The sequence below is a fragment of the Variovorax sp. J31P207 genome (assembly GCF_030316965.1).
Lineage (GTDB): Bacteria > Pseudomonadota > Gammaproteobacteria > Burkholderiales > Burkholderiaceae_C > Variovorax > Variovorax ginsengisoli_B.
Genome location: NZ_JASZYN010000001.1, coordinates 725,890 through 782,451, shown reverse-complemented (window position 1 = coordinate 782,451; position 56,562 = coordinate 725,890). Strand labels below are relative to the sequence as shown.

General features: G+C 67.9%; 49 protein-coding genes (2 of these 49 cut by a window edge). 19 read left to right on the top strand and 30 right to left on the bottom strand.

The window, feature by feature from the left end:
- Together glf and QTI68_RS03705 are read left to right on the top strand one after the other, a co-directional pair.
- Positions 1–771, top strand: the 3' portion of a protein-coding gene (glf, locus tag QTI68_RS03710; RefSeq protein ID WP_286519734.1) for a UDP-galactopyranose mutase. The gene continues 354 nt to the left of window position 1, outside the view; 771 of the gene's 1,125 nt are visible here — the last part of the coding sequence; its start codon lies beyond the left edge, outside the window; its stop codon occupies positions 769–771.
- 39 nt (positions 772–810) lie between these two features.
- Positions 811–1,917, top strand: a complete 1,107-nt coding sequence (locus tag QTI68_RS03705) for a glycosyltransferase family 4 protein (protein ID WP_286519733.1) — start codon at positions 811–813, stop codon at positions 1,915–1,917.
- On the opposite strand, the gene QTI68_RS03700 is transcribed toward QTI68_RS03705, so the two are convergent.
- From QTI68_RS03700 to sucC, 13 genes are all read right to left on the bottom strand, one after another.
- Positions 1,881–3,107, bottom strand: coding sequence for a glycosyltransferase (locus QTI68_RS03700; RefSeq protein WP_286519732.1), 1,227 nt, complete (start codon positions 3,105–3,107; stop codon positions 1,881–1,883). The two genes, QTI68_RS03705 and QTI68_RS03700, sit on opposite strands and share 37 nt — an antisense overlap.
- The gene (locus QTI68_RS03695) at positions 3,104–4,123 is read right to left on the bottom strand and encodes a glycosyltransferase family 2 protein (protein WP_286519731.1); all 1,020 of its coding nucleotides are present in this window, start codon (positions 4,121–4,123) and stop codon (positions 3,104–3,106) included. The genes QTI68_RS03700 and QTI68_RS03695 overlap by 4 nt, the downstream gene beginning before the upstream one ends.
- Positions 4,120–6,096: a tetratricopeptide repeat protein gene (locus QTI68_RS03690; RefSeq protein WP_286519729.1), complete on the bottom strand. Its 1,977-nt coding sequence runs from the start codon at positions 6,094–6,096 to the stop codon at positions 4,120–4,122. The genes QTI68_RS03695 and QTI68_RS03690 overlap by 4 nt, the downstream gene beginning before the upstream one ends.
- 93 nt (positions 6,097–6,189) lie before the next feature.
- Positions 6,190–6,633 (bottom strand): pilin, encoded by a 444-nt coding sequence (locus tag QTI68_RS03685; protein ID WP_286519728.1) that lies wholly within the window; start codon positions 6,631–6,633, stop codon positions 6,190–6,192.
- Between the two features lie 203 nt (positions 6,634–6,836).
- Positions 6,837–8,111: a type II toxin-antitoxin system HipA family toxin gene (locus QTI68_RS03680; protein ID WP_286519726.1), complete on the bottom strand. Its 1,275-nt coding sequence runs from the start codon at positions 8,109–8,111 to the stop codon at positions 6,837–6,839.
- Complete coding sequence (locus QTI68_RS03675; RefSeq protein WP_286519725.1) at positions 8,108–8,401, bottom strand: helix-turn-helix domain-containing protein; 294 nt, start codon at positions 8,399–8,401, stop codon at positions 8,108–8,110. Before QTI68_RS03675 ends, QTI68_RS03680 begins: the two co-directional genes overlap by 4 nt.
- Before the next feature lie 50 nt (positions 8,402–8,451).
- Positions 8,452–9,264: an MBL fold metallo-hydrolase gene (locus QTI68_RS03670; protein ID WP_286519724.1), complete on the bottom strand. Its 813-nt coding sequence runs from the start codon at positions 9,262–9,264 to the stop codon at positions 8,452–8,454.
- Positions 9,265–9,300: 36 nt separating this feature from the next.
- Positions 9,301–11,568 (bottom strand): CHASE2 domain-containing protein, encoded by a 2,268-nt coding sequence (locus tag QTI68_RS03665; protein WP_286519723.1) that lies wholly within the window; start codon positions 11,566–11,568, stop codon positions 9,301–9,303.
- Between the two features lie 45 nt (positions 11,569–11,613).
- Positions 11,614–12,270 (bottom strand): FHA domain-containing protein, encoded by a 657-nt coding sequence (locus tag QTI68_RS03660; RefSeq protein WP_286519722.1) that lies wholly within the window; start codon positions 12,268–12,270, stop codon positions 11,614–11,616.
- A 68-nt stretch (positions 12,271–12,338) separates the two neighbouring features.
- Positions 12,339–13,148, bottom strand: a complete 810-nt coding sequence (locus QTI68_RS03655) for a Stp1/IreP family PP2C-type Ser/Thr phosphatase (protein ID WP_286519721.1) — start codon at positions 13,146–13,148, stop codon at positions 12,339–12,341.
- A gap of 29 nt (positions 13,149–13,177) precedes the next feature.
- Positions 13,178–13,858, bottom strand: a complete 681-nt coding sequence (locus QTI68_RS03650; protein ID WP_286519720.1) for a TerC family protein — start codon at positions 13,856–13,858, stop codon at positions 13,178–13,180.
- Between the two features lie 94 nt (positions 13,859–13,952).
- On the bottom strand, positions 13,953–14,846 hold the full coding sequence (sucD, locus tag QTI68_RS03645) for a succinate--CoA ligase subunit alpha (RefSeq protein WP_286519719.1): 894 nt from the start codon (positions 14,844–14,846) through the stop codon (positions 13,953–13,955).
- 10 nt (positions 14,847–14,856) lie between these two features.
- Complete coding sequence (gene sucC, locus QTI68_RS03640) at positions 14,857–16,020, bottom strand: ADP-forming succinate--CoA ligase subunit beta (protein WP_286519718.1); 1,164 nt, start codon at positions 16,018–16,020, stop codon at positions 14,857–14,859.
- Between the two features lie 180 nt (positions 16,021–16,200).
- On the opposite strand from sucC, the gene argC reads away from it, so the two are divergent.
- Entirely contained in the window at positions 16,201–17,124 is a 924-nt protein-coding gene (argC, locus tag QTI68_RS03635; protein ID WP_286519717.1) for an N-acetyl-gamma-glutamyl-phosphate reductase, read from the top strand.
- 45 nt (positions 17,125–17,169) lie between these two features.
- Here argC and QTI68_RS03630 read toward each other — a convergent pair whose 3' ends face one another.
- From QTI68_RS03630 to recA, 4 genes are all read right to left on the bottom strand, one after another.
- Positions 17,170–17,499: a helix-turn-helix domain-containing protein gene (locus QTI68_RS03630; RefSeq protein WP_286519716.1), complete on the bottom strand. Its 330-nt coding sequence runs from the start codon at positions 17,497–17,499 to the stop codon at positions 17,170–17,172.
- Positions 17,483–17,740, bottom strand: coding sequence for a type II toxin-antitoxin system RelE family toxin (locus QTI68_RS03625; protein ID WP_286519715.1), 258 nt, complete (start codon positions 17,738–17,740; stop codon positions 17,483–17,485). The genes QTI68_RS03630 and QTI68_RS03625 overlap by 17 nt, the downstream gene beginning before the upstream one ends.
- An 80-nt stretch (positions 17,741–17,820) precedes the next feature.
- On the bottom strand, positions 17,821–18,270 hold the full coding sequence (recX, locus tag QTI68_RS03620) for a recombination regulator RecX (RefSeq protein ID WP_286519714.1): 450 nt from the start codon (positions 18,268–18,270) through the stop codon (positions 17,821–17,823).
- Between the two features lie 6 nt (positions 18,271–18,276).
- The gene (gene recA / locus QTI68_RS03615; RefSeq protein ID WP_286519713.1) at positions 18,277–19,389 is read right to left on the bottom strand and encodes a recombinase RecA; all 1,113 of its coding nucleotides are present in this window, start codon (positions 19,387–19,389) and stop codon (positions 18,277–18,279) included.
- 145 nt (positions 19,390–19,534) lie between these two features.
- Between recA and QTI68_RS03610 the strand changes: the two genes are divergently transcribed.
- The 3 genes from QTI68_RS03610 (at position 19,535) to QTI68_RS03600 (ending at position 22,210) form a co-directional block, all read left to right on the top strand.
- Entirely contained in the window at positions 19,535–20,008 is a 474-nt protein-coding gene (locus QTI68_RS03610; RefSeq protein WP_286519712.1) for a MarR family winged helix-turn-helix transcriptional regulator, read from the top strand.
- Between the two features lie 30 nt (positions 20,009–20,038).
- Positions 20,039–20,713, top strand: a complete 675-nt coding sequence (locus tag QTI68_RS03605; RefSeq protein ID WP_286510980.1) for a response regulator — start codon at positions 20,039–20,041, stop codon at positions 20,711–20,713.
- 78 nt (positions 20,714–20,791) lie between these two features.
- Entirely contained in the window at positions 20,792–22,210 is a 1,419-nt protein-coding gene (locus QTI68_RS03600) for a sensor histidine kinase (RefSeq protein WP_286520213.1), read from the top strand.
- A 21-nt stretch (positions 22,211–22,231) separates the two neighbouring features.
- Here the strand turns inward: QTI68_RS03600 and QTI68_RS03595 are convergent, their stop codons facing one another.
- Genes QTI68_RS03595 through QTI68_RS03580 form a run of 4 tightly spaced genes read right to left on the bottom strand, consistent with a single transcriptional unit; the run spans position 22,232 to position 27,941 of the window.
- Positions 22,232–26,269 (bottom strand): Pls/PosA family non-ribosomal peptide synthetase, encoded by a 4,038-nt coding sequence (locus QTI68_RS03595; protein WP_286519711.1) that lies wholly within the window; start codon positions 26,267–26,269, stop codon positions 22,232–22,234.
- Between the two features lie 57 nt (positions 26,270–26,326).
- On the bottom strand, positions 26,327–26,509 hold the full coding sequence (locus tag QTI68_RS03590; protein WP_286510978.1) for a sporulation protein: 183 nt from the start codon (positions 26,507–26,509) through the stop codon (positions 26,327–26,329).
- An 8-nt stretch (positions 26,510–26,517) separates the two neighbouring features.
- Positions 26,518–27,315, bottom strand: coding sequence for a biotin--[acetyl-CoA-carboxylase] ligase (locus QTI68_RS03585; RefSeq protein ID WP_286519709.1), 798 nt, complete (start codon positions 27,313–27,315; stop codon positions 26,518–26,520).
- Positions 27,316–27,317: 2 nt separating this feature from the next.
- Complete coding sequence (locus tag QTI68_RS03580; RefSeq protein ID WP_286519708.1) at positions 27,318–27,941, bottom strand: SET domain-containing protein; 624 nt, start codon at positions 27,939–27,941, stop codon at positions 27,318–27,320.
- A gap of 250 nt (positions 27,942–28,191) precedes the next feature.
- Here QTI68_RS03580 and QTI68_RS03575 point away from each other — a divergent pair, with 250 nt between their 5' ends.
- On the top strand, positions 28,192–31,125 hold the full coding sequence (locus tag QTI68_RS03575) for a DNA topoisomerase III (RefSeq protein ID WP_286519707.1): 2,934 nt from the start codon (positions 28,192–28,194) through the stop codon (positions 31,123–31,125).
- An 11-nt stretch (positions 31,126–31,136) separates the two neighbouring features.
- Positions 31,137–31,313, top strand: a complete 177-nt coding sequence (locus QTI68_RS03570) for a hypothetical protein (RefSeq protein ID WP_286519706.1) — start codon at positions 31,137–31,139, stop codon at positions 31,311–31,313.
- A 39-nt stretch (positions 31,314–31,352) separates the two neighbouring features.
- Here QTI68_RS03570 and QTI68_RS03565 read toward each other — a convergent pair whose 3' ends face one another.
- Positions 31,353–32,234: a gamma-glutamyl-gamma-aminobutyrate hydrolase family protein gene (locus QTI68_RS03565; RefSeq protein ID WP_286519704.1), complete on the bottom strand. Its 882-nt coding sequence runs from the start codon at positions 32,232–32,234 to the stop codon at positions 31,353–31,355.
- Positions 32,235–32,397: 163 nt separating this feature from the next.
- Here QTI68_RS03565 and QTI68_RS03560 point away from each other — a divergent pair, with 163 nt between their 5' ends.
- Positions 32,398–33,453, top strand: a complete 1,056-nt coding sequence (locus QTI68_RS03560; protein ID WP_286519703.1) for a sugar phosphate isomerase/epimerase family protein — start codon at positions 32,398–32,400, stop codon at positions 33,451–33,453.
- A 262-nt stretch (positions 33,454–33,715) separates the two neighbouring features.
- Here QTI68_RS03560 and QTI68_RS03555 read toward each other — a convergent pair whose 3' ends face one another.
- Positions 33,716–34,792 carry a S1C family serine protease gene (locus QTI68_RS03555; RefSeq protein ID WP_286519702.1) on the bottom strand — a complete coding sequence of 359 codons (1,077 nt, stop codon included), beginning with the start codon at positions 34,790–34,792 and terminating at the stop codon, positions 33,716–33,718.
- A 391-nt stretch (positions 34,793–35,183) separates the two neighbouring features.
- On the opposite strand from QTI68_RS03555, the gene QTI68_RS03550 reads away from it, so the two are divergent.
- The 6 genes from QTI68_RS03550 to QTI68_RS03525 all read left to right on the top strand — a co-directional run bounded on the left by QTI68_RS03550 (position 35,184) and on the right by QTI68_RS03525 (position 38,786).
- Positions 35,184–35,432 (top strand): hypothetical protein, encoded by a 249-nt coding sequence (locus QTI68_RS03550; protein ID WP_286519700.1) that lies wholly within the window; start codon positions 35,184–35,186, stop codon positions 35,430–35,432.
- Positions 35,433–35,485: 53 nt separating this feature from the next.
- Complete coding sequence (gene infA, locus QTI68_RS03545) at positions 35,486–35,758, top strand: translation initiation factor IF-1 (RefSeq protein WP_286519699.1); 273 nt, start codon at positions 35,486–35,488, stop codon at positions 35,756–35,758.
- Positions 35,755–37,164 carry an ATP-dependent RNA helicase DbpA gene (dbpA, locus tag QTI68_RS03540; protein WP_286520212.1) on the top strand — a complete coding sequence of 470 codons (1,410 nt, stop codon included), beginning with the start codon at positions 35,755–35,757 and terminating at the stop codon, positions 37,162–37,164. The genes infA and dbpA overlap by 4 nt, the downstream gene beginning before the upstream one ends.
- Before the next feature lie 35 nt (positions 37,165–37,199).
- The gene (locus QTI68_RS03535) at positions 37,200–37,370 is read left to right on the top strand and encodes a hypothetical protein (protein ID WP_286371840.1); all 171 of its coding nucleotides are present in this window, start codon (positions 37,200–37,202) and stop codon (positions 37,368–37,370) included.
- 93 nt (positions 37,371–37,463) lie between these two features.
- On the top strand, positions 37,464–37,784 hold the full coding sequence (locus tag QTI68_RS03530; protein WP_286519698.1) for a hypothetical protein: 321 nt from the start codon (positions 37,464–37,466) through the stop codon (positions 37,782–37,784).
- 78 nt (positions 37,785–37,862) lie between these two features.
- The gene (locus QTI68_RS03525; protein WP_286519697.1) at positions 37,863–38,786 is read left to right on the top strand and encodes a c-type cytochrome; all 924 of its coding nucleotides are present in this window, start codon (positions 37,863–37,865) and stop codon (positions 38,784–38,786) included.
- Between the two features lie 12 nt (positions 38,787–38,798).
- Here QTI68_RS03525 and QTI68_RS03520 read toward each other — a convergent pair whose 3' ends face one another.
- Both QTI68_RS03520 and QTI68_RS03515 read right to left on the bottom strand, forming a co-directional pair.
- The gene (locus QTI68_RS03520) at positions 38,799–39,776 is read right to left on the bottom strand and encodes a tripartite tricarboxylate transporter substrate-binding protein (RefSeq protein WP_286519696.1); all 978 of its coding nucleotides are present in this window, start codon (positions 39,774–39,776) and stop codon (positions 38,799–38,801) included.
- A 31-nt stretch (positions 39,777–39,807) separates the two neighbouring features.
- Positions 39,808–41,010: a M20 aminoacylase family protein gene (locus QTI68_RS03515; protein ID WP_286519695.1), complete on the bottom strand. Its 1,203-nt coding sequence runs from the start codon at positions 41,008–41,010 to the stop codon at positions 39,808–39,810.
- 89 nt (positions 41,011–41,099) lie between these two features.
- On the opposite strand from QTI68_RS03515, the gene QTI68_RS03510 reads away from it, so the two are divergent.
- Both QTI68_RS03510 and QTI68_RS03505 read left to right on the top strand, forming a co-directional pair.
- Positions 41,100–41,279 carry a hypothetical protein gene (locus QTI68_RS03510; RefSeq protein ID WP_286519694.1) on the top strand — a complete coding sequence of 60 codons (180 nt, stop codon included), beginning with the start codon at positions 41,100–41,102 and terminating at the stop codon, positions 41,277–41,279.
- A 19-nt stretch (positions 41,280–41,298) separates the two neighbouring features.
- Positions 41,299–42,069, top strand: a complete 771-nt coding sequence (locus QTI68_RS03505) for a GDSL-type esterase/lipase family protein (RefSeq protein WP_286519693.1) — start codon at positions 41,299–41,301, stop codon at positions 42,067–42,069.
- A 4-nt stretch (positions 42,070–42,073) separates the two neighbouring features.
- Here the strand turns inward: QTI68_RS03505 and QTI68_RS03500 are convergent, their stop codons facing one another.
- The 3 genes from QTI68_RS03500 to QTI68_RS03490 all read right to left on the bottom strand — a co-directional run bounded on the left by QTI68_RS03500 (position 42,074) and on the right by QTI68_RS03490 (position 53,246).
- Entirely contained in the window at positions 42,074–44,362 is a 2,289-nt protein-coding gene (locus tag QTI68_RS03500; RefSeq protein ID WP_286519692.1) for an ATP-dependent DNA helicase, read from the bottom strand.
- Between the two features lie 37 nt (positions 44,363–44,399).
- On the bottom strand, positions 44,400–45,695 hold the full coding sequence (locus QTI68_RS03495; protein ID WP_286519691.1) for an Nramp family divalent metal transporter: 1,296 nt from the start codon (positions 45,693–45,695) through the stop codon (positions 44,400–44,402).
- A 177-nt stretch (positions 45,696–45,872) separates the two neighbouring features.
- Positions 45,873–53,246, bottom strand: coding sequence for an autotransporter-associated beta strand repeat-containing protein (locus QTI68_RS03490; protein ID WP_286519690.1), 7,374 nt, complete (start codon positions 53,244–53,246; stop codon positions 45,873–45,875).
- 392 nt (positions 53,247–53,638) lie between these two features.
- Here QTI68_RS03490 and QTI68_RS03485 point away from each other — a divergent pair, with 392 nt between their 5' ends.
- Positions 53,639–54,118, top strand: a complete 480-nt coding sequence (locus QTI68_RS03485) for an FKBP-type peptidyl-prolyl cis-trans isomerase (RefSeq protein ID WP_286519689.1) — start codon at positions 53,639–53,641, stop codon at positions 54,116–54,118.
- A 127-nt stretch (positions 54,119–54,245) separates the two neighbouring features.
- Positions 54,246–55,313 carry a pirin family protein gene (locus QTI68_RS03480; RefSeq protein ID WP_286519687.1) on the top strand — a complete coding sequence of 356 codons (1,068 nt, stop codon included), beginning with the start codon at positions 54,246–54,248 and terminating at the stop codon, positions 55,311–55,313.
- Positions 55,314–55,323: 10 nt separating this feature from the next.
- On the opposite strand, the gene QTI68_RS03475 is transcribed toward QTI68_RS03480, so the two are convergent.
- Together QTI68_RS03475 and QTI68_RS03470 are read right to left on the bottom strand one after the other, a co-directional pair.
- A complete protein-coding gene (locus tag QTI68_RS03475) occupies positions 55,324–56,310 on the bottom strand; it encodes a Bug family tripartite tricarboxylate transporter substrate binding protein (protein ID WP_286519686.1) in 987 nt (328 codons plus the stop codon).
- 14 nt (positions 56,311–56,324) lie between these two features.
- Positions 56,325–56,562: the 3' end of a M20 family metallopeptidase gene (locus QTI68_RS03470; RefSeq protein ID WP_286519685.1), read on the bottom strand. It continues 1,190 nt past the right edge of the window; 238 of the gene's 1,428 nt are visible here — the last part of the coding sequence; the start codon falls outside the window, past its right edge; its stop codon occupies positions 56,325–56,327.

Below are 56,562 nucleotides of genomic sequence, written 5' to 3'. Positions count from 1 at the left end.
TGGGATCTAGACGAAGCCGGTGTGGCAGCCTTCTTCGAACGCGTACGAGAGCCGCGCGATCCCGTGCGCTCGAGCGAGGACGTGGTGCTGAACAGCGTCGGCCGCGATCTGTACGAGAAGTTCTTTCTGAACTACACGCGCAAGCAATGGGGCTTGCCGCCGTCGGAACTGAAGGCGGGCGTCGCGGCGCGTGTCCCGGTGCGCACGAACACGGACGACCGCTACTTCACCGACTCGTTTCAGGCCATGCCCTTGCACGGCTACACGCGCATGTTCGAGTCGATGCTGGACCACCCCGGCATCACGCTGCAGCTCGGTGTGGACTATGCCGACGCACGCGGCGAGCGGGGCTTCGACCACATCGTCTACACCGGCCCCATCGATAGTTATTTCGATCGCCGATTCGGGCCGCTTCCCTATCGATCGCTCCGCTTCGAGCATGTGCATCTTCCTCAGGAGCGATTCCAGCCGGTCGGCACGGTCAACTATCCGAACGACCACGAGTTCACACGCATCACTGAATTCAAGCACCTCACCGGCCAAGTGCACGCCGGCACCTCAATCGTGCGTGAGTATCCGCACGCTGAAGGCGAGCCCTATTACCCGATTCCCTCTGACGACAATGATGCTCTGTACGAGCGCTATCGGGAGTTGGCCGAGGCGGAGACGGGCGTCACCTTCGTCGGCCGCTTGGCGCAGTACCGCTACCTGAACATGGATCAGGTCGTCGGCTCGGCACTGGCTGCGGCCAAAAGCCTGATCGAAAGGTAGGACGGGTTGCGAATCGCCTTCCTTTGCAAGCGGCGCTACATGAGCAAGGATGTCATCTCGGACCGCTATGCGCGGCTCTACGAAATGCCGCGCCAGCTCGCGCTTCATGGTCACGATGTCCTGGGTCTGTGCCTCGCCTACAGACCACAGACGGCGGGAAGATGGATCCACGAGGCTGCACCCGGCCAATTGCAGTGGAGCGCCCGATCGCTGGGGCGCATGCCGCTGCCCGGCCTGCTTGCGTATCCGTGGCAGGTCCTGGACGAGCTTCGCGGCTTCGCGCCGGACGTGCTGATTGGTGCCTCGGACATTCCACATGCGGCCCTGACGGCGTGGCTTGCTCGACGGCTCAAGGTGCCATACGCCATCGATCTCTATGACAATTTCGAAGGCTTCGGCCAAGCTCGAATTCCCGGCTTCGTGCCGGCGCTGCGCAGCGCGACCCGCCATGCCGCACTGGTGACGACCACGAGCACACCCCTGCGTGAGTTCGTTCTTGAAGAGTACGCAGTGCAAGGGGAGGTCCTTGCGCTGGAAAGCACCGTCGACCGAGCGGTGTTCCGTCCACGCGAGCAATTGACCTGCCGCCGCGCCCTCGGGCTGCCCGAACACGCGCGCCTGATTGGCACCGCGGGCGGTCTGTACCGCGACAAGGGCGTGTTGCCGCTCTACGATGCGTGGCGCCTCTTGTCCGAGCGAATGCCCAACGTGCATCTGGTCCTCGCTGGGCCGCAGGACCCGGAGCTACCCGCGCCGAAGGGGCCTCGTGTACACGATCTCGGCCAACTCGAGCACGCGCGCGTGGCCGAGCTGTTCTGTGCGCTCGACGTGGGCGTCATCTCGATCCTGGACACAGCTTTCGGACGCTTCTGCTTCCCGCAAAAGGCCTATGAGATGCTGGCCTGCGGCCTGCCCGTCGCCGCGGCCGACGTCGGCGCGATGTCCACCTTGTTCGCTGCAACGCCTCAGGCGCTTTTCGAGTCAGGCCACGCCGAGCAACTCACCCGGGCGATCGAGCGCCAGTTGCTTGCGCCAGTTCGGCCTCGCATCGAGATCGAAGACTGGTCTCAGCTGATCGGTCGAATGGAGAGCCGCCTGCAACACATCGTTCAACCAGGGGCGGCATTGCGCAGCAGGGCGGCGTAGCGTTCGGCAATCCGGTTCCAGTCAAGCCGATCGCGCAGTTGGCCCCTGATTCTCAGCGCGTGGGCCCGCGCACGCTCAGGGTCAGCCAGTGCCTCAACTATGCGCGCAGCCAGTGCATCGTGGTTCTTGGGATCGACGGTCAATTCGGCCGTGGAGACGCCGAAGATGTCTTCAATGCCGGCCACATGGCCCACGACCACGGGACAGCCACAGCCCAGTGCCTCCATCAGCGCGACCGGAAGGCCTTCTTGATCGCCGGAGGCGGCCTGCACGAAGGGTGCGACGAAGATGGCGGCACGTCGATAGAGCGCGGGCAATTCGTCTTGCTTGACGGCTCCCAGAAAAGTGACTGAGTCGCAAAGACCACTCGCCCTCACCTGCGCGGCCAGGGACTCGGCATCCGGGCCGAAGCCCGCGACCGTCAGCCGAGCTTGCGGGAACTTGTCGAGCACCTGCCGCAGGACGGCGACCAGATGGGTCAGGCCCTTCTTCTCGACCAACCGACCCACGAACAGGATCTCGTCGACGCTGCGAGCCACTGTCGGCGACGGCGTGAAGCGACTGACCAAATCGACGCCCATAGGAAGCACCTTCACCTTGCGGGTGTCGGCACCGATCTCGAACAACTTTTCGCGCATCGCCTCGCTGACCACGCTGGCAGCAGCCGACCGGCGGACCACGAAACGCTTGACGGCTTCAAGCGCCGCGCCGCGCAAGGCGTAAAGATCGGCACCGTGCGACGTCACGACAAAGGGAGGCGCTTGCGGTGTGAAGAACGGAACCAATGCCGCGATGAGCCCCTGAGGAATGAGCCAATGTGCATGCATCACGTCGATCTTGCGTTTTCGCATCAGGCGCCAGGCATGCCAGGCCTGCATGAGCACGAAGCCCGGCACGAGCGCAAGCATCCAGCGATGGCGGCGCAGGTTGGTCACGATGCCTCCGTCGTTCACGAGGCGCTCCCAGCGCGACGGCGCATACCGATAGCGAATCACCTCGACACCGTCCATGAACTCGCGTTCCAGCGCACCATGGGCATGCGGACAGAGAGCGATCACATGGAAGTCCGACGTCATTCGTCGACACAACTCGTGGACGAAGCCCGGCTCCGTATCACCCTCCCAGCGAGGGTAGGTCGACGCCAGCACGAGCAACGTCGGCCGCGAAGCCTCACGCCCCGTCTCACTCATTCGGTGGGTCGCTGACGCGGCGGCTGCGGCTGTCCGTTGTCCGTGTCCTTGTACATCAGCGCGGTGATCTGCTCGGAAATCAGTCCGATCAGAAAGACGATCACCGAGGCGCTGAACATCAACACGCTCATGTTGGTGAAGCGCCCCTCCGTGAAGTACGTCTTGGCATAGTTCGCCAGCCCAGCTGCGAAGAAAGCCATGCTCACCGGCGCAAACAACTTGAGCGGCGAATACAGGGTTCCGATCTTGAAAATGATCAGCAGGAAGCGTAGCCCATCGCGCCAGAGACGGATGTGGCTCTGTGTGCCCGCCATCCGTGATTGCACTTCTATTGGGACGTAGGCCACCGTGTAGCCGGCTCGGAAGAAGGCCATCGTGCTGGTGGTCGGGTAGGAGAATCCGTTCGGCAGAAGATAGAGGAATTCGCGGAATCGGCTGGCCCGCACGACCCGAAAGCCGGAGGTGAGATCCCCGACTTTGCGGCCGACCATCCAGGAGGCGAGGCGGTTGTAGAAGGAGTTGGCCCAGCCACGATGCAAGTTCGCTTGGCCCTTGCTGTTGCGCTCCCCCACCACCATGTCATAACCCTTGCCGAATTCGGAAAGCAAGCGCAAGACGTCTTGGGCACGATGCTGGCCGTCACCGTCCATGAACACGATCAAGTCTCCGGTTGCGACGCGCGCTCCGGCCTTGATGGCGGCCCCATTGCCGGCGCCATACGGTCGGGAGAAGACGCGTGCACCGAGCGATTCAGCGACCGCCGCCGTATCGTCAGTCGATCCGTCGTCCGAGACGATGATCTCCGCTCCGGGTAAAGCTTGCGCGAGGGCCGGCAGCAGTTGGGCGAGGCCAGCGGCTTCGTTGCGCGCCGGAATCACGATGCTGAGCGACTGCTGGCGAACCCCCACCGATTCCGACACTCCGACGAGCGCTTCGAGGTTCCGATGTCCGGGTTCTGCAATCGTTGTTTGGCGGGAATCAGGCGTGGAGATCAGCATGCTCTTACTGTAGTTCATCGACGTTGCGCGGCCTCTCGAATATTTTGTCGCTCGAGTTCGATCTGTCGATGTAAAAGGGCATCCTTGTCTCGCAGTCCAGCGGTGTCCAGTTGCCCGAGAGCCTCCTCGAATTTCCCCTGTAAGGCCAGTGCTTGCGCGTACATGATTCTGGTCGACGCCCGGTCGCTGAGCTTCAGGGCCTGCAGGATCAGATCAATTCCTTTGTCAAGATCGTTGTACCTGTTGATGTAGTATTGCGCTGTGAGCTTTTTTATTTCAGATGCATCGTTCTTTGGAATTATCGGATTTTCGAGCGCCGCCCTCAGAATTTCGAGCGCCTGTTCGTCCGGAAGGCGACAATTTTGTTCGACTTGGCAAGAGACAAAAGAATTCAATGTCGCCGTATTGACAATTCTGAAGGGCCAGTTCTGAAGCCCAAACTTCGCCTTCTCTACTATTTGCGAATCGGGTTGCATGTTCCGAAAATAGGCCAGATGAATCCTAGCCATATATGGCAAGATCCCTGGTCGATAGGACTCCGTCGCTCGGACCAGGGCTTGATCGGCCAGTTCACCGAATTGATCATTTCCGGTGGTCTGCCTTAAGACCATGTAGTTGCGAGCCAACTCATAGTTGGCTCGCGCAGAAAGCGGATGGTTGGAGGCCTCCAATGCTGCCCAATCCACGATATTGGCCCATTGCAAGGCACGAATGTGAGTGATGAAACCAATGAGCACCAGATAGCCTACCAGCAGTCCGACCAGCAGACGTTTCAATTTATTTCTGTCAACACTCATCAAGGCAATCGGAAAAATCATGCAAATTCCGACGGTGGCGAAATAGTTGCGGTGCTCGTGGACCAACTCCAATGGAAAAACCGTTGACTCTAGCGAGTGAGCGATAAGAAACCAACCCCATGCGAACAACAGCGCGGGGAAGCGATTTCGCAAAAGGATCGTCGCGAGACTGATGACCAATAGACCACCGACCGACAAAATCGTTGTTATCGGATTGCAAATAGACTGCGAGATCGGAAAATCATCATGATAGAGCGACAGCTCTGAAAGACGTGGAAAGAGGATTAACCGCAAGTAGTAGAAAATCACCCGCGCTTCTGTAAGCCCGCGTTGGCGGACGTCGAAGTCGCGACTCGCGAAAGCGGCCGGCGCTAGCATCGCCGGAATTTTGAATAGCAAGGCATAGGCGCAGGCCAAGCCGACCAGCGCGGTGACGATGTGACGGAGCTCAATGCCGAGAATTCGAATAACTTTTCCGTTAAATCTAAATCCAAAGGCAAGGTATTCGATCCAAAGCAACAGGGGCGCAAAAAGCAGCCCACTCTCCTTCGCCAATGCTGAGAGCAGGAGCAGGATCATGACCAGGAATCCGACGACAACCGTCAAAAGTCCAGGCCTTCGAAAATTCGCGGAATCGCTAGTGCCTTCTCGATATCGTGCATAGATCAAAAGGGCACAGAATCCGAACAGCGCCGACAGACTGGTCATGCGTTGCACGACATAAAGAACGCCTGTCAAATTGATGGGGTGGAAGCCCCACAGCGCCGCGGTCAACCAACCAGACCATCCGCTAGCCGCATGTTCAAGCGCTCGAGGTGCACCTTTGCGCTGCAATGCCGGACATAGGATCTGGGCCAAGAGACCCACCAGGAGGGTATTACCAAGATGGATCAGCAAATTCACCAGCTTGAAATAATACGGATCAGCACCCCCGAAAAATAGATTGAGCGCGAAGGTGAGCAGGGCGACAGGCCGGCCCAACGGGCCTGCGTCACCGGACAACGATGCTGTCCATAGCTCCGCCCACTGGAGCGATGAAATCCGAAGATTTTGATTCTGAAGGATATTGACGTCGTCGTCGAAAACGAAGCTTCCATGCAGACCCGGTGCATAGCATGCTGCAATGACGCCGAGAAGAAGCACCCAGCGCAACCACGTTGCGCCGGATATGCTGTCGATGCGCGAGCTGGTCAACACGGATGTCAAAGGAAACTCTCGATTGAATTCTTCAACCACAAAAGAAAAAAGGCACGTAGGTGCCTTTTTTCAATCAAATTGAGTGGAAACTCAGCGGCACTCAGACGGAACGTACTTGGGGGCCAGCGAGCTGTCGTTCTTGCAGGTCCAGCCAACGCTTCCCGCGTTCTTGCTTGACGGCGTCAGCGTCAGCTTTCCGTTGTTCACGACCAAAGACGAGTAGGTGATGGTGACGACGCCGCCGGTGCCCACACCCACGCTCTTGACTGCATTACCGGAGATCGACACATCCTTGGGCAAGCCCGCCATCGCGTTCGTGGTCGGCCAAGCCGACTTCGTAGCAAAATACTCGCCCACACTAGCCTTCGCAGCCGAAGCCAGACCCAGACCTTCCGAAACGCGAGCACGCTTCGTGTAGTCTTGGTAAGCCGGCAGCGCCACAGCAGCCAGGATACCGATGATCGCCACAACGATCATCAATTCGATCAGGGTGAAGCCCTTTTGCACGTTGCGTGCGATGTTCCGACGGTTCATTTGCTTACTCCAGGTTGGTTGAGGGGCCCGAGGAGGGCCCCCGGTGCGCTCATGTAACCGCAGCAACTGTGCCACCCCGGTTTTCGCCCCCTTCACCCTGCTTCGCCGCGCATTTGTTCACGTTCTAGTTACAGAGTGTGACGAAAACTGTTGCCGGAGCCCGACGCCGGGTGACATTTTTGTCACCCACCTGCCAACCCACGTCATACCCGCGCCCCCCGCCCCGCCCCACCCCCCACCCGCTCCACCCGCATCCACGCCCGCGCCCCATCCCACACGGCCGTCATCCGCCCCAGCAACTCCCCCGACACCGCCGGATGCGGTGCCGCCAGCGCGGCACTCATCGCCTCGCAGCTGTGCTCGATCACCGCGCCCGGATGATGCACGCCGCAGACGTCGCGGCCGAAGGCCTCGAGTTCGGCCCGGTTCGGGTAGCTGCGGGCCGGGGACTTGTCGCCACTTCGCCCCCCGCGCCGCCACTTGAGCGCCAGGGTGTGGTCGACGGTCTCGATGCCGCCCGGCCGCTCGTAGGGATAGAGCACCGTGGTCACCTGGTCGTACACCGGGCTGGGCCAGACCCGCTCGTCGTCGTACAGCACCGCGAAATTCTTGAGGTGGGCGTCGCCGTTGCGCAGCAGCACCGTCAGCACCAGCAGCTTGAAGAACTGGTGCAAGGCCGGCGCGGGCTCGCTGCACACCAGGCGCAGGGCCGCGGCCACGTCTTCGTAGCTGCCGATGTACTTGCGGCTTGAAAGTCGCTCCCGCACACGCAGCTGCATGACGGCCGCGATGTCCTCGAAGCCTAGGCGGCTGCCGTCGGGCCGGATGTCGAAGCGGTCGAGCACCAGCAGCTTGCCGTCGGCCGAGAGGTCGGCGCGCGGAACCGGCAGGCCGGCGTGACGCGCGGCTTCCAGACACAGCCATTCGTTGGCGCTCAGGCCGGGGTAGCGCGGCCCCTCGGCCTTGACGATGGCGTTGGGGCCGGGCACCACTGCCTTGTCGGCCACCGGCACCATGATCTTGGGCTGGACGCCGGCCAGGCCGGTGCCCGGGCCCATGAAGGCGTCGACCAGTTCCTCGAACAAGGCGTCGCTGCGCCCGCCGGCGAGCAGGTCGTCGCGCGAGACCAGGCCGGCGGCCCCTACGCCCAGCGGTGCTTCGCCGGGCACCTGGTACGCCACGCGGCCGATGGCGCCGGCGCCCATCAGGGCCAGCAGGTGCATCTTGGTGACCTGGAACTTGCCGAAACGCGCCAGGATGCGCTCGAACAGGTAGCCCTCGGGAAGGTTCATGTCGAGGGCGGCAAAGAGGTCGCCGTCCTGGAACACGCGGTCGGCGATCGGCAGGCCCAGGCCGACCTGGTGCTGCGCTTCCGCTTCATAGACCAGCGAATAGATCGATCGCTTGGCGAGCAGTGCCTGCGGCCGGCCATGGACGGCCAACTGCAGGTCGCGCAGTTTTTCGGGCAGTGCCGTCACGTCTCGTCGGGCTCCTGCAGGTGCGCGAAGGCCTTCGCGAGGTCAGCCGCGCGCAGCGGCCCTGGCTCGCGCGGGTCCAGGCTCAGCGCCAGGCCGAGCGGCGCGAGCATGGCGAGCAGCGAGGCCAGGGAGATGTCCTTGCCAGCCTCGAGCCGGTAGACCGGCATGCGCGACAGGCCGGCGCGCTCGCCCAATGCGGTCTGGGAGAGCTTCTTGCGGCGGCGCGCGCTGCGAATGGTGGCGCCGACCTCGGACAACGAAGAGATCGGCGTGGCGATTTTGCTATCCATGCGTTGCATTATTCCAGTTGAGAGAAAGAATGCAACGCATGAGTAGCATATTAGGTCTGCAGCACCTCATCCGCCTGCAGCCACCGAATGTCCCACCCCGCGTCGCCGCCGGCCCGCATGCGCGAGCCATGCGCGATGACGTCGATCTGGTTCATGATCTCTTCGGTCTCGGCCGGCTTGGTGTGCGTGATGTAGATCGGGTAGCTGCGCCCGGGCGCGATCTGGGCCAGTTCGTCCGCCAGGGTCGCCGGCGACAGGTGCAGGCTGCGCCGCGCCAATGCCTGTTCCCGGTTGCTGAAGGCGGTCTCGATCACCAGCATCGCGACGTCGAGCTGGTTCACGCGGGTCCAGAAGGGCGCATTGCGTTCAGTGTCGCCACTGAACACCCAGTGCGGCCCGCCCTGCGCGCAGCGCACCGCGAATCCGCAGGCCGGCACCGTATGGACCGCCGGCAGCACCTCGATGTGCTTCAGGGCCCGGGTGCCCAGCTCCAGCTCCTGGCCAATCACCAGATCGTGGAAGGTCACGAACGGCGCCTCGCGGCTCGGGATGCTGGCGAAATCGGGCCAGATGACGTTGTTGAATACATGCGCCCGCAGCGCCTCGATGGTGGCGCGCAAGGCATGCACGCGCAGCGGCCGGGTGCGGCGGCTGGCGATGGCATCGATCATCAAAGGCAGGGCGGCGACATGATCGAGGTGCGAATGCGTCAGCAACACGTCGTCGATCTTCGCCATCTCGTCGAGCGTGAGGTCGCCCACGCCCGTGCCGGCGTCGACCAGCAGGTCGCAATCGACCAGGAAGGAGGTCGTGCGGCAGTCCTTGGCGATGGCGCCGGAGCACCCCAACACACGCACCTGCATTTCGCGAGACCTTTTGACTTTCCAGCCCGTAGGCCGCTACTTCGAATCGAACCGGGTTGCGCCGTCCCACTCAGGATCCTTGGGCTGCAACGACATCGAGGCTAAACGTTGTGCATATAGCTGGTAAAGGACTTTTTTGGCATCCACGGCAACGAGGGCCGACAGCATAGCCTGTCCTTGTAACCAATCCTGCAGGCGGTAGGCGGAAAGCACGCCATCCCACTGTTGCAGCTCATTTCGGACTTCCGCGCCGACGCTGTCGGACCGCCCGATAGGCGTGAAGATGCGCACCATCCGCCCCTTGCCCTGGACACGGACCGTGTCGAGTTCCTGCCAGGCGAAACCCTGCGCCTCGCGCCGGGTGGCCTCGGTGGCGATGATCTCGACGCCGTAGTGCACGCCCAGCCCCTCGATCCGCGATGCCAGGTTGACCGCATCGCCGACCACCGTGTAGCTGCGGCGCACGGCCGAGCCCATGTCGCCGACGCTCATCACGCCGGTGTTGATGCCGATGCCGACCTGGACCTCCGGCTGCCCGAACACGCGCCGGCGGCCGTTCAGTTCCCGCACCGCGGCGACCATCTCGATGGCCGCCTGCACGGCCAGCTCGGCATGATCGGCGGTCTCGACCGGCGCCCCCCAGAAGGCCATCACGCAGTCGCCCATGTACTTGTCGACGGTGCCGCGGCGGGCGCTGATGATCTCGCTCAAGCGGCTGAAGAAGATGTTCAGGAAGGCCTGAAGCTCGGCCGGCGCCATCTGCTCGGCCATCCCGGTGAAGCCGCGCATGTCGCAGAACATCACGGTGAGCTCGCGGCTTTCGGCCCGCATGCTGTAGCGGCCCGGATCGGCGCGCATCTCGTCCACCAGCTCGGGCGGCACATAGGTGCCGAAGAGGCGGGCCAGGCCGCGGCTCGCGCGGCCCTCGATGAAATAGCCCCAACTCATGTTGAGCACGAAGGACAGCGCGACCATCAGCAGCGACAGCGCCAGCGGCAGCACCAGCCCGGCGCGCAGGAAGAGCCATGAGTTGACGCCGATCAGCACCGCGCAGATCGACAGGGCCACCCCGATCGCACGCGCCGCGGCGCTCAGCGAGAGGCCGAAGGCCAGCGCCAGCCCGGCCGCGAGCAGCATCACGAGTTCGTAACCCAGCGCGTAATCCGGAACTGCCGGGAGCCTCGAATCCAGGAGCCCAGAGACGATGTTGGCGTGCACTTCGACACCTGGAAAGTCGGCGCCGACCGGTGTCGAGCGCAGGTCCTGCAAGCCAGGCGCGGTCGATCCGACGAGCACGATCTTGTCCTTCAGCTCCCCCGCGGCGAGGCCGCCGCGGAGAACCTCGGACGCCGACACATGGCGAAAGGACCCGCCGCGTGGCCCCCCCGCGCCGCGAAACGGAACCAGCACGCTGGCGCTGGCGTCGACCGGAACGCGCAGCCGCGTGTCCCCGGTCGACAGCATCAGCGCCTCCAGCGGCGGCGGCGCGCTTCCCGGTCCGGCCGGCGCGAACGCAGGCGCCAGGCCGGTGTCGCCGACGGCCAGCCGGTACACCACCAGGGCCAACGATTCGTAATACCCCGGCTGGGCGTTCTCGCCGTCGTAGCGCGCGATCAGCGGCACCGCGCGAATCACGCCGTCCACGCTGCCGTCGAGCACCACGTTCAGGAAGCCGCCGGCCGGCGCCGCCTCGGCCAGCTGCGGGATGCTGCCGACGAAGCCGTTCCAGCGCGTCGTGTAGTCGCGGCCCTCGGGGAAGGTGCCGACCGGCAGGACCGGCGCCGGCAGGGCGCCCTTGGTGCGCGGCACCTGGGTCTGGGTGAAGTAGAAGCCGAGCGCCACCCGGCGGCCGGCCAGCGTCTTCGCGAAGGCGGCGTCGCGGTCGAGCGAGGGCGCAAGTTGCTCGATCTCCCGGGCCAGCCCGGCCCGTTCCCGCAGCGGCCCTTGCGCGAGCTGGCGCAGGGCCTCGAGGCCCGAGCTCGCATCGGGCTCGACGAACAACACGTCGAAACCCAGCACCCGCGCCTGCTGCCGCTCCATGATCTCGGTCGTCAGGCGGGCGAGCTGGTCACGGCCCCAGGGCCATTGGCCGAGCGCCTGCAGGCTCGTGTCGTCGATGTCGACGATGACGATCCGCGGGTCGAGCGTGCCCGGCAGGGTGGCCCGCAGCCGCACGTCGTAGATGAAGCGGTCGAGCCGGTCGACGAAGGGAAGCTGCCAGCCGCCCAGCACATGCGCCAGGGCCAGCGCCACCGGCAGCAGCGTGATGGCGATGCGCGCGCCGTGCCGGCGCAGCAGATTCATCCGGCCACCCGCGGTCGAAGACGGCGCGGCTGCTTCAGGGCGCGGTCAGCTGATGACGAACTGCATCCGCGTGCCGCCGAGCTCGAGCACGTCGCCGTCCTGCAGCGCCACGGCCTCGCTGCCGAGCGGCTCGCCGTTGAGCAGGGTCTCGCCGTCGATCGGCGCCACCACGTAGCCGTGCAGCCGACGCGTGACGGCGGCGACGGCCAAGCCGGGCTTGCCGATGGTGGTGACGACTTTCTGCAGCGACAGCTCGCGCCCCGCGGCCGAGCCCGAGAGCACCCGCATGACGGCCGCGCCGGCCGTGCCGCCGCCGAGCGGCGACTGCACCGTGGGCGCGGAAGAGAGCGGAATCGGGCCCGAGGGTGCCGGGGGGGCGGGTCGGACCGGCAGCAGGCTCTCGGCCGCCGCGGCGGCGCCGGCCAGGAAACGGATCTTGTACTTGCCCACCTCGATGACGTCGTTCTGCTCGAGCGCCTGCTTCTTGATGGCCCGGCCGTTGACGTAGGTGCCGTTGGTGCTGTTGAGGTCTTCCAGGTAGACATCGCCGCCGATCATGTGCAGCACGGCATGCTCGCCGCTGATCGCGAGATTGTCGACCACGATGTCGTTGTAGGGCCTGCGCCCCAGCGTGGTCCGGTCCTTGGCGAGCGTGACATCCTTGATCACGACACCGTCGATCGACACGATCAATTTCGGCATGGCCGACTCCTGGATCTCGTTGTTTTGTTCACAGCAGGGCCCTGGCAGCACAGTTTGAAAGACCTTCTTTATCCAGTGGCACCAGGGGCCTGGGTCCCACCCGCCCGGGCCAGGACAACCGAAATGTTATCCCGGCCGCCATTGTCGTTCGCAGTTGCAACCAAAAGTGTTGCTTTCTCCGGTAAGCCGATATCTTGTAACAAAATCGTGAAAATCTGCGCGCTGGACACCATCTCGGACAGTCCGTCGGAGCACAGCAGGAACAAGTCGCCCGGCATCACGCCGTGCTCGTGCATCTCGAGGTCGACGTGGCGCTCGATGCCGAGCGCCCGGGTGACGAGGTTGCGGTGCGGCGACATCACGGCCTGCTCGGGCGTGATGGCCCCGGCGTCGAGTTGCTCCTGGAGCAGCGAATGGTCGCGGGTCAGCAGTTCGAGCTGGTCGCCCCGCAGGCGGTAGCAGCGCGAATCGCCGATGTGCCCGACGATGGCGCGATGCGAGCCGAAGGCCGCCAGCACCAGCGTGGTCCCCATGCCCTGGAGCTGCACGTTCGCGATGCCGGCCTCGAGGATGGCCGCGTTGGCCTCGTCGGTGCCGGCCTGCAGGGCGCGCTTGATCGCCTTCGGATGCGCCTGCGGCCCGGCATGCGCGAGCCAGCGGCCGAAACTCGCCTGCAGCAGCGCGATCGCCATGCCGCTGGCCACCTCGCCGCCGTTGTAGCCGCCCATGCCGTCGGCCAGCAGCACCAGCCCCAGCGAGGGTTCGAAGGCGATGGTGTCCTCGTTGTTGGCGCGCACCCGGCCCGGATCCGTCAGCGCAGCGAAATCCCACCTCAGGACGCCGGGGTCGTTGGAAACTGAAGTACCGGGATTCGCCATGGATCAGGAGGTGGAGGGACTGCGGCTTGTCAGGCTGCGGCGTGGGATCGCTTCTGCAGCCATTTTCCGACAGCGACGACAAACACCGCGCCGGCCGCAGCTGCCGCGTAATGCAGCCACGGATTGGCCGTAAGCATATCGCGCAGGATGGTGTCGCTCACGATGGTTTCTCCGGCCACCCAGCCGATCAGGGCGGCACCGAGCATGACGATGATCGGGAAGCGCTCCATCAGCTTGATCATCAGGGTGCTGCCGAAGATCACCAGGGGGATGCTGATCGCCAGGCCGAGGATCAGCAGCACCATGCTGCCCTGCGCGGCCGCGGCAACCGCGATCACGTTGTCCAGGCTCATGACCAGGTCGGCCAGCAGGATGGTGCGGACCGCGGCCAGCATGCTGCCGTATTCCTTGCCTTCGCCATCGCCCTCCTCTTCGCCGCTGAGCAGCTGCGTGCCGATCCACAGCAGCAGCAGGCCGCCGATGATCTGCAGGTACGGCAAGGCCAGCAGCTTGGCCGCGACCACCGTCAGGATGATCCGCAGCACCACGGCGGCGCCGGAGCCGAACAGGACGGCGGTGCGCTGCTGCTGCGGCGGCAGCGAGCGGGCGGCCATCGCGATCACGACCGCGTTGTCACCCGAGAGAATGATGTTGATCCAGACGATCTTGAGCAGACCGATCCAGAAGTCCGTGGTTTGAAGGAATTCCATGTCTCTTTATTCCACTGTTGTTTGATTGAAAAAGCGCCCGCAACCGAGTTGCGGGCGCTTCTTCTCTGTGTGGGCAGCAAGAACGCGGGGCGACTTACAGGAGTGCCTTGAGGCGCTTGGCAAGCTCCGAGAAATTGCGCGTGACCGTGAATCCGCTCTCTTCCATGATCGCCAGCTTGGCATCGGCCGTGTCGGCGCCGCCGGAAATCAGCGCGCCGGCGTGGCCCATGCGCTTGCCGGGAGGCGCCGTGACGCCGGCGATGAAACCGACGATCGGCTTCTTCATGTTGTCCTTGCACCAGCGGGCCGCTTCGGCTTCGTCGGGGCCGCCGATTTCGCCGATCATGATGACGGCGTCGGTGTCGGGGTCGTCGTTGAAGGCCTTCATGACGTCGATGTGCTTCAGGCCGTTGATCGGGTCGCCGCCGATGCCGACCGCGCTCGACTGGCCGAGGCCGATCTCGGTGAGCTGGGCCACGGCTTCATAGGTCAGCGTGCCGGAGCGGCTGACCACGCCGATGCGGCCCTTGCGGTGGATGTGGCCGGGCATGATGCCGATCTTGATCTCGTCGGGCGTGATCAGGCCGGGGCAGTTCGGGCCGAGCAGCAGGGTCTTCTTGCCGCCGGCGGCTTCCTTGGCGCGCATCTTGTTGCGCACTTCGAGCATGTCGCGGACCGGGATGCCTTCGGTGATGCAGATCGCCATGTCGAGGTCGGCTTCGACCGCTTCCCAGATGGCGGCGGCGGCGCCAGCCGGCGGCACGTAGATCACCGACACGGTGGCGCCGGTCTGCGAGGCCGCTTCCTTGACCGAGGCGTAGATCGGGATGTTGAAGATCGACTCGCCGGCCTTCTTCGGGTTCACGCCGGCCACGAAGCAGTTCTTGCCGTTCGCGTATTCCTGGCACTTCTCGGTGTGGAACTGACCGGTCTTGCCGGTGATGCCTTGCGTGATGACCTTGGTGTCTTTGTTGATGTAGATCGACATGACTTGTTCCTTACTTGGCGACGGCCGCAACGACCTTCTGAGCGGCTTCCGCCATCGTGTCGGCGCTGATGATCGGCAGGCCCGAATCGGCCAGCAGCTTCTTGCCTTCGACTTCGTTGGTGCCCTTCATGCGCACCACCAGCGGCACTTGCAGGTTCACGGCCTTGCAGGCCGCGATCACGCCGGTGGCGATGGTGTCGCACTTCATGATGCCGCCGAAGATGTTGACCAGGATGGCCTCGACGTTCTTGTTCTTCAGCATGATCTTGAAGGCCTCGGTCACCTTCTCGGGGGTGGCGCCGCCGCCCACGTCGAGGAAGTTGGCCGGCTCGCCGCCGAACAGCTTGATGGTGTCCATGGTCGCCATGGCCAGGCCGGCGCCGTTCACCAGGCAGCCGATGTTGCCGTCGAGGCTGATGTAGGCGAGGTCGAACTTGCTGGCTTCGACTTCGGCCGCGTCTTCCTCGTCGAGGTCGCGCAGGGCGACGATCTCGGGGTGGCGGAACAGCGCGTTGCTGTCGAAGTTGAACTTGGCGTCGAGCGCCATGATGTTGCCCTTGCTGTCACGGTTGAGCGGATTGATCTCGACCAGCGAGGCATCCGTTTCCATGTAGCAGGTGTAGAGCTTCTTGAAGACGTCCACGGCTTGCGCGGTGGAGTCGGCCGGGATGCCGATCGCGTCGGCGATCTTCTTGGCCTGGGCGTCGCCGAGCCCGGTCAGCGGGTCGATGAACTCGGTGACGATCTTCTCGGGCGTGGAGTGGGCCACTTCCTCGATGTCCATGCCGCCTTCGCTCGAAGCGATGAAAGCCACCTTCTGCGTCGCGCGGTCGGTCACGGCCGAGACGTAGTATTCCTTCTGGATGTCGGCGCCGTCCTCGATGTAGAGGCGACGGACCTTCTGGCCTTCGGGGCCGGTCTGGTGCGTCTTGAGCTGCATGCCGAGGATCTCGCCGGCCAGCTTCTTGACGTCTTCGATCGACTTGGCGACCTTGACGCCACCGCCCTTGCCGCGACCACCCGCGTGGATCTGGGCCTTGACGACCCAGACCGGGCCGCCGAGCTTCTGGGCGGCCTCGACCGCCTCCTGAACTGTGTACGCCGGGATGCCGCGGGGTACGGGCACGCCGAACTTGGCAAGAATTTCCTTGCCTTGGTACTCGTGAATCTTCATGAGGGTGTCTCTCGGAACGAGGGGTTGAGATCGGGAGAATGTGGTTGCTGTCCACGGGCCACGGCGCCTGGCGGCGGGGGCGGCGGACAGCAGGGAACTGTATCATGGTGCGCCGCACCAACAATTGACCCCACTTTGTGGTCAATACGTATTTACTCCCAAGGCACACGAGGCCCCACTATGCCCAAGGTCTTCATCGATGGCGAAGCCGGAACCACCGGCCTCCAGATCCGCGAGCGGCTCCAGTCGATGCCGCAGATCGAACTCGTGAGCATCGCGCCCGAGCTGCGAAAAGACGTCGCCGCCAAGCGCACGCTGATGGCCGGGGTCGACCTGGTCGTGCTGTGCCTGCACGACGACGCGGCGCGCGAATCGGTGGCGCTGATCGACCAGCTCGACGGCCGCCGCCCCAAGATCATCGACGCCTCGACCGCGCACCGCACGGCGCCCGGCTGGGTGTTCGGCTTTCCCGAGCTGGCTGCCGGACACGCGGACGCGGTCGCCAAGGCCGAGCGCGTGGCCAACCCCGGCTGCTATGCCACCGGCGCGATCGCGATCGTTCGCCCGCTGGTCGACGCCGGACTGCTGCCACCCGACTTCCCGATCGCCCTGCCCTCGGTCAGCGGCTATTCGGGCGGCGGCCGGACCATGATCGAGGCCTACGAAAAGGGCGAGGCGCCGCTGTTCGAGACCTATGCGCTGGGGCTCAAGCACAAGCACATCCCCGAGATCATGAAGTACACCGGACTGACCCGCCGTCCGGTCTTCATCCCCTCGGTGGGCAACTTCAAGCAGGGCATGCTGGTGCAGCTGCCGCTGCACCTGGACGACCTGCCCGACCGCCCGAGCGCCGCCCATCTGCACGACGCGCTGGCGGCCCACTACGCGAAGAGCAACACGCCGGAACAGTTCGTGAAGGTGCTGCCGCCGACCGCCGACGGCAAGATCGACGCGCTGGCGCTCAACGACACCAACCAGCTGGAGATCCGCGTGTTCCCGAACGAGGACCACCGGCATGCGGTGGTCATTGCCCGGCTCGACAACCTGGGCAAGGGCGCGAGCGGCGCGGCGGTGCAGAACCTCAAGCTGATGCTGGGGATTTAGCGAAGGGTTCTGGGGATTGCCGAGTTCAGCCGCGCCGGAGCAGTTTCAGAAATCGAGTTGGCTGCTGCTGATGCCCAGCGCGTTCGCGATGTTCTCGCGCGATCCCTTGCGCAGGCGCGAGCTGGTTTCGAGCTGCGCATACGCGCTTTGCGTCACACCCATGCGCTTGGCGACCTCGTTCTGGGTCAGGCCCAGGTGGGTACGCCAGGCCTTGGCCGGCGACATTGCGCCATCGAAGACGAGTTTGACCACGGCGTCGGGCACCAGGTCGCCTTCGTTCTCGAAGCGCTTCACGAATTCGTCGTAGGGCACCACGACGAAGGCGGGGCGACCATCCCCATCCAGGATGGTCTGGAAGCTAATAGGTTTGTTCATCTCGTTTCCTCACTTCCTCGATGCTGACGATGTGAATCGCCACGTTGAAGTCAAAGAACACTCTGTAGTTGCCCACCCGCAGGCGGTAGCCGTGCGCGTGATTGATCAGCTTCTTCACGTTGCGCGCGGCAGACAGATCGACCAGCTCCGATGACACGGCTGCGCGGATTGCAGCGCCCGACTGACTCGGCAGCTTGCGCATCTGCTTCAGGGCTTTGGTCTTCCAGCTGATCGCGTTCACGGAAACTATAAGTCGATAATTAGATATCGCAAAGAAATTCTAATATTTTGAAGATGTAGCGACGGCCTGGCGAAACCGGCCTATTCGTCCGGGTCGTACCGCAGAACCTTGGCGACGACGGCACCGGCGAATCCGCGCGCCATCAGGAAGCGCACCTGCCGGGCGCGCTCGGTCGCATCCTGCGGCGGGACGCCGAAGCGGCGCTTCCAGACCTCGAGCGCACGTTCGAACTCGCTGCCCTGCAGCCCCGCCACCGCTTCGGCCACCGCCTCGGGCGCGATGCCCTTGTGCAACAGCTCCTGGCGGACGCGGGCGGCGCCCAGCCGGGCCGCCCGCTGGTGCAGCACCGACTGCACCACCCTCGCCTCGCTGATGAAATCCTTGGCGGCCAGCTCGTCGAGGGCCTGGGCCAGGGTGCCGGGCTCTTCCTCGTATTTCTTGAGCTTGCGCTCGAGCTCGGCGCGCGAATGCTCGCGCTGGCTCAAGAGGCGCAGGGCGCGCCCCTTGAGCGATGGCGCACTGAAGGCCACGGGCGGTTACTTCTTGTCGGCCTTGTCGGCCTTTTCCGCCTTCTCGGGCTTGTCGGCGTCGGCACCGGCGCTCTCGACCGCCGCGGCCAGCAGCGGAATGCCCAGCGACTCGCGCACCTTGTTCTCGATCTCGCGCGACAGCTCGGGGTTCTCGCGCAGGAACTCGCGGGCGTTGTCGCGGCCCTGGCCGATCTTCTCGCCGTTGTAGGCGTACCAGGCGCCCGACTTGTCGACGATCTTGGCGTTGACGCCCATGTCGATGATCTCGCCCTCGCGGCTGATGCCCTCGCCGAACAGGATGTCGAACTCGGCGGTCTTGAAGGGCGGCGACACCTTGTTCTTGACCACCTTGACCTTGGTCTCGTTGCCGATCGCCTCGTCGCCCTTCTTGATGGTGCCGATGCGGCGGATGTCCAGCCGCACCGAGGCGTAGAACTTCAGCGCGTTGCCGCCGGTGGTGGTTTCGGGCGAGCCGAACATGACGCCGATCTTCATGCGGATCTGGTTGATGAAGATGACCATGCAGTTGGTCTTCTTGATGGTGGCGGTGAGCTTGCGCAGCGCCTGGCTCATCAGGCGGGCCTGCAGGCCGGGCAGCGAGTCGCCCATTTCGCCTTCGATTTCGGCCTTGGGCGTGAGCGCGGCGACCGAGTCGACCACGATCAGGTCGACCGCGCCCGAACGCACCAGCGAGTCGACGATCTCAAGCGCCTGCTCGCCCGTGTCGGGCTGGCTGATCAGCAGGTCGGACAGGTTGACGCCGAGCTTCTGCGCGTATTGCACGTCGAGCGCGTGCTCGGCGTCGACGAAGGCGCAGGTGCCGGCCTGGCGCTGCATCTCGGCGATGACCTGCAGGGTGAGCGTGGTCTTGCCGGAGGATTCAGGGCCGTAGATCTCGATCACGCGGCCGCGCGGCAGGCCGCCGACGCCGAGTGCGATGTCCAGGCCCAGCGAGCCGGTGGAAACCACCTGGATGTCTTCCAGGGCCTCGCCCTCGCCCAGCCGCATGATCGTGCCCTTGCCGAACTGCTTTTCGATCTGGGCCAGGGCGGCCTGCAGGGCCTTGGCCTTTTCGCTGTTGGGGACCGAGATGCTGGTGCCTTTGACGAGTGCGTCCATGTGGAAAACTCCTTGAATATCAATGGGTTGTAGAGGCCGCATCGATCTGCTTTTAATTACAGGCTGGATGCTTGAACAGTAGTGTAGCGAGGGATATGGCTCCGGCGACCCATTTTTTGGTCAGTTTGCCTTACCATTCGACGCCATGGACAAACCCTCCGACGACGCCTGGCGCCAGACCCATCTGGGCCGCCTGCTGGGCCACGCGATGCGGCGCTTCGACGAGCGGGTGTTGAGCCTGATGGCGCATGACGCCGAGGTGCCGCTGGCGCTGTCGAACCTGGCGGCCCGGGCCCAGGTGAGCGCCGCCCACATCCACATCACGCGCCACCTGGCGCGCGAGGGCTCGCGGCTGACCGAGCTGGCCGAGCGAGCCGGCATGACCAAGCAGGCGATGGGCACGCTGGTCGACCAGTGCGAGGCCTGGGGACTGGTCACGCGCGGGCCCGATCCGTTCGATGCGCGGGCGCGGCGGGTGCTGTTCACGACCGACGGGCTGGCCTGGCTGGAGGCCTTTCGCCGTGCCGTCGCGCAGGCCGAGGACGAGTTCAGCGCCAGCGTCGGCAGCGAGATCGCCACCGTGGTAACCATCGGTCTCGAGGCGTACACGGCGGCCTAGAATTCAAGGTTGCTCTGGAGGCAAGGCACCATGCGAATACTGATTGCAGAAGATGACCAGGTGCTGGCCGATGCCCTGCTGCGCAGCCTGCGCACCTCGGGCTCGGCGGTCGACCACGTGGCGACCGGCACGCAAGCCGATGCCGCGCTGATGACCAACAGCGAGTTCGATCTGCTGATCCTCGACCTCGGCCTGCCCAACCTGCATGGCCTCGAGATCCTCAAGCGGCTGCGCGCGCGTGGCTCGCAATTGCCGGTGCTGGTGCTGACCGCGGCCGACAGCGTCGAGGAACGGGTCAAGGGCCTGGACTACGGCGCCGACGACTACATGGCCAAGCCCTTCTCGCTGCAGGAGCTCGAAGCCCGCGTGCGCGCCCTCACCCGGCGCGGCATGGGCGGCACCAGCAACGCGATCAAGCATGGCCCGCTGGTCTACGACCAGGCGGGCCGGGTGGCGACCATCGACGGCAAGATGATCGAGCTGTCGGCGCGCGAACTGGGCCTGCTCGAGGTGCTGCTGCAGCGCGCCGGCAGGCTGGTCAGCAAGGACCAGCTGGTCGAGCGCCTGTGCGAATGGGGCGAGGAGGTCAGCCTCAACGCCATCGAGGTCTACATCCACCGCCTGCGCAAGAAGATCGAGAAGGGCCCGGTGCGCATCGCCACCGTGCGCGGGCTCGGCTACTGCCTCGAGAAGATCCCCTCCTGATCCCCGGCGCGCCGCACCCGCTTGGTCAAACTCTTCCAGCGCGCCCAGCGCTCCCTGTTCGGCGAGATCCTCGACTGGATGCTCACGCCGCTGCTGCTGCTGGTGCCGGTCAGCATCGGCGTGACCTGGCTGGTGGCGCAGGGCATCGCCAATGCGCCCTTCGACCGGGCGCTGGAGTCCAACATCCAGACCCTGGCCCGGCTGGTCGACACCGACAACGGGCAGATCAAGTTCGTGCTGCCGCAGCCGGCGCGCGAGATCCTCGGCAGCGACGAGATCGACCGGGTCTACTACCAGCTGCTCGACGTCCACGGCATGCTGCTGAGTGGCGAGCGCGAAGTGCCGTTCCCCGGCACCGACGATCCGCCGGTGCCCGGCGTGGTCTACCTGCGCGACGGCCAGATGCACGGGCAGAAGGTGCGGATCGCCTCGCTCTGGGTGGCGGGCCAGCCGCCGGATGTGCCGCTGGCCCTGCTCCAGGTGGCCGAGACGCGCGAGAAGCAGTCGGTGCTGGCCACCGAGATCATCAAGGGCGTGCTGTTGCCGCAGTTCGCGATCCTGCCGCTGGCCGTGCTCTTGATCTGGCTGGCGCTGGTGCGCGGCATCAAGCCGCTGTCGGTGGTCGAGGCGCGGATCCGCGAGCGCAAGCCCGGCGACCTCAGCCCGCTGGACGAATCCTCGGTGCCGCTGGAAGTCGTGCCGCTGGTGCTGTCGGTCAACGAGCTGCTGAACAAGCTCAACGACTCGATCGGGACGCAGAAGCGCTTTCTCGCCGATGCCGCGCACCAGCTGAAGACGCCGCTGGCCGGCCTCCGGATGCAGGCCGACCTGGCCCAGCGCGAGGGCGCCAACGCCGACGAACTCAAGCAGTCGCTCAAGCAGATCGGGCGCGCCAGCGTGCGCGCCACGCACACCGTCAACCAGCTGCTGTCGCTGGCCCGGGCGGAGGGCAGCGGCGCCAACATCGGGCGCCAGCCCTGCGACCTGGCCCGGCTCACGATCGAGGTGGTGCGCGAGGCCGTGCCGCGGGCGATCGACAAGCGCATCGACCTCGGCTACGAGGGCGCCGAGACGGGTTCGCCCGGCGTGGTGTTCGAGGGCAATCCGACGCTGCTGAAGGAACTGGTGCGCAACCTGGTCGACAACGCGCTCAACTACACGCCGTCAACGCCCGATCGACCCGGCGTCGTGACGGCGCGGGTGCTGGCCGACCCCTTCGGCCAGGTCCTGGTGCTGCAGGTAGAAGACAACGGGCCCGGCATCGCGGCGCACGAGCGCGAACTGGTGTTCCAGCCCTTCTACCGGGTGCTCGGCAACGAGGCCGACGGCTCGGGCCTGGGCCTGCCGATCGTGCTGGAGATCGCCCGCCAGCACAGCGCCACCGTCCGGCTCGAGGATGCCCATCCGGGCCAGCGGCCGCCCGGCACGCTGGTCAGCCTGCGCATCGACACCCGCGACGGCGGCCGGCGCCCCCCCGGGCCGGGCTCGCACGCCTGACGAACGCGGCCTGGGTCCCGGTCAGGCGGCGACCGGCGCCGCGGGGTTTCCGCTCCAGCGCGAAAACGGCGGGATGCTTTCGCCCTTCATCACCAGCGTCAGCGGACCGAGCTGGGCGCCGTCGTGCACCGTCGCACCGTAGAGCACGATGCTGCGCGGGCCGATGTTGACCCGGGCGCCGATGTCCACGTGATGGATCTTCATCACGCGGTCCTCGAACAGGTGGGTCTGCGGGCAGCACTGGGCATTGAGTTCGCTGTGGTCGCCGATGCGCACGCAGTCGAACTCGGTGAGGTCGGTGGTGTCCAGGTAGACCCCGCGGCCGATCTTCGCGCCCAGCAGGTTGAACGCCAGCGGCAGCCAGGGCGTGCCGCGCAGGTAGTGCATGAAGTTGGGCACGGCGATGCCCTCGTAGAGGTTGGTCGCGGCCTCGGAGAGCCAGACGAAGGGCGTCCACATCGGCACCGCGAGCGGGCGGTAGCGGCGCAGGAAGAGCCACTTGAACAGGACCACGAAGACGAAGGTCGCGAGGCCGAAGACCAGGCCATCGACGGTCAGGTAGGCGACCACGGCGCCCCAATGGCCCGCGGCCGCCGAGGGCATCACGGCCAGCACGATGGTGTAGCCCGCGGCGATCACGATGGCGTGCGGCGCAACGATGCGGAAGGCCTCGACCAGGCCGCGTCCGAGCCTGCGGATGGGCGAGGGGTTGAAGGTCAGTTCTTCCGGATGGCCGGTGACGACTTCGCGCGCCGGCAGGCGCAGCGCCGGCGAGCCGACCCAGGTGTCGCCGCTGCGGACCGCGGCCGGATCGGGGGCGCGGCCGAGCACGCCGATCAGCACGTTCTCGGGCAGGGTGGTGCCGTCCGGGATGTAGGCCCCGTTGCCGACGAAGCTGCGGCGCGAAATGACCGTCGGGCGCATCGACATCCAGCCGCCGTCGATCTCCTCGTCGCCCAGCAGCACTGCATCGGCGATGAAGCTGCCTTCGCCGAGCGTGAGCATGTCGGGCACGACGCCCAGCGCGGTCGAGATCTCGGCATTTCGTCCGACCTTGGCGCCGAGCAGCCGGTACCAGGCGGGCGCGAACATCGTCGCGTAGACGCCGTGCAGCACCGCCAGGCTCGACTCCTGGATCTGGTTGACCAGCCATTTGCCGCAGTAGACGTTGCTGTGCACCGGCCAGCTGCCGCTCTTCAGGCGCGGCAGCACGCTCCAGCGGATCCCGGCCGAGACCAGCGCGGTGAGCACGATCATCACCGCCGCCGCCGGCAGCGCCAGCACGAAGTATTTCAGCAGCTGCAGCACGACCCCGTTGGTCTCCAGCCAGGGAAAGCGGTCGAAGTCGTCCAGCACGTCGATCAGCATGAAGGTCGGGAACAGGGGCAGGAAGAACAGCGCCGCCACCAGCAGGGCGCCGGTGAAGAAGAACAGCCCTTCGCCGATGCGCCGGCGCCGGCTGACGGCGAGGCGCGGGCGCAGCGAAGCCGGGTCGAAGGCGCCCGCATCGCGCGCCGGCGAACCGCTCCAGATGCGCCCGGCCGGCAGCGCCTGGCCCTCGGCCAGCGCGGACTGGGCGTCGAGATGGCCCCAGTCCCCGATCCGGGTGTGGCCTTCCAGCACCGCGTAGGAGCCGACGTGGGCCTGCGCGCCGATGGCGATCGGCCCGAGGCGCAGCTCGCCGCACAGCACGCGCGCGTTCTCGAAGTTGACCGCGTTGCCGATGCTGGCACCGTCGCCGACCGAGAACAGGTCGGGCGCGCGAAGCTTGACCGACCCGATCATCACGTCGCGCCCGATGCGTGCGCCCAGCGCCCGCAGCCACCAGGCGTGGAGCGAGGAACCGCTGATGAAATAGGTGGGCGCCGCATCGACCAGTCGGTCGGCCAGCCACCAGCGGAAATAGGTCAGGCCCCAGAGCGGGTAGCGGCCCGGCGCCAGCCGGCCGGCGATCAGCCATTTGCCGGCCAGGGCCAGGACGAACTCGAGCACCGTGGCGACCAGGAAGGCGGCCACCGACATCGCCACCGCGTAGGGAACCGAATCGCCTGGACTGCCCGTATAGAAGTGGTAGGTGAAGAAAGGCGCCAGCCACTGCGCCATGCGGATGGCGACCAGCCCCGGGATGGCCAGCGCCTGCGCCAGGCCGCAGCGCCAGCGACGCCAGGCCGAAGGCGGCGTCCAGTCGGGCACGCGCTCGGCAGCCTGGCTGCCGCTGGCCTCCAGCGCGGCAGCGATGCCGCCGACCGTGCGGCTGCGGTAGATCTCGCGCACCGTGATCCGGGTGAAGCGCGGATCGGCCCGCAGCATCGACGCGAGCCGCGCCGCCAGCAGCGAATGGCCGCCGAGTTCGTCGAAGAAATCCGAATCGCGGCGGATCGCGAAGCCGGGGAACAGCGCGGCCAGCGCCGCGAACAGCGTGACTTCGGCGGCCGTCTCCGGGCGGTCCGAATCGCCGGCGGGAGCGGCGGCTTCCGGGAGCGGCTGCGCCTTCAAGGCCTTGCGATCGATCTTGCCGGAACTCAGCCGCGGCATCTGCGGCAGCAGCTCGATCCGGCTCGGCACCATGTAAGGCGGCAGCCGCGCAGCGAGCGCCGAGCGCAATGCGGGGGCCGAGACCTCGGCGCTGCCCTCCGGCACCAGGAAGGCGATCAGCTGGTCGACGCCCTGGACCTCGCGCAGCACCACGGCCGCGGTACCCACGCCCGGCTGCTGTGCCAGCAGCACCTCGATCTCGCCGAGCTCGACGCGAAAGCCGCGAATCTTGACCTGGTCGTCGGTCCGGCCCAGGCACTGGACGCGCCCGAGTTCGTCGATGCGGGCCAGGTCGCCCGTGCGATACAGCCGGGCGTCGTCGGTGTCGCGCGACCAGGGGTTGGGGAGGAACTTCTCGGCCGTCAGCTCGGGGCGCCCCAGATAGCCCGCCGCGACGCCAGGCCCGGTGATGCACAACTCGCCGATCTCGCCGCGCGGCAGCATCCGGGGGCCGGCCGCCATGTCGGTCGAGATCACCAGCAGCGCGTAGTTGGGCAGTGGCAGGCCGATGGTGACGGGGTCGTCCACCGCCAGTTCGGCCATGCTGGCCGACACCGTGGTTTCGGTCGGGCCGTAGCTGTTGAAGAGTTGGCGGCCGGGCCGGGCCCAGCGCGCCACCATCGAGGGCGGACAGGCCTCGCCGCCGAGGTTGATCAGGCGCAGGCTCGGCACGTCCTGGCCGAAGAGGGCGAGCAGCGTGGGCACGGCATGCAGCACGCTGATGCCATGCACGGCCAGTGCCTGCGGCAGCGCTTCGGGGTCGGAGGCCAGCGCCTTCGGCGCGATCCAGAGCGTCGCGCCGACCAGGTAGCTGAGCCAGATCTCCTCGAACGACATGTCGAAGGCGACCGAGAAACCCTGGTAGACGAGGTCGTCCTGCCGCACGCCCAGCATCTCGTTCTCGCTGCGCAGGAAGTGGCAGATGCTGCGCTGGCTGATGGCGATGCCCTTGGGCTTTCCGGTCGAGCCCGAGGTGTAGATCACGTAGGCCGGGTGCTCGGGCAGCGCCGCGGCGCGCCGCTGCAGCGCGCCAGCCGGGACGCCCTCGGCCAGCAGCGCCTCGACCCGCCAGAGCGGTCGGCCGATGGACGCCAGGCGGAGCGCGAACTCGCTGCAGCTCAGGATGCCCGCGGCACCGGCATCGTCCAGGCAGGCGGCGATGCGTTCGACCGGCGTGTCGGCATCCAGCGCAAGCCAGGCGGCGCCGGTCTTGGCGATCGCCAGCTGCGCCACCAGCAGCTCGATGCCGCGCGGCAGCCACAGGCCGACGATCTGCCCGGGGCGGATGCCGTCGCCGATGAGCCGCGCTGCGCAACTGTCGGCCTGCGCGTCCAGTTCGCCGTAGCTCAGCCGCCGATCGCCGAAGATCAGCGCCGTCCGGGTCGGAGCGCGTCGGGCGGTGGCCTCGAACAACGACGCCAGGACCTCGTCTCGAATGAGTTCGGGCCGCTCGGGGCCGCGCAGGATGGGAGAGGCGTCGAACGGGTCGGCGTGGGGGAAATGAGCAGGGTTCGGGCGAAACATGGACGGGTTCTGATGCAGCGGCGCTGCTGGCGCACCGCCTTGGCTTCGGCGCGCCAGCTAGGGCTTGGTGGGCTCGACCTTGCGGATCTGCAGCATCTCCGGGCGGACCTGCTGCTGCAGCCGTTGCGGCTCGGTCTCGCTGAAGCGCGCGGGCTCGGCGCCGAAGAGGGCCAGCGCGCCGCGGGTCCAGGCGAAATAGCCCAGGTTGGCGACGAGCAGGAGGATGACGACCAGGCGCATGGGTCCTGTCAAATCGGGGCGGGACGGGGCCGGACACTGACTTCGGCGCTGCTGATCATCTGGACGCCCGCGGCCGTGCGGACCAGCAGCTCGCCGCCCCATCCGACCCCTTCGCAGTGGCCTTCGGTGCCGTCGCTGAGCCGCACCTCGCGGCCGCGCAGCACATCGCGCGCGGCGAAGCGGGCCGCGAAGGGCACGAAGCCGCTGCCGCTGAACAGCAGCACGTCGCGCACCAACGATGCGGCGATCTCGCGCAGCACCTCGCCCGGCGTCGCGCCCGGCCGCCATTCCTTCAGCCAGGCCGGCGGCGTGCTGAGGTTCGCCGCTTCGCGCTCGCCGATGTTGATACCGATGCCGATCACGAGATAGCGCTCGGCGACATCCGGCTGGAGCAGGGCGGTCTCGATCAGGATGCCGCCGAGCTTGCGTTCGCCGACCCACAGGTCGTTCGGCCACTTGAGCCCCAGGCCGGCGGCGCCGGAGGGGTCCAGGCTTTCGGCCACGCTGACGCCGACCGCGAGCGACAGGCCGGACCAGTCCCGCGGGGCCAGCGACAGGCCGAGCGAGAAGGTCAGCGAGCTCGGCTCGCGGGCGTCCTGGGCGCTTTGCCAGGGACGCCCCAGGCGGCCGCGGCCGGCGGTCTGGCGCTCGGCCACGAGCAGCACCGCGGCGTTGTGGCCTTCGCGCGCACGGCGCATCAGCTCGGTGTTGGTGGAACCGATCTCGGCCACCACCTCGACGCCGATGCCGGGCAGCAACGGCGCCAGGCTCTGCGCGATCTCGTCTTCGAACCAGGGGGCGGGCATGCTCAGCGCTTGTCGGACTTCTCGGCTTTTTCGGCCTTTTCGGCCTTGGCGTTCTTTTTCTTTTCGGCCTTGCCTGATTGCTTGTCGGCCTGCTTTGCAGCCTTCTTTTCGGCCTTCCTGGCCTTTTTCTTCTTCTTTTTCTTCTTGCCCTCGTCGTCGTCCTTCGGCGCCAGCAGCGTGCCGCGGCAGTCCGCCGACCCGCACCAGCAGGGGAACTCGGACAGCAGCTTCTTGGTGTACGGCTCGTCGATGATCAGCCCGTAGTCGTAGTTCAGCTCTTCGCCAGCCGCGATGTTGCGCAGCGCCTTGATGAAGACCCGGCCCTTCTGCTCGTCGGCCTCGCAATTCGGCTCGCACGAGTGGTTGATCCAGCGCGCGGCGTTGCCGTCGACATTGCCGTCGATCACGCGGTCGTCGTCGACGTGGAAATAGAAGGTGTGTTGCGGCTGGGTCGGATCGTGGGGATGGCGCCGGAGGGCTTCCTTCCAGGAAATGATCTCGCCCTTGTATTCGATGAGCGTTTCGCCTTCTGCAATATCCTGCACGGCGAAGACGCCGTTGCCGTGGACACCGGAGCGACGGGTCTGGATTCGGCGGCCGCCGGAAATGGGGGATTTGGAAGGCATCGCCGAAGTCTGTTAGTTTGAATATGTACGCATGCGCGTGCGCGTACGCACGCGAGAAGCGCCCGATTGTAGATGTGGCCCCCACGCTCCCCACTTCGTGTGGTCGCTGCCCCCCGAGGGGGCGCAGGCCGCCTTGGGGCGGCCCGGCGGCGGCCTGGTGGCCCCATCCCGCCTCGCGTTGGACGTCGAGGGGCGGGAAGGCAACCCTGTCGGGGGATGCGGGAGTGGACTGAATGAATAGGATTGGTTGATGAAAACGTTGGTGATTGCAGAAAAACCCTCGGTGGCGCAGGACATCGTGCGCGCATTGACGCCGGTGGCGGGCAAGTTCGACAAGCACGACGAGCACTTCGAGAACGACAAGTACGTCGTCACCAGTGCCGTGGGCCACCTGGTCGAAATCCAGGCGCCGGAAGAATTCGACGTCAAGCGCGGCAAGTGGAGCTTTGCCAACCTGCCGGTGATCCCGCCGCGCTTCGACCTGAAGCCGGTCGACAAGACCAAGACGCGGCTCAACGCGGTGGTCAAGCAGGCCAAGCGCAAGGACGTGACCCAGCTGGTCAACGCCTGCGACGCGGGCCGCGAGGGCGAGCTGATCTTCCGCCTGATCGAGCAATACGCCGGCGGCAAGGCGCCGCTGGGCAAGCCGGTCAAGCGCCTGTGGTTGCAGTCGATGACGCCGCAGGCGATCCGCGACGGCTTCGACCAATTGCGCACCGACAAGCAGATGCAGGGCCTGGCCGACGCCGCCCGCTCGCGCTCCGAGGCCGACTGGCTGGTCGGCATCAACGGCACGCGCGCCATGACCGCCTTCAACTCGCGCGACGGCGGCTTCTTCCTGACCACCGTCGGGCGGGTGCAGACTCCGACCTTGTCGGTGGTGGTCGAGCGCGAGGAAAAGATCCGCAAGTTCGTCAGCCGCGACTATTGGGAAGTGCATGGCAGCTTCCTGGCCGAGGCCGGCACCTACCAGGGCAAGTGGTTCGACCCGAACTGGAAGAAGCCGCCACCCGGCCCCGACGGCGTGCCCGACCCCGAGCAACGCGCCGACCGGGTCTGGAACGAACGCGAGGCGCGCGAGATCGCCGACGCCGCGCGCGGCAAGCCCGCCACCGTCACCGAAGAGAGCAAGCCCACCACCAGCGCATCGCCGCTGCTGTTCGACCTGACCTCGCTGCAGCGCGAGGCCAACGGCCGCTTCGGCTTCAGCGCCAAGACCACGCTGGCGCTGGCGCAGAGCCTCTACGAACGCCACAAGGCGCTGACCTATCCGCGGACCGACTCACGCGCGCTGCCCGAGGACTACCTGCCGGTGGTCAAGGACACGATGAAGATGCTGGCCAACAGTGGCATGAAGCACCTCGCGCCCTTCGCGCAGCAGGCGGTCGACAACAACTACGTGAAGCCGTCGAAGCGCATCTTCGACAACGCCAAGGTCAGCGACCACTTTGCGATCATCCCGACCTTGCAGGCGCCCAGCGGCCTGTCCGACGCCGAGCAGAAGCTGTACGACTTCGTGGTGCGGCGCTTCATGTCGGTGTTCTTCCCGAGCGCCGAATACCAGGTCACGACGCGCATCAGCACGGTCGAGCAGGGCGGCAAGAAGTACCCTTTCCGCACCGACGGCAAGGTGCTCGTGAAGGCCGGCTGGCTGGCGATCTGGGGCAAGGAAGCCGAGGACGACGAGAAGGAAGACGACAAGGACGGCAAGCGCCTGGTGCCGGTCAAGCCCGGCGAACTGGTGAAGGTCGAAGCGGCCGATCCCAAGGGACTGAAGACCCGCCCACCGGCGCGCTATTCGGAAGCCACGCTGCTCGGCGCGATGGAAGGCGCCGGCAAGACCATCGACGACGACGAGTTGCGCGAGGCCATGCAGGAGAAGGGCCTGGGCACGCCGGCCACGCGCGCGGCCACCATCGAAGGCCTGCTGGCCGAGAAATACATGATCCGCGAAGGCCGCGAACTGATCCCGACCGCCAAGGCCTTCCAGCTGATGACCTTGCTGCGCGGGCTCGGCGTCGAGGAACTTTCCAAGGCCGAGCTGACCGGCGAATGGGAATACAAGCTGGCGCAGATGGAGCACGGCAAGCTGAGCCGCGAGGCCTTCATGCGCGAGATCGCCGAGATGACGGAGCACATCGTCAAGAAGGCCAAGGAATACGACCGCGACACCGTGCCCGGCGACTACGCCACGCTGGCGACGCCGTGCCCCAATTGCGGCGGCGTGGTCAAGGAGAACTACCGCCGCTACAGCTGCACCGGCAAGCCGGGGCAGGAGCCCTGCGGCTTCTCGTTCGGCAAGTCGCCGGCCGGGCGCACCTTCGAGGTGGCCGAGGCCGAGGCGCTGCTGCGCGACAAGCACATCGGCCCGCTCGAAGGCTTCCGCTCGAAGGCCGGGTGGCCCTTCACCTCCGAGATCATCCTGAAGTTCGACGACGAGGCGAAGAACTGGAAGCTGGAGTTCGACTTCGGCGACGACAAGAACGCCGACACCGGCGAGATCGTCGACTTCAGCCAGCAGGACACCGTCGGCCCGTGCCCGGTCTGCGGCGCGCCGGTGTTCGAGCACGGCAGCAACTACGTCTGCGAGAAATCGGTGCCGACCACCGCGCAGCCGACGCCGAGCTGCACCTTCAAGACCGGCAAGATCATCCTGCAGCAGCCGATCGAGCGGGCCCAGGTCGAGAAGCTGCTGGCCACCGGCAAGACCGACCTGCTCGACAAGTTCGTCTCGATGCGGACCCGCCGCGCCTTCAAGGCCTTCCTCACATGGAACAAGGACGAGGGCAAGGTGACCTTCGAGTTCGAGCCGCGGACCAGCAAGTTCCCGCCGCGCAAGACTTTCGCCAAGGCGGCGCCGGCGGCGGCAAAGAAGGCGGCAGCCAAGACGCCGGCCGCCAAGAAGGTCGCGGCGGCGAAGAAGGCCGCCGCGCCCAAGGCGCCGCGCAAGCCGGGCGCCGGACTCAAGCCCAGCGACGCGCTGGCCGCGGTGATCGGCGCCGAACCGGTGGCGCGCACTGAGGTCATCAAGAAGCTGTGGGACTACATCAAGGCCAACGGCCTGCAGGACGCTGCCAACAAGCGCGCCATCAATGCCGACGCCAAGCTCAAGCCGGTGTTCGGCAAGGACCAGGTCACGATGTTCGAGCTGGCCGGCATCGTCGGCAAGCACCTCGGCGCATGAAGGGGATTCGCATGAAGACACTCCTCGCGGTGGCGTTCGCCGCCACCCTCTGCCTGGCCGCGGGCTGTGCATCCCGCGGTGCCTCGGGCGCCGACGGCGGCGCCAGTGCCGCAAGCAGCAGCAGCGGCATCACCGTGTTCGGCACGATCGACGCCAACGTCAGCAACGTCAAGAACCAGAGCCGCTGACGGCGCACCCCGCCGGTTCGCTGGACTGCGGCTGGCGGCTCAACGCATCAGCAGGGCCTGCCGCAGCAGCCGTGCCGCCCGGTTGCGGATGCGGCCGGGCGCGCTGCGCAGCGGCCCCTTCGGGCTGACCTTGGCGGTGGCGCAGGCCCACAGGAAGTCTTGCAGGATGGCCGTGTCGTCGACGGTGTCGGTGGCGCCGTAAGTATGGAACTCCGGGTGCCACTGGGTCGCGGCGATGTAGCTGCGGCCGCGGTCGCCCTTGCGGCGGATGGCTTCGGGAATGCGGTCGGGGATGCTCCACGCATCGACCTCGAAGCCCGGCGCCAGGTCCTTCACTCCCTGGTGATGGATGCTGTTGACGCGCGCGCTTTCCATGCCCGGGTAGAGCTTGGAGAGGCGGGAGCCGGGCGTGATGCTGATCTCGTGGAAGTTCTGGTCGTAGGCCTCGGCGTCGCGGTGCCGCAGCGCGTTCGGGTGCTGGGCCTCGATGTCCTGGTAGAGCGTGCCGCCGAAGGCCACGTTGATCAGCTGCAAGCCGCGGCAGACGCCGAAGATCGGCTTGCCGGCCTGCTCGAAGGCCTCGACCAGCGCCAGGTCGTAGAGGTCGCGGATGCGGTCGCCCACCCAGGCGTCCTTGAGCGGCACCTCGCCGTAGCTGCCGGGCCAGACATCGGCGCCGCCGTGCATCACGACGCCGTCGAGCCACTCGGCGTAGTGCGACAGCTTGGTGTCGCCGCGCGCGGTGGCGCCGGTCGGGCAGGGGACCATCACCACCATCGCGCCGGCCGACATCAGCCAGTGCGTGATCGACTGCTCCACATACTGCAGCGTCTTGTTGGTGAACAGCGAGCGCGCCGGATCGGCGTGGGAGAAGCAGGCGGAAAGACCGATCTTGAGGCGCCCCGAAACGGTTTGTGACATTGGCTCTGTTGCGCCGCGAGTGCCCGCGGCCCTGCTGTGTGGAGTGGCAGGGGCCATTGTGTCGCCTTCCGGCGCGACGTGCACTGCGACGGCCAGGCTGCCGCACTGTCGGACGGCATGCCGCGATGGCATCATCGATGCCCCACGACCCGGAGACAAGCACATGAAGACGATCAAGGGGCCGGCCATCTTCCTGGCCCAGTTCGCTGCCGACACGGCGCCCTTCAACTCCCTCGACGCCATCGCCGGCTGGGCCGCAGGCCTGGGCTACAAGGGCGTGCAGATACCGAGTTGGGACTCTCGCATCTTCGACCTGAAGAAGGCGGCCGAGAGCAAGACCTACTGCGACGAGGTCAAGGGCACGCTGGCGGCGCACGGCCTCGAGATCACCGAGCTGTCGACCCACCTGCAGGGCCAGCTGGTGGCGGTGCATCCGGCCTATGACGCCGGCTTCGATGGCTTCGCGGCGCCCGAGGTGCGCAACGACCCGGTCAAGCGGCAGCAATGGGCCGTGCAGCAGCTGCACGACGCGGCCCGGGCGTCGGCCCATCTGGGTCTGACGGCGCACGCGACCTTCTCGGGCGCGCTGGCCTGGCCCTACCTCTACTCCTGGCCGCCGCGCCCGGCCGGCCTGATCGAGGAAGCCTTCGACGAACTGGCGCGGCGCTGGAAGCCGATCCTCAACGCCTTCGACGAGGCCGGCGTCGACGTCTGCTACGAGATCCACCCGGGCGAGGACCTGCACGACGGCGTGAGCTACGAGATGTTCCTCGAACGGGTCGGCAACCACCCGCGCGCCTGCCTGCTGTACGACCCGAGCCACTTCGTGCTGCAGCAGCTCGACTACCTGGCCTACATCGACCACTACCACGAGCGCATCAAGATCTTCCACGTCAAGGACGCCGAGTTCAATCCGACCGGCAAGCAGGGCGTGTACGGCGGCTTCCAGTCGTGGATCGACCGCGCCGGGCGCTTCCGCTCGCTCGGCGACGGCCAGGTCGACTTCGGCGCCATCTTCTCGAAGATGGCGGCCTACGACTTCCCGGGCTGGGCGGTGCTCGAATGGGAGTGCTGCATCAAGCACCCGGAGGACGGCGCGCGCGAAGGCGCCGAGTTCATCAAGCGCCACATCATCCGCGTGGCCGACCGTGCCTTCGACGATTTCGCCGGCGGCGGGGCCGACAGGGCGGCCAACCGGAAGATGCTCGGGATCAGCTAGGGCGTATTCACACTATTCCAGGGTCGCGAAGGCATGCCAAGGCGGGCCAATCAAGGCGTACGACGCCGCATGTGCGTTGGCACATACAAGGAGTGCAACGCGGAGTGGCCCGCCTTGGCATGCCTTCCCTTCGGGTTGCCCGGCCAAGGGGCCGTCTGCGGCGTTGCCCGCGCTTGCAAGGCGCCAGCCTTGCTGCGCGCGGGCGCCTTGCATCCAGCCCCTTGGCCGGGCAACGCGATCCCTGGAATAGTGTGAACACGCCCTAGATCCCCTGCGGCTTGCGCAAGGTCCGCATGCGGTCGACCGCGTGCACCTTGACCTTGCGGATCTGCGTGCCCTGCTGCACGGTGAGCTCGACGTCGGCCTCGGCGTCCGGCCGGGTCCAGAGCTGCTTGTAGAAAGCTTCGAGCGTCGCCACCCTGACGCCGTCGATCTCGAGCACCACGTCGCCGGGCTGCAGGCCGGCCTCGAGCGCCGGCCCCCAGCGGTCCACCCGCACGATCTGCACATGCCCATCGCGCTCGAAGGACGAGAGCCCGAGCCAGGGCCGCACGCTGGCCCGGGTGCGCCCGGTCGACTGCATCTCGGCCAGCACCGGCCGCAGCAGCTCGACCGGCACGAACATGTTGCCCGGCAGGCGGTTCGGGCCACCCGCCTCGCGCACCAGCAGGCTGCCGATGCCGACCAGCTCGCCGTCGCGGTTGAACAGCGAGGCGCCGCTGTGGTTGGCGATCGGCGGGCTGGTGAAGAGGGCGATGTCGATGTGGTACTCCCAGTTGCCGGAGAACGGCCGGGTCGCCACCAGGCGCGTGAACGCCACCTCGGTGCCGCCGCTGGTGCCGGTGGCCGCCAGCAGCGGCTCGCCCGGCCGCAGCCCGCCGACGCCGGCCAGGGGCACCGGCTCGATGCCGGGCAGCGGCACCAGCGGGCGCACCAGCGCGAAGCCGGTCGCCAGGTCGTAGGCCACCTGGCGCGCCGGCAGCCGGCGGTCGTCCTGGGTCAGGACTTCGATGGTCTCGGCCTCCAGCAGCAGGTAGCCGATCGTGAGGATCAGCCCGTCGGGCCCGATCACCACGCCCGATCCGCTGCGCTGCCGCCCCAGGTTCTCGGCCGAGGTGGCCCCCTCGGTGGCCGTGACCTCGAGCGCGACGACCGCGTCGCCGGCGCGCTGCAGCGCCTGCACCTGGGCCTCGGCCCGGGCGGCATCGACCGCCGTCGCAGGGATGGCCGCCTGCGCCAGGGGCAGCCATGCCAGCGCGGCCAGCCAAACCCCGACCCACTGCGCGCACCAGCGCCGGGGCGGCGCCGGCGGCCGCTTGGCGAAGGGGTGGTTTTGCATGGCAGCGCTCCTTGGAACGATGGCGCCATGGTGCGCCCCAAGCGCCTCTCCCGCAAGCGCCGGGAGGACTGTCACGAAGCTGAAATAGCAACTGTCATGCCAGATCGGATATAATCCGGGGTTCGTTTCGATTTAACGACGAAGCACTTTCGTCATTTGCCGGCCAGGCTGGAGATACTGGAGATCTCCGGGCCCCTCATGACCAGCCGGCACCACAGTGTGTTGGAGCGCCAGACCGGGCGCCCAAGATTTGCCACCACTGCCTTCGTACTTTGTTGAAGCGAACAGCGCGCTGTCCGCTCCGGTGGGCGCCATTTCCGGCCGGCCTGCGCTCGTTTTATTCAATCTCAATTTCGGCATTTCGCGGCGTCGCGGGATGCCAAGGCTTTCGATGGACATCATTCAACACAGCATCGCAGTGGGCAAGTACCTTGTCTCGCCGCTCATCAAGGACCTGGACGACGGCCGCTATGTGGCATCGGTCTCGATCCGATCCGGCCGCGGCAGCGGCACGCACGACCGCGTGATGCGTTTCACGCCCAGTTTTGCCAGTCACGCGGCGGCCGTCGGCTACGCGATCGACCAGGGCCTGGGCTGGATTCGCGAACGCAGCGCACCCCGTACGCCTTGCGCCGCTTGATTCGGCACACCGATTTCCTATCCAATTACGACAACCCATTCAAAAGGTAATTCATGCCCAAGGAAGAACTGATCGAAATGAACGGCGCAGTGACCGAAGTGCTGCCTGACTCCCGCTACCGTGTCACCCTCGACAACGGCCACCAGCTGATCGCCTACAGCGGCGGCAAGATGCGCAAGCACCACATCCGCATCCTGGCCGGCGACAAGGTGTCGCTCGAGCTGTCGCCCTACGACCTGACCAAGGGCCGCATCACGTTCCGCCATCTGGAACGCCGCGGTCCGCCGCCGGTCAACAGCGGCGGCAACAACTCGCAGCGCCGCTGACCCTCCCCGTGACCGGTCCCGCCACCGACTTCGCCACGCTGCCGCTCTCGCCGCAGGCGCTCGCGAACCTGACGCAGCTCGGCTACCTGCAGATGACGCCGATCCAGGCCGCCAGCCTGCCGGTGGCGCTGCTCGGCAAGGACCTGATCGCCCAGGCCAAGACCGGCAGCGGCAAGACCGCCGCCTTCGCGCTGGCCCTGCTGGCCAATCTCAATCCGCGCCGCTTCGCGGTCCAGGCCATGGTGCTGTGCCCGACGCGCGAGCTGGCCGACCAGGTGACGACCGAAATCCGCCGCCTGGCCCGGGCCGAAGAAAACATCAAGGTGGTCACGCTCTGCGGCGGCGTCGCCCTGCGCGGCCAGCTGGCCAGCCTCGAGCACGGCGCCCACATCGTGGTCGGCACGCCGGGCCGCATCATGGACCACCTCGACCGCGGCAGCCTGAACCTCGAGGCGCTGAACACGCTGGTGCTCGACGAAGCCGACCGGATGCTCGACATGGGCTTCTTCGAGGACATCGTGAAGGTCGCCCGGCTGTGCCCGAAGGAGCGCCAGACGCTGCTGTTCTCGGCCACCTACCCCGAGGGCATCCAGAAGCTCGCGGCGCAGTTCATGAAGAGCCCGCAGCAGATCACGGTGCAGGCCCAGCACGAAGAGGGCAAGATCGTCCAGCGCTGGTACCAGGTGAAGAACACCGAGCGCCTGCATGCGGTCAGCCTGCTGCTGAACCACTTCCGGCCGCAAAGCTCGCTCGCCTTCTGCAACACCAAGCAGCAATGCCGCGACCTGGTGCAGGTGCTGCAGGCCCAGGGCTTCAGCGCGCTGGCCCTGTTCGGCGAGCTGGAGCAGCGCGAACGCGACCAGGTGCTGGTGCAGTTCGCCAATCGCAGCTGCTCGGTGCTGGTGGCGACCGACGTCGCGGCGCGTGGCCTCGACATCGCCGACCTCGAGGCGGTGATCAACGTCGACGTCACGCCCGACTCCGAGGTCCATATCCACCGCATCGGCCGTACCGGCCGCGGCGAGGCGCAAGGCCTGGCGCTGAACCTCGCCAGCATGGACGAGATGGGCAGCGTCGGCAAGATCGAGCAGCTGCAGGGCCGCGAATCCGAATGGCATCCGCTGGCCGAGCTCACGGCCGATGCCGCCGGTCCGCTGCAGCCGCCCATGGCCACCTTGCAGATCGTCGGCGGCCGCAAGGAGAAGATCCGCGCCGGCGACGTGCTGGGCGCGCTGACCGGCGAGGCCGGCTTCACGCGCGACCAGGTCGGCAAGATCAACGTCAACGAATTCTCCACTTACGTGGCGGTCGAGCGGCGCATCGCGCGCGAGGCTGCGCACAAGCTTTCCACCGGCCGCGTCAAGGGCAAGACCGTCAAAGTGCGGCTGCTCGACGATGTGGCTTAATTACGTCCTTCGATTTCTTATCACCTGAGCTTTCCATGCCCAAGAAAATCCGCACCGAGGCAGACCGCATTGCCACCCCCAAGCCCGTTCCGCAACCCGGCTACAACGTCCCCAAGTCGGGTGGCGGCCAAAAGGTGAGCCTGGAGCGCGGCACCGCGACCCGCAGCAAGAAGAACCCCGGCAAGCGGGCCAAGAAGGGCGGCTGATCGCCCACCGAGTCGTCTGCGCCGCCACGGCGCATGCACTCTCGAAACGCGCCCCCCGGGCGCGTTTTTCATTTGGATCCCAGGCCTGCACCCATGTCCGACGACTACCAGATCGACATCCCGCCCTCGTTCTTCGCGGTCTACACCGACACCAGGCAGCGCCTCGCCGAGCCGATCGCGGTCGTGCGCGCCCGCTACGAGATCTGCGAGGACCTGGCCAACCACCTGGTCGCGCATGCGCAGGTCCTGCATCACGTCGAGGTGCCCTCGGAGGACGAGATCCTGCGCCGGATCCATGCCGGGCTGGCGGTGCCCGACGCCGGGGTGTCGGGCGCTGAAGCCGAATGGATCGTCCGGCGGCTGGCCGAGCTGCTGGGCTGGGACTGCCCGCAGCTCGACGCGGCGTCGGGCTAGGTCCTCTGGCAAAGGTGGTATGGACGGCAGTACTAAACGTACGCCATCATGCGTTTTCACACGCACAGGTCCTCCTTCTTGACCGATCCATCCCTCACCCATCCGGGCCGGCGCTGGCTCAAGCGCATCCTGTTGGCGCTGGCGCTGCTGGTCGCGCTGGCCGCGGCGGCGCTGTTCGCCGGCGACCAGCTGGCGCAGCGGAAGATGCAGCGCAAGATCGACATCCCGGTGCAGGGCGTGGCCTTCCGCGACGACGCCGCGGCGATCGAACGCGGCCGCTACCTGTTCGCCTCGCGCGGCTGCGTCGACTGCCATGGCGCCCAGGGCGGCGGCAAGGTGTTCCTCGACGACGGCAAGGGCATGCGCATTGCCGGGCCCAACATCAGCCCGGGCCCGGGCAGCGTGGTCGCCGGCTACACGCCGGCCGACTGGGAGCGCTCGATCCGCCACGGCGTCAATCCGGTGGGCCGGCCCCTGATGGTGATGCCGAGCGAAGACTACAACCGCTTCACCGACGACGACCTGGCCGCGCTGGTCGCCCACCTGCGCCACATGCCGCCGGCGAGCGGCGGCGGCCCGGTGGTCGATTTGCCGCTTCCGGTGCGCGCCTTCTATGGCTTCGGCCTGATGCAGGACGCCGCCGCCAAGATCGATCACGGGCGGCCGCCGGAGCCGCCGGTGCCCGAAGGCCTGAGCCTGAAGCACGGCGCCTACGTGGCCAACATGTGCCTGGGCTGCCACGGCGAGAAGCTCAATGGCGGCAAGATTCCCGGCGGGCCGCCCGACTGGCCCGCGGCGGCCAACCTGACGCCCGGCGAGGGCACGGCCATGACGCGCTATGCCGATGCGGCCGCCTTCCAGCAGCTCTTCAGGAGCGGCGCGCGGCCCGATGGGACGCCGGTGCGGGTGATGCCCTTCGGATCGCTGCGCGAAATGAGCGACATCGACGTGCAGGCGCTGTACCTGTACCTGAAGAGCCTGCCGCCGAGCCCGCACGGCTAGGCCGACCGGCGCTCAGTCGACCTTCGCGCCCGACGCCTTGACCACGGCGCCCATTGCGTCCCAGTCGGCGCGCAGCAGCTTCTGGAACTCTTCGGCGTTCTGGCTGCGCGGTTCGACGCCGAGGCGCTTGAAGCGCTCCTGGATCGCCGGATCGGCCAGCACCTTGTTGGTCGCCGCATTGAGGCGCTCGACCTCGGCCTTGGGCGTGCCGGCCGGTGCGAGCAGGCCGATCCAGGAGTCGAAGGCATAGCCGGGCAGTCCGCTTTCCGCCACGGTGGGCAGCGTGGGCAGGAACTGGCTGCGCGCCTGGCCCGTGGAGGCCAGCAGCTTCATGCGGGGGTCGTTCTGGAACCCCATCACGCCGACGCTCGACGAGATCACGGCCTGCACGCGGCCGGCCAGCACCTCGTTGACCGCCTCGCCGGTCGACTTGGTCGGGATGTGGGTCATCTCCAGGCCGGCTCTGGCCAGGAAGGACGCCATCGCGAGGTGCGTGGCGCTGCCGTTGCCGGCCGAGGCGTAGTTGTACTTGCCGGGGTTGGCCTTGACCCGCTTGATGAAGTCGGCGGTGTTCGCGACATCGAGGTCGCTCGCCACCGCGAGCACGTAGCCGGCATTGCCGAGGTTGGCGACGCCCACGAAGTCCTTCAGCGGCTCGTAGGGGAGCTTGCTGTAGAGGAAGCCGGCGATGTGGTGGCTGGCCGCCGCCAGCACCAGCGTGTTGCCGTCCGGCGGCGCCTTGGCCACCAGGGCCGCGCCGACCGTGCCGCCGGCGCCGGCCCGGTTCTCGACGATCACCGCGGCGTTGAGCGCCGCGCCCAGCTCGTTGTTGAAGGCGCGCGCCACGGTGTCCTGCACGGCGCCGGTGCCGAAGGGCACCACGATGCGGATCACGCGCTGCTGCGCGCGCGCCGGCAGCGCGGCGCCCAACGCCAGCCAGGCGGCGGCCGCGGCCAGGGATCGACGGGTCAACGGAATCGACATCTGCATGCTTTCTTTTTGTGGGAAGGAAAAGGTGCGCTCAGCGGCCACCGACCGGGAGCCAGCGCTCCACCAGCTTCACGAAGTAGCTGGCGCCGATCGGGATGATCTGGTCGTTGAAGTCGAACGAGGTGTTGTGGATGATGCAGGGCCCCGGGCCGTGGCCGTCGAGCCGGTGGTCGCCGTCGCCGTTGCCCAGGAAGGCGTAGCAGCCGGGCCGCGCCATCAGCATGTGGGCGAAATCCTCGGCCCCCATCACGGCCGGGAAGTCGTCGGTGACCATGTCGGCGCCGACCACCTCGCGCATCACCTCGGCGGCGAAACGGGCCTCGGCCGGATGGTTGACGACCGGCGGCGAGGCGCGCACGAAGCTCACCTCGGCCGTGCACTCGTGCGCCGCGGCGATGCCCTCGGCCACGGTGCGCAGGCGCGCCTCGATCAGGTCCAGGGCGGCGATCGAGAAGGTGCGCACCGTGCCGCCGACCGAGGCGACATCGGGGATCACGTTCGGCGCATCGGAGCCCTGCAGCTGCGTGACGGCGAGCAGGGCGCGCTCGGTGCTGGCGATGGTGCGCGGCACGATGTTCGCGAGCGCCTGCGCCAGCGCGACGACCGCGCCGACCGGATCGAGGCCGGTGTGCGGCATCGAGGCATGCGTGCCGCGGCCGCGCAGCGTGATCTTGTAGGTGTTGCTCGATGCCATCAGCGCGCCTTCGTTGAGCGCGAATCGGCCGACGTCGCCGACCGGGAAGTTGTGCAGCGCGAAGACCGCGTCGCACGGGAAGCGCTCGAACAGGCCGTCCTGGATCATCTTCTTGGCACCCGCCTTGCCCATCTCCTCGGCCGGCTGGAAGATGAAGTGGACGGTGCCGTCGAAGGCCGCGCCCTGCTGCGCCAGGTGCCAGGCAGCGGCCAGCAGCATCGTGGTGTGGCCGTCGTGGCCGCAGGCGTGCATGCGCCCGGCGTGGGTCGACTTGTGGGCGAATTCGTTGGCCTCGTGCAGCGGCAGCGCATCCATGTCGGCGCGCAGGCCGATGGTCCGCTTGCCGTCGCCGCGGCGCATCACGCCGACCAGCCCGGTGCCGGCGATGCCGCGGTGCACCTCGATGCCCCATTCCTCGAGCAGGCTCGCCACCTTCTCGGAGGTGCGGTGCTCCTCGAAGCCGAGTTCGGGATGGGCGTGGATGTCGCGGCGGATGGCGACGAAGCGGGAAACGTCCGCAAAGGATTCGGCGAGCTTCATGGGGGGTACGGTCTACGAGAAAACGATAGCAGCGCATTCTGACGCAGGCCGACTACGATGCGCGGTACCGACCCCGATGGAGCCTTGCCATGAGCAACGAACTGCGCAACAAGCTGCACGAACTGCAGGAGCTGTCGACCCATGCCCCCGACGCGCCGACCCGCGCGATCATCGAGGCGCTGCGGCTGCAGACCGCGATCCTGAACGAGCGACTCTTCCGCATCGAACTCCAGTTGAGCGAGGTCACCAAGCGGACCGATACGGCCTGAGGCGCCGCCAGGGACGACGGTGAAGCGAAGTCACATCGCAGCGGGTGCCGGCCTGTCCGTGCTGCTCGGGCTCGCGGCCGCGACCGCCAGCTACGCCGCCTTGCGGCTGCACCGGTCGACGCGGCTGGCGCGCCGGGCCCATCCCTTCGAGCGACAGGCCGAGCCCGAAGGCGCGCGCCTGCTGGTTGTGGGCGACAGCACGGCCGGCGGCGCCGGTGCCAGCGACCCGATCCACAGTCTGCCGGGCCTGCTGTCGCGCGCCAATCCGTCGCTGACCGTGGTCAACAAGGCCCAGCCCGGGGCGCGCTTCGCCGACATCCTCGAGCAGCTCGACGGCAACGAGCGCTTCGACGCGGTTCTGGTGCTCGGCGGGACCCACGACGTGCTCGGCACCACCCGCGATGCCGCCTTGCGCCACGCGGTGCAGCGCGTCGCGCAGCGTGCCCGCGTGCGCGCCCAGGCGGTGGTCTTCATGCCGCCCGGCAACCTCGGCAACCTGCGCGTCTTCCTGCCGCCCTGGAGCTGGTGGATGAGCTACCGGGCACGCCGGCTGCAGGCCATCGTGGCCGAGGTGGCGCGGGCCAACGGCGCGCAGCACGTGACGCTGTTCATGGCGCGCGAGGACGACCCCTTCGCGCGCCATCCCCGGCGGCTGAGCGCCCGCGACGGCCTCCACCCGAGCGATGCCGGCTACGAGTTGTGGCAGCGCGAACTCGAGACCCAGGCCCAGTTGTCGGCCAGGCTGCGCAAGATCGGCCGCAGCGCCGCGGTGCGGGGACCGGTGATCTGAAGACTCAGCGCGCCCCGGCGAACATCGGCTCCAGCTGCCACCAGGCCGGCAGCAGCGCCCGGATCTCCTCCCGCGCGAAACGGTCGTCCAGCAGGTAGAGCACGCCGGCATCGGTCTCGCTGCGGATCACGCGCCCGGCGGCCTGCACCACCTTCTGCAGGCCCGGATAGACGTAGGTGTAGGCATAGCCGTCGCCGAACAGCGCGTCCATGCGCTCGCGCATCACCTCGTTCGGCTCGTTGTGCTGCGGCAGGCCCAGGCTGGCAACGAAGGCCCCGACCAGGCGGTCGCCCGGCAGGTCGATGCCTTCGCCGAAGGCGCCGCCGAGCACGGCGAAGCCGACCCCCCGGCCACCGGCGGCGAAGCGTGCCAGGAAGGCCTCGCGCTCCGCCTCCCGCATGCCGCGCGACTGGCGCCAGGCCGGGATGCCCGGGTGGCGCCGCTCGAAGGCGGCCGAGGCGCTGTCGAGGTAGTCGAAGCTGCTGAAGAAGGCCAGGTAGTTGCCAGGGCGGCGCGCGAACTGCGCCGCCACGATGTCGATCAGCGCGTCGAGCGAATGGTCGCGGTCGCGAAAGCGGGTCGACAGGTCCATCGCCACCCGGACATCGAGCTGTTCGCTGCGGAACGGCGAGCCCACGTCCAGCGTCGCCGTGTTCTCGGGCAGGCCCAGCGTGTCGCGGTAGAACGAGAAGGGCGCCAGCGTGCCCGAGAAGCAAGCCGCCGAGGCGGCATCGGCGAAGCGCGCCTGCAGGAAGGGCGCGGGCACCAGGTTGCGGATCGCCAGGGCACGCGTGCCCCCCGGGCCGAGCGTCGCCTCGAAGACCGAATGCTTGCCGAAGCTGTCGGCCAGCCGGGCGAACTGGAGCAGGTCGAAGAAGCATTGCTGCAGCGCCCCCGGCGGCTCGTCGGGGCGGGCCGAAAAGTGCTCGGCCATCAGCGAGACCGCTTCCTGCAAGGCACGCGCGAAGCGCTCGGGCACCTGGTCGTGCGGCTGGTAGGCGGCGACCTGATCGCGCTGCAGCAGTTGCCATTCGCGCGCCAGGCCCCCCAGCGGCTTGCGCAGCAGCGCCGGCGCCTTGGCGCGCACCGCCTCGAGCGCCGCGGCTTCGAGTTGCGCCGAGTACATGCCGCGCGCGCGGTCCAGCAGGTTGTGGGCTTCGTCGACCAGCAGGGCGACGCGCCACTCCTCGTCCTTGGTGAGCGCATAGAGGAAGGCGCTGCCGTCGAAGTAGTAGTTGTAGTCGCCGATGACCACGTCGCTCCAGCGCACCAGTTCCTGGGCGAGGAAGTACGGGCAGACCTGGTGGGCGAGTGCGATGCCGCGCAGCGCCTCGCGGTCGAGCCAGGCGGCGGCGATGGCTTCGCTGCGGGCCGCAGGCAGCCGATCGTAGAAGCCGCGCGCGAGCGGGCAATCGTCGCCGTTGCAGGCCCGCCCGGGGTACTCGCAGACCTTCTCGCGGGCCGCCAGTTCGAGCACCCGCAGCGGCGCCTGCGCGCGGTCGAGGGTTTGCAGGGCACCGAGGGCGACCGCGCGGCCCGAGGTCTTGGCGGTCAGGAAAAAGATCTTGTCGAGCTGGCGCGCCGGCCGCGCCTTGAGCAGCGGAAACAGGGTGGCGACCGTCTTGCCGATGCCGGTCGGCGCCTGGGCCAGCAGCGGGCGCGCCGAGACCGCCGAGCGGTAGACCGCCTCGGCCAGCTCGCGCTGGCCGGGGCGAAAGCCGCCATGCGGAAAGGCGAGCGCCGCCAGCGCCGGATCAAGCGCCGCGCGGTGAGCGGACTCCTGCTCGGCCCACGCCAGGTAGCGCGCGCACAGCGCCTCGAAGTGCTGCTGCAGGTCGGCCCGGGTCCAACTCTCCGCCAGCACCGTTTCCTTTTCGGTGCCGAGGTCGAGATACACCAGCGCGACGTCGAGCGCCGGCAGCGCGTCGCGCTCGCACAGCATCCAGGCGTAGCTGCGGGCCTGGGCCCAGTGCAGCGCGCGATGGTTGGCCTTGATGCGGCCGAAGTCGCCGCGAAAAGTCTTGATCTCCTCGACCCGGCGGCGCCGCGGGTCCCAGCCATCGGCCCGTCCGCGCACCAGCAGCCGGCCGAAGCGCGCCGACAGGCCGACCTCGCTTTCGTAGTCGAGGCTGCGGCGGGACTGCACCAGCCGGTGGCCCGCCTGGCCTTCCTGGCCACTCGGGGCCGGCACGAAGCGCAGGTCGAGGTCGCCGGCCTTGGCTGCGAAGGCGCAGAGCGTGCGGACCGAGACCGCGAGTGGCGCGGCGGCGGAAGAGGAAGGGAGGGCGGCCATGGGGCTGGATGAATATACAGCGCCCGACCGCACCCCGCTACGTGAACGAGACCACCCCCAGTGCCACCGAGGCCGCCGCCATGGCCGCGGTCGCCAGCCAGCCCAGCAGCCGCCATTTGCGCGGCAGCACCATCTGGCCCATGACCGCGGGACTCGACGCCGCGATCATCACCGCGACCATCACCGGCACCGAGATGACGGCGTTGATCACCGCCGCCCAGTACAGGGCCGAGATCGGATTCAGTCCCGACAGGCTGATGCCCACGCCCAGCAGCATCGCGGCCGCGAGGATGGCGTAGAAGCTGCGGCCGCGCGCCAGCGTCAGGTCGAGCCCTTTGCGCAGGTGGAAGTAGCTGGCCACCGCCTCGGCCGCCGATCCGGCGAGCACCGTCAGCGCCAGCATGCCGGTGCCCAGGACGCCGAGCGCGAAGAGCCAGAAGGCGAGGTCGCCGGCGATCGGCTTCAGTGCGGCGGCGGCCTGGGCGGTGGTCTCGATCCGGCTCTGGCCATGGGCATGCAGCGTGGCGGCGGCGGCGGTGATGATGAAGAAGGCGATCAGGTTCGAGAAGCCCATGCCGACCGCGGTGTCCAGCCGCAACCGGCGCAGCTGCACCCGCGCTTGCGACGGTGCGACGCGCAGCGGATGGTCGTCCGCCACGCGACGGATCTCCGCCACCTCCTGCGAGGCCTGCCAGAAGAAGAGGTACGGACTGATCGTGGTGCCGAGGATCGCGACCACGGTGGTGACGTACGCGCGACTCCAGTGGAAGTCCGGCGCGAAGGTTCCCCTGAGCGCCGCGGCCCAGTCGACATCCACCGCGAACACCACGCCCACGTAGGCGAACAGCGACAGCGTGAGCCACTTGAGCACGCGCACATAGCGCTCGTAGGGCAGGAAGACCTGCAGCAGCAGCGACACGAGGCCGAAGCCGACCGCATACCAGGCCGGCCGTCCCGGCAGCACCAGCGCAGCCGAGTCGCCCATGGCACCGAGGTCGGCACCGAGGTTGATGACGTTGGCGACCAGCAGCAGCGCCACCAGCGACGCCACCATCCAGCGAGGGCAGAAGCGCGCGAAGGTCTCGGTGAGGTTCCGGCCGGTGACGCGGCCGATGCGGGCGCTGGCCAGCTGGATGCCCATCATCAGCGGATAGGTCAGCAGCAGGGTCCAGCCCACACCGTAGCCGAGCTGCGCGCCGGCCTGCGTATAGGTGGCGATGCCGCTCGGGTCGTCGTCCGCGGCGCCCGTGATCAGGCCCGGGCCGAGCTTGGACCACCAGCGCGCTTTCGCGGGTGCGGCGGGCGCGGCGGCGGACGCTGAAGGGGTGCTCATCGCGGCTTCGTGTGAAGAGGTGCGCCAGCATCGCTGGCGGGACCTGGCCCCAGGCATAGGTGCCGGCCCCGGCGCGCTGTGGGACTGCGTCGAGTCCGCATCGGGAACGCGGTGTTGGACGCCAGCTACATCACGGGATCGTGCTGCCGGTGACCGGCAGCGTTGGCGCGATGTAGATCAGAACTTCCACAGCAGGGTGGCCTTGACGCCGTTGTCGGTCACGCCGCTGCCGGCCTGGCCGAGGTAGGACACGCCCAGCGTCAGGTCCTTCCGCAGCGAGAAGTCGACACCGGCCTCGACCACCGCGGCATCCTTCGCGATCGGCACGCCGGCGACCACGAAGGCCGACTGCGACGCCAGCGCCATCGACGCATACTGGCTGGTGCTGCCGATCGCGTGGCGCCAGCCCAGCATGCCGCGCAGCGTCATCTTCGCGCCGCCGAGTTCGACGTCGGTGGTGGCGCGCACGCCCAGCGTGCTGTAGCCGATGTCAGTGCTGTCGCCCGCGCCGTGCAGCGTCGCGAAGCCGCCACGCTCGGTGAAGTCGTCGGTATGCAGGTTGACATAGGCGAGGCCGGCGAAGGGCTCGACCACGGCCGCGCCGGCGTCGATGCGCCAGCCCAGTTCGCCGAACAGCTGCGCCGTCTGCGCCTTGTAGCTGGCAGTCGGCAGGTCGGTGAAATTGCCGAACACCACCGCGCGCCGGGTGTCGATGCTGCTGTCGCTGTAGCTCGCGCCGAGCCGCAGGCCCAGGGCACCCCACTGGCGGCCGCCATAGACGCCCAGGTGCCAGCTGTCGCTGCTGGCCGACGAGGCGCGGGCGTCGAGATCGGCGCTACCGCTGCTGTAGCCGCCCATCAGGCCGACGCGCCAGTCGTCGCCGACCCGCGTGTCGCCGCCGATCAGCAGGCCGCTGGTCGAACCGTCGATCTTCGAGGCGTTGCCGTCGCCGCGGATGTCGCCCCGGGCGCCGAAGGCATAGGCCCAGACGCCGTCCTTCGAGGCGGTGTCGGTGCCGGTGGCGACGCCGCCGAGCGAGCGCCGGGCATGGTCGAGGCCGGCGTCGCGCACGTAGCGGCTGTCTTCGATGGCCATCGACTTGAGCGAGGCATGCAGTTCGCCGCCGAGTTGCGCGAACGCGCTGCGGGCCGTCACGGCGTCGAGCTTGACCACCGCGTTGTAGAGCCCGCCGGAGCCCGAGGCGTCGACCGCGCCGCCGGCCTGGCTCTCGTTCGGCGTGTTGCCGACCGACTCGAACGTGGTGTCGTTGCGCTTCAGGCTCAGAACCACGTTCTGTGCGCTGTAGCTGAGCGTCGGATCGAGGAAAGCGAAGTTGGTCGTGATGCCGCCGAAGCTGCCGTTCACGCCGGCACCGGCGTTGAGGATGGTGTAGGTGGTGGTCGGATTCCAGTTGCCGTCGGCCAGCACCGCCAGCGAACCGCCCTGCAGGTGGATCGCGCCGGTGGCGCGGATCAGGTCGCTGCGGCCGTCGACCGCGGCTTCGACCTGGTAGGTCGAGCCCGCCGCCAGCGTGAGGTCGCCCGCCACGTGCAGGGTGCCGATCGAATTGCCCGGCGCCACGGTCGCGCCCGACTGGACCACGGTCGTGCCGACCGTGCCGTTGCCCTTGAGCGTGGTGCCGCTGGCCATCGTCAGCGCGCCCCCGAGCGAACCGTTGACCGCCAGCGTGCCGGTCTTGACCAGCGTGCTGCCGGTGAAGGCGCTGCTGTCGCCGGTCAGGTTGAGTGCGCCGGCGCCGCTCTTGGTGAAGCTGCCGTTGCCGGAGATCGCATTGGCGAAGGTGGCATCGGTGGCCTGCTGGATCTCGAGCGCCGCGTTGTCCACGATCGCGCCGGAGCCGAAGCTGCCGGCGCCGCCGATCAACTTGCCGGCAGAGATCAGGGTGCCGCCGGTGTAGGTGTTGGTGGCGGCGAGCGTGGTCGTGCCGCCACCCAGTTGGCTCACGCCGCCGCTGCCGCTGATCGCGCCGGTGAAGTCCACGGCGTCGCTGCGATTGAAGGCCAGCCTGCCGTTGTTGGTCACGTCGCCGGTGATCGAGCCGCTGGTGCCGCCATCGCCGAGCTGCAGCGTGCCGCCGGAGATCACGGTGCCGCCGGTGTAGGTGTTGGCGGCGGTGAGCGTGGTGCTGCCGCTGCCGAGCTGCTGCACGCCGCCGCTGCCCGAGATGGCGCCGGTGAAGGTCACGGCATCGCTGCGGTTGAAGGCCAGCGTGCCTTCGTTGGCGACGTCGCCGAGGATCGCGCCGCTGCTGCCCCCATTGCCGAGCTGCAGCGTGCCGGCCGAGATCGTCGTCGCGCCGGTGTAGGTGTTGTTGCCCGTCAGCACGGTCGTGCCGGTGCCGGTCTTGGTGACCGTGCCGCTGCCCGAGATCACGCCCGCGATCGGCGCCGCCGTGTTGGCGAAGACCAGCGCGGCGTTGTCCGTCACGTCGCCGGCCAGCGCGCCGGCCGTGGTGGTGTTGCCCACCTGCAGGGTGCCGGCCGAGATGGTCGTGCCGCCGCTGTGGGTGTCGGTGCCGGCCAGCACCAGCGTGCCGCTGCCGGCCTTGGTCAGGCCGCCGCTGCCGGCGATGGCGCCGCCCAGCGTCAGCATGGTCGCGTTGGTATCGACCGTGCCGCCGCCCGCGTTCAGCGTCACCGCGCGGTTCGACGTGAAGTCTGCCGAGGTGCTCAGCGTGCCCCCGTTGAAGATGATGCCGCCGGTGGTGTTGCCGAGGTTGCCGTCGTTCGCCACCGACAAGGTGCCAGCCGAGATCGTGGTGCCGCCGCCGTAGGTGTTGGCGCCGCCGAGCGTGGTCGTGCCGCCGCCGATCTGGCTTACGCCGCCGCTGCCGCTGATCGCGCCGGCGAAGTTCACGGCGTCGCTCCGATTGAAGGCCAGCGTGCCGTTGTTCGCCACGTCGCCGATGATCGAGCCGCTGCTGCCGCCATCGCCCAGCTGCAGCGTGCCGCCCGAGATCAGCGTGCCGCCGCTGTAGCTGTTGGCGCCGGTGAGCACGAGCGTGCCCGAGTCCGTCTTTTCGAGCTTGGCCGTGCCCGCGAGCTCGGCGCTGACCGTGGCGGTGATGGGCGTCCCGCTGCCGTCGCCGACACGGATGATCGCCTGCGTCCCGACCAGCTGGACCGGGCCGCCCTGCACCACATAGCCGCTGGTTGCGAACTGCATGCCGGTGACGGCGACTGCACCTTGCGCGTTGTCGACCGTGACCGTGCCCGGGGTCGCCTGGAACACCGCGAAACCGGGTTGCGGCGACATCGGGGCATTGAGGGTGCCGTTCTGGTTCGCCCAGTTGCCGGAGCTCGCCGTCCAGGTGCCGGTGCCGCCGTCGATGGCGCCGTTGTTGAGGTTGGCTGCGCTGCCGCCATCCCAGAAATTCAGCGTCTGACCGGTCGTGTTGACCAGGTTGACCTGCTGTGCAACGGCGGTCTGGACCGACAGCGAAGTGCCGCTCGGCGTGCTTCCGACCAGCAGGCCGTTGTCGGTCAGCGCGCCGGTGTAGTTCATCAGCCGGTAGACGCCGGGGCCAAAGCCGCCGAGGTCGGTGACATTGACCTGGCCGTCGAGCGTGAGGGCGCCGTTGACCTGGAACAGCGCGGTGCTGCTCGGCGTGCCGAGCGCCACATTGGTGTTCGAGCTGCTGCCCAGCGTCAGCGCGCCGGTGGTCAGCGTCTGACCGCTGCGGCCTTGCAGCGTGCCGCCATCGGCGACCGTCACGGTTCCGGCGATCGAGCCGCTGCCCGCCAGCGTGGCATTGTTCGCGACGCCGACGGCGCTGTTGCCGAGCGCGCCGTCGACCTGCAAGGTTCCGGCTGCGACGCTGGTGGCGCCGGTGTAGGTGTTGTTGCCCGTCAGCACGGTCGTGCCGGTGCCGGTCTTGGTGACCGTGCCGCTGCCCGAGATCACGCCCGCGATGGGTGCCGCCGTGTTGGCGAAGACCAGCGCGGCGTTGTTCGTCACGTTGCCGGCCAGCGCGCCGGCCGTGGTGGTGTTGCCCACCTGCAGGGTGCCGGCCGAGAGGGTCGTGCCGCCGCCGTGGCTGTCGGTGCCGGCCAGCACCAGCGTGCCGCTGCCGGCCTTGGTCAGGCCGCCGCTGCCGGCGATGGCGCCGCCCAGCGTCAGCGTGTTCGCGTTGGTGTTGACCGTGCCGCCGCCCGCGTTCAGCGTCACCGCGCGGATCGACGTGAAGTCTGCCGAGGTGCTCAGGGTGCCGCCGTTGAAGGCGATGCCGCCGGTGGCGTTGCCGAGGTTGCCGTCGTTCGCCACCGACAAGGCGCCGGCCGAGATCGTGGTGCCGCCGCTGTAGGTGTTGGCGCCGCTGAGCGTGGTCGTGCCGCTGCCGATCTGGCTCACGCCGCCGCTGCCGCTGATCGCGCCGGCGAAGTTCACGGCGTCGCTGCGATTGAAGGCCAGCGTGCCGTTGTTCGTCACGTCGCCGGCGAGAGCGCCGGCCGTGGTCGCGTTGCCCACCTGCAGGGTGCCGGCCGAGATGGTCGTGCCGCCGCTGTGGCTGTCGGTGCCGGCCAGCACCAGCGTGCCGTTGCCGGCCTTGGTCAGGCCGCCGCTGCCGGTGATGGCGCCGCCCAGCGTCAGCGTGGTCGCGTTGGTATCGACCGTGCCGCCGCCCGCGTTCAGCGTCACCGCGCGGTTCGACGTGAAGCCTGCCGAGGTGCTCAGGGTGCCGCCGTTGAAGGCGATGCCGCCGTTGATGTCGCCGAGGTTGCCGTCGTTCGCCACGGACAAGGTGCCGGCCGAGATCGTGGTGCCGCCGCCGTAGCTGTTGGCGCCGCTGAGCGTGGTCGTGCCGGTGCCGATCTGGCTCACGCCGCCGCTGCCCGAAATCACGTTGCTGAACGTGAAGTTGTTGCTTCGGTCGAATGCCAGCGTGCCGTTGTTCGTCACCGCGCTGGACGCGTCGATTGCGCCGCTGCTGCCGCCGTTGCCGAGCTGCAGCGTGCCGCCCGAGATCGTCGTCGCGCCGGTGTAGGTGTTGTTGCCCGTCAGCACGGTCGTGCCGCTGCCGGTCTTGGTGACCGTGCCGCTGCCAGAGATCACGCCCGCGATCGGTGCCGCCGTGTTGGCGAAGACCAGCGCGGCGTTGTCCGTCACGTCGCCGGCCAGCGCGCCGGCCGTGGTGGTGTTGCCCACCTGCAGCGTGCCGGCCGAGATCGTGGTGCCGCCGCTGTGGGTGTCGGTGCCGGCCAGCACCAGCGTCCCGCTGCCGGCCTTGGTCAGGCCGCCGCTGCCGGCGATGGCGCCGCCCAGCGTCAGCGTGTTCGCATTGGTGTTGACCGTGCCGCCGGCCGCGTTGATCGTCACTGCGCGGTTCGCCGTGAAGCTGCCCGTGGTGCTCAGCGTGCCGCCGTTGAAGGTGAGGCCGCCGGCGGTGTTGCCGAGGTTGCCGTCGTTCGCCACCGACAAGGTGCCGGCCGTGATCGTGGTGCCGCCGCTGTACATATTGGCGGCCGTCAGCACCAGCGTGCCGGTGCCCTGCTTGGTCAGGCCGCCCGCGCCGCTCACGGTGCTGCCGAGCGTCAGCGTGGTCGCGTTGGCGGTGTCGATCGTGCCGCCAACCGCATTGGTGGTCGCCGCGCGGTTCGCCGTGAAGCTGCCCGTGGTGTTCAGGGTGCCGCCGTTGAAGGTGAGGGTGCCGCTGGCGCTGCCGAGGTTGCCGTCGTTGCCGACCGACAGGACGCCGGCCAACATCGTGGTGCCGCCGCCGTACGTGTTGGCGCCGGTCAGCACCAGCGTGCCGGTGCCCTGCTTGGTCAGGCCGCCCGTACCACTCACGATACTGCCCAGCGTCAGCGTCGTCGCATTGCTGGTGTCGATCATGCCGCCGGCCGCGTTGATCGTCACCGCGCGGTTCTCCGTGAAGCTGCCCGTGGTATTCAGCGTGCCGCCGTTGAATGTGAGGGCGCCGCTGACGCTGCCGAGGTTGCCGTCGTTGGCGACCGACAGGACGCCGCCCGACATCGTGGTACCGCCGCTGTATGTGTTGGCGCCGGCCAGCGTCACGGTGCCGGCGCCGCTCTTGGTGAGACCGCCGGCGCCGGAGACCACGCCGCCCAGCGTCAATGCGGTGCCGCCGTCCGCATTGAAGGTTCCACCTCCCGCGCCCAGGGCGATCTCCCGGTTCGACGCCATGGTGGCAGTGGTCTGAAGCGTACCGGCGGCCAGTGTCAGCCCCCCGGCAGCGGCGCCCAGGCTCGCGTCCGAAGCGATCGCCAGCGTCCCCCCCAGGATCGACCAGGGGGTCAGCGCCGTGCTCGCGCCGGTCAGCGTCCAGGTGCTGGTGCCCGTCTTCTGGAAGGTCGCGAAGTTGCGGTACTGGGCCGTGTTACCGATCAGGCCGGCGTCCAGGCTGCTGTTCGTGGTGCCGCCCAGGACCAGGCCGTCGTTGCCGCCTGCGGTTGCCACGACGTTGCCCGTGATCGTGGAGCCGGCCAGGAGCGTCAGCGTGTTGGCGTTGTTGCCGTTCCCGTTGCCGTTTCCGTTCCCGTTGCCGTTGCCGTTGCCGTTGCCGCTCCCTGAAGAAAACTGGATCGCATCGGCGCGAACCCCGGCGCCGACGCCCGAGCCCGTCCCCGCCAGGCCGCCCGTGATCGTCCCGCTATTGATGATCGACACGCCGCCGGCCGCCTTGATCGCGACGCCTCCCGCCCCGGCTTGGCCAAGGGTTCCGCCTTGGCTCGACACGCCGCCGGCGCCACCGGCGCCGCCGAGGATGACCCCGCCGTTGGCGAGCGTTCGGGTTCCCGTGATCTGGATGGCCGTGCCGCCGTCGCCGCCCGAGCCTCCGGAACCCTGCGTGGCCGCACCGCCCGCACCACCGGCTCCGCCCCGGACCGTCCCCGTCGCATTGACCGTCACTTGGCCGCCGTCGGTCGCCAGCAGCCCCACGCCGCCCTGGCCGCCGCCGCCGCCGCCGCCCCAGCCCCAGTCGGTGGCGCCGCCGCCGGAGGCGATCGCACCTGCAGCGCCGCCCGCGCCGCCCGCACCACCGGTCAGTGCACTGTCGACGGTCACCGTGCCGTTGTTCGCGGAAAACACCAGTGCCGCCGCACCGCCGCCGCCACCGCCGCCACCGCCGTCGATGTAGCCACCCACCGCGGTCACCGCCGCGCCACCCGGGTTGCCGCTGGCGCCAGTGGTCGGCGTGTTGACCACAGCCACGGCGTTGCCGCCCGTGTAGCGCGAACCCGCGGCGACCACCCCGCCGGCGCCGCCCGTGGCCACGGGCGTGTTGCCGCCGCCATTGCCGCCCGCAGCCCCATTGCCCACGGTGGCGCCAGCGGTGACCATCGCACCACCGCCGCCGCCGCCGCCGATCGTGTAGGTCACGCCGTTGCCTGCCAGCGAGGTTCCTGTGGTGCCCTTGCTGCCCACCGGTTGCGCCAGCGACCCGCCGGCACCGCCGACGATGGCGCTGTAGCCTGCCCCGCCGGCCCCGCCGTCCGCCCAGACGCTGCCCGGCGCCATCGATGCGATCGCCAGCGCGCAAATCGAAGCGAGCGCTGACATACGCGGCATAGGCGACTCCACGGTCGACACGGCATCGCGTCCTCCGTGCGATCCAGTGGCAACCTCGGACACGGCCTGGCACACGCCCTTGCTGCGGTTGAAGACGACGCGGTGGACACAATTCATTGGAAGTCTCGAGAAATGTTAACTAAAGATACATATTGTTAGAGATTTAGTGCTGCCTTGTAACTACTTTGGGCTACGCGAGAGTCCGATTAGTGAGAAATAAGTTTGCAATCCGCCCATTGCGCAGGACGCGCCGTGGCGGGCGAAAGACGGTCGTCGATGGGTCAGGCAGGCGGACGGGTATCCACCGCAGGGGACGCGTCCGCGCGCTTCGCGCCCGTAGACTTGCGACCCCGGACCGGCCTTGCCGGGACCCAACTCAAATGCAAGACACCATGAAAGTCACCGCCAACACCGCCGTCACCCTCCGCTACAAGGTGAGCGATGCCGTCACCCACAAGCTCATTGACGAGGGCCGCGACCCGATGGTCTATTTGCATGGCGGCTACGAGAACACCTTCCCCAAGATCGAGGCGGCGCTCGACGGCCAGGAGGTCGGCTTCCAGACCACGCTGAACCTGCAGCCCGAGGACGCCTTCGGCGCCCGCGACGAGTCGCTGATGCGCACCATTCCCAAGAGCGAGTTCCCGCCCGGCGTCAAGGTCGGCGGCCAGCTGGAAGGGCGCAATGACCGGGGCGAGCCGCAACACTTCACCGTCATGAAGATCAAGGGCCCCCAGGTGATCCTCGACGGCAACCACCCGCTCGCCGGCAAGGCGCTGAAGTTCAGCGTGACCGTGACCGGGGTGCGCGCCGCGACCGAGGAAGAGATCGCCCACCGCCACGTCCACGGCGAACACGGACATCATCACTGAGCACGGCCGCCGGGGCGGCGTTCCACCCGCCGTGCCACTGCGTTCCATGGCCGGGGCTTTTCACGGCCCGGCCCTGGCCCCATCTGCCGTGGACACGCCCCATCGCCAGCCCCACGAAAGCACCACCATGACCACCGCCGCCAACCCCATCGTCCAGATCAAGGCCCTCGGCTTCCCCTGGGCGACGATCGACCCGTTCCTGTTCTGCGCCTATCACGACGACGCCTACCCGCGGGCCAACCCGCAGATGGGCCCGGACGCGCCGCTGGCCGGCCGCGACCTGGGCCAGGACTTCAGCCGCAAGGATGGCTGGAGCATGTACCACGGCCATCCCGTGCCCGGCTTCCCGGGGCACCCGCACCGCGGCTTCGAGACCGTGACCATCGTGCGCAAGGGCCTGGTCGATCATTCGGATTCACTGGGCGCGACCGCGCGCTTCGGCGGCGGCGATGTCCAGTGGCTGACGGCCGGCAAGGGCATCGTGCATTCGGAGATGTTCCCGCTGCTGAAGGCCGACGCCGCCAACCCGCTCGAGCTGTTCCAGATCTGGTTGAACCTGCCGGCGCGCAGCAAGATGGCCGAGCCGCACTTCACGATGTTCTGGGCCGAAGACATTCCGAGCTTCACCGCCACCGACGCCGCAGGCCGCAAGACCGAGGTCGCGAGCATCGCGGGCCGGATCGCGCCGATCGACGGCGAGCCGGGCGCCGGCGGCCCGCTGGCGCCGCCGCCGGATTCCTGGGCCGCCCGACCCGATGCCGACGTGGCGATCTGGACCCTCCGCATGGAGCCCCAAGCGCGCTGGACGCTGCCGGCGGCCGCGGGCGAAGGCACGCGGCGCAGCCTGTATTTCTTCAAGGGCCGTTCGGTGACGGTCGCCGGCCAGGCGGTCGACGGCAGCGCCGCCATCGAGTTGCGCGCCGACGCCGCGGTCGAGCTGGTCAACGGCGACGAGGTCGGCGAATTCCTGCTGCTGCAGGGCCGCCCGATCGGTGAGCCGGTGGCGCAGTACGGCCCCTTCGTGATGAACACGCAGGCCGAGATCGCGCAGACCATGGCCGACTACCGCCGCACCCAGTTCGGCGGCTGGCCGTGGCCGGACCAGGCGCCGGTGCACGGGCGCGATCCGGCCCGATTCGCGCGCCACCCGGGTGGGCGCGAGGAAAAGCCGCAGGATCACGCCGCGGCCCGTTGAGGCAGCCGCCTTATTCCGGCGCGATCCCGGCGCGGTGCGCCAGCGCCCGGTAGCGCGAGATCTCGTTTTCCATCTGGCTGCGGAAGGCCGCCGCGCCGATCACCACCGGCTCCATGCCCTGCGCGCGCAACTGGGCCTGCACGGCGGGATCGGCCATCGTCGCGCTGACATCGCGCACCAGCTTGTCGATCACGGGCTGCGGTGTGCGGGCCGGCGCGGCAAAACCGTACCAGGCGTCGAAGGTGGCTTCGGGCAGCTTCAGCTCGGCCAGGGTCGGCACCTCCGGCAGCAGGCTCGAGCGCGTGGCGCCCACGATGCCGAGCGCCCGCAGCTTGCCGGAGCGCACATGCGGCGCGACCGACGCCACGGTGTCGATGCCCATTTCGATCTCGCCGCCAATGAGCGCGATGGCGCCCTGGCTGCTGCCCTTGTACGGCACGTCCTGCAGTTGCACACCGGCCGCCAGCGCGAGCAGCTCGCCGGCCAGGTGCGGGCCCGAACCGCTGCCGAAGGTCGCATAGCGGATGCCCTTGGGACTGGCCTTGGCTGCGGCGACCAACTCGGCCACGGAGTGCCACGGCGCGCTGCCGTTGACCACCAGCACCAGCGGCGTGCGCGCCACGATCGCGATCGGTGCCAGGTCGCGCACCGGGTCGTAGGGCAGCTTCGCGCGCAGTGCCGGGTTGACGCTGTAGCTGGTCGAGCCCGACAGCAGCAGCGTGTAGCCGTCGGGCACCGCCTTGGCCACCGCATCGGTGCCGATGATGGTCGAGGCGCCGGGCTTGTTGTCGATCACCACCGGCTGCTTGAGCCGCTCCGCGAGCTTCTGGCCCATGGCCCGCGCCACCAGGTCGGTGCCGCCGCCGGGCGGGAAGGGAACCACCAGTTTCACGGGCTTGGCCGGCCAGGCATCCTGAGACCAGCCGGGCAGGGCGAGGGTGGCGGCGGCGGCGAAGGCGAGCGCGGACAGGCCGCGGCGGGAGAGGGTGGAGGTCATTGGTGATCGAAGGGTCAAAGTGAAGGAAGGGAAGTCGAAGACAGCGCGCCGGCCTGCCAGGGTGCCTGGCCCTCCGCGCCGAGGTCCCAGTACAGGCCGGCCATGAGCTGAAGTCCCTCGCGAACCAGCGGCGCCAGCAGGTGCTCGTTGGGCGCGTGCTGCGCGCAGGCCGGGTACGAATGCGGCACCCACAAGGTCGGCAGGCCCAGCTGGCCGGCGAACACATCGTTCGGCAGCGAGCCCGCGAGGTTC

What these genes read in the sequence shown, in the direction of transcription:
- QTI68_RS03570 (WP_286519706.1), top strand. Translation starts at nt 31,137, where the DNA reads ATGAAGACACTCCTCGCGGTGGCGTTCGCCGCCACCCTCTGCCTGGCC.
- QTI68_RS03705 (WP_286519733.1), top strand. Translation starts at nt 811, where the DNA reads ATGAGCAAGGATGTCATCTCGGACCGCTATGCGCGGCTCTACGAAATG.
- QTI68_RS03655 (WP_286519721.1), bottom strand. Translation starts at nt 13,148, where the DNA reads ATGGCGAATCCCGGTACTTCAGTTTCCAACGACCCCGGCGTCCTGAGG.
- QTI68_RS03475 (WP_286519686.1), bottom strand. Translation starts at nt 56,310, where the DNA reads ATGACCTCCACCCTCTCCCGCCGCGGCCTGTCCGCGCTCGCCTTCGCC.
- QTI68_RS03700 (WP_286519732.1), bottom strand. Translation starts at nt 3,107, where the DNA reads ATGAGTGAGACGGGGCGTGAGGCTTCGCGGCCGACGTTGCTCGTGCTG.
- QTI68_RS03550 (WP_286519700.1), top strand. Translation starts at nt 35,184, where the DNA reads ATGGACATCATTCAACACAGCATCGCAGTGGGCAAGTACCTTGTCTCG.
- QTI68_RS03660 (WP_286519722.1), bottom strand. Translation starts at nt 12,270, where the DNA reads ATGCCGAAATTGATCGTGTCGATCGACGGTGTCGTGATCAAGGATGTC.
- infA (WP_286519699.1), top strand. Translation starts at nt 35,486, where the DNA reads ATGCCCAAGGAAGAACTGATCGAAATGAACGGCGCAGTGACCGAAGTG.
- QTI68_RS03695 (WP_286519731.1), bottom strand. Translation starts at nt 4,123, where the DNA reads ATGAACTACAGTAAGAGCATGCTGATCTCCACGCCTGATTCCCGCCAA.
- QTI68_RS03515 (WP_286519695.1), bottom strand. Translation starts at nt 41,010, where the DNA reads ATGAAGCTCGCCGAATCCTTTGCGGACGTTTCCCGCTTCGTCGCCATC.
- QTI68_RS03675 (WP_286519725.1), bottom strand. Translation starts at nt 8,401, where the DNA reads ATGGATAGCAAAATCGCCACGCCGATCTCTTCGTTGTCCGAGGTCGGC.
- sucC (WP_286519718.1), bottom strand. Translation starts at nt 16,020, where the DNA reads ATGAAGATTCACGAGTACCAAGGCAAGGAAATTCTTGCCAAGTTCGGC.
- argC (WP_286519717.1), top strand. Translation starts at nt 16,201, where the DNA reads ATGCCCAAGGTCTTCATCGATGGCGAAGCCGGAACCACCGGCCTCCAG.
- QTI68_RS03575 (WP_286519707.1), top strand. Translation starts at nt 28,192, where the DNA reads ATGAAAACGTTGGTGATTGCAGAAAAACCCTCGGTGGCGCAGGACATC.
- QTI68_RS03565 (WP_286519704.1), bottom strand. Translation starts at nt 32,234, where the DNA reads ATGTCACAAACCGTTTCGGGGCGCCTCAAGATCGGTCTTTCCGCCTGC.
- QTI68_RS03560 (WP_286519703.1), top strand. Translation starts at nt 32,398, where the DNA reads ATGAAGACGATCAAGGGGCCGGCCATCTTCCTGGCCCAGTTCGCTGCC.
- QTI68_RS03555 (WP_286519702.1), bottom strand. Translation starts at nt 34,792, where the DNA reads ATGCAAAACCACCCCTTCGCCAAGCGGCCGCCGGCGCCGCCCCGGCGC.
- QTI68_RS03685 (WP_286519728.1), bottom strand. Translation starts at nt 6,633, where the DNA reads ATGAACCGTCGGAACATCGCACGCAACGTGCAAAAGGGCTTCACCCTG.
- QTI68_RS03485 (WP_286519689.1), top strand. Translation starts at nt 53,639, where the DNA reads ATGAAAGTCACCGCCAACACCGCCGTCACCCTCCGCTACAAGGTGAGC.
- QTI68_RS03500 (WP_286519692.1), bottom strand. Translation starts at nt 44,362, where the DNA reads ATGGCCGCCCTCCCTTCCTCTTCCGCCGCCGCGCCACTCGCGGTCTCG.
- QTI68_RS03670 (WP_286519724.1), bottom strand. Translation starts at nt 9,264, where the DNA reads ATGCAGGTGCGTGTGTTGGGGTGCTCCGGCGCCATCGCCAAGGACTGC.
- QTI68_RS03510 (WP_286519694.1), top strand. Translation starts at nt 41,100, where the DNA reads ATGAGCAACGAACTGCGCAACAAGCTGCACGAACTGCAGGAGCTGTCG.
- QTI68_RS03590 (WP_286510978.1), bottom strand. Translation starts at nt 26,509, where the DNA reads ATGCGCCTGGTCGTCATCCTCCTGCTCGTCGCCAACCTGGGCTATTTC.
- QTI68_RS03495 (WP_286519691.1), bottom strand. Translation starts at nt 45,695, where the DNA reads ATGAGCACCCCTTCAGCGTCCGCCGCCGCGCCCGCCGCACCCGCGAAA.
- QTI68_RS03595 (WP_286519711.1), bottom strand. Translation starts at nt 26,269, where the DNA reads ATGTTTCGCCCGAACCCTGCTCATTTCCCCCACGCCGACCCGTTCGAC.
- QTI68_RS03520 (WP_286519696.1), bottom strand. Translation starts at nt 39,776, where the DNA reads ATGCAGATGTCGATTCCGTTGACCCGTCGATCCCTGGCCGCGGCCGCC.
- QTI68_RS03605 (WP_286510980.1), top strand. Translation starts at nt 20,039, where the DNA reads ATGCGAATACTGATTGCAGAAGATGACCAGGTGCTGGCCGATGCCCTG.
- QTI68_RS03535 (WP_286371840.1), top strand. Translation starts at nt 37,200, where the DNA reads ATGCCCAAGAAAATCCGCACCGAGGCAGACCGCATTGCCACCCCCAAG.
- QTI68_RS03530 (WP_286519698.1), top strand. Translation starts at nt 37,464, where the DNA reads ATGTCCGACGACTACCAGATCGACATCCCGCCCTCGTTCTTCGCGGTC.
- QTI68_RS03630 (WP_286519716.1), bottom strand. Translation starts at nt 17,499, where the DNA reads ATGAACAAACCTATTAGCTTCCAGACCATCCTGGATGGGGATGGTCGC.
- QTI68_RS03665 (WP_286519723.1), bottom strand. Translation starts at nt 11,568, where the DNA reads ATGAATCTGCTGCGCCGGCACGGCGCGCGCATCGCCATCACGCTGCTG.
- QTI68_RS03585 (WP_286519709.1), bottom strand. Translation starts at nt 27,315, where the DNA reads ATGCCCGCCCCCTGGTTCGAAGACGAGATCGCGCAGAGCCTGGCGCCG.
- QTI68_RS03600 (WP_286520213.1), top strand. Translation starts at nt 20,792, where the DNA reads ATGCTCACGCCGCTGCTGCTGCTGGTGCCGGTCAGCATCGGCGTGACC.
- QTI68_RS03480 (WP_286519687.1), top strand. Translation starts at nt 54,246, where the DNA reads ATGACCACCGCCGCCAACCCCATCGTCCAGATCAAGGCCCTCGGCTTC.
- QTI68_RS03650 (WP_286519720.1), bottom strand. Translation starts at nt 13,858, where the DNA reads ATGGAATTCCTTCAAACCACGGACTTCTGGATCGGTCTGCTCAAGATC.
- QTI68_RS03580 (WP_286519708.1), bottom strand. Translation starts at nt 27,941, where the DNA reads ATGCCTTCCAAATCCCCCATTTCCGGCGGCCGCCGAATCCAGACCCGT.
- sucD (WP_286519719.1), bottom strand. Translation starts at nt 14,846, where the DNA reads ATGTCGATCTACATCAACAAAGACACCAAGGTCATCACGCAAGGCATC.
- recA (WP_286519713.1), bottom strand. Translation starts at nt 19,389, where the DNA reads ATGGACGCACTCGTCAAAGGCACCAGCATCTCGGTCCCCAACAGCGAA.
- QTI68_RS03610 (WP_286519712.1), top strand. Translation starts at nt 19,535, where the DNA reads ATGGACAAACCCTCCGACGACGCCTGGCGCCAGACCCATCTGGGCCGC.
- QTI68_RS03490 (WP_286519690.1), bottom strand. Translation starts at nt 53,246, where the DNA reads ATGCCGCGTATGTCAGCGCTCGCTTCGATTTGCGCGCTGGCGATCGCA.